The organism is Tissierella sp. (assembly GCF_031460495.1).
In the GTDB taxonomy this organism is placed as follows: Bacteria; Bacillota; Clostridia; order Tissierellales; family Tissierellaceae; genus JAVKTS01.
On the sequence record NZ_JAVKTS010000008.1, the window covers coordinates 57,672 to 115,342 of the forward strand.

Below are 57,671 nucleotides of genomic sequence, written 5' to 3' on the forward strand. Positions count from 1 at the left end.
TTCTTCAAAAGCACTATATTTACCACTTGCATCTAAATACATCTTAGTTCCCCCTACCCATAATAATTATGGCTATATTTTAATATTGTTCATCATAACTTGTAAACCATCACAAGTTCATCTCCATCATCCAACTCAGGTCTTCTAATAAATCCAAGATTTTTGTACATATTCTCTGCTGCAATATCTCCCTCAATAAAGCAAAGCTCAATAGAATCATATTTACCTTCTGATTTAATCATGGACAGCCATAATTGCATTGCTTTCTTACCAAAACCTTTCCCTTGGTAACGACCATCTATCATAAACTGATCTAATATACATATTAGTTTATTTTCATTTAACCAATTACGCTGCATAATTAATCCAATTGAAATATCACCAGCACATACAACATGAACTTTACTATTGTCTAGCCTGTAGGCAAAAGCTCTCGCAAGAATAGCAATATTTTCTGCTACATATTTCTGTTGTTCTGTTTTCACCTTTAAAGCATTTATTTCCCTCCAGTTATCTGGAGTGAGATCTTTTAATTTTAATTCCATTTATACTACCTCCAGTTATGTACTATACTTAAACATTCATTCTTAGTTGTTTGATGTACATTATATGAATGTTAGGCCTTAGCAAGACTAACCTTACCAAATTAATAAGTAAGCAATTATCAAAATACACCACAAAAAAATAACAACAAATACTGAATCTTTTTGTTCCACAACAATTCCCCCTAATTTAATGACTTATATTATACAATATATTTAACAAAGTAAGTCTACATAAAATCCTACAATCACACAAAAGAATAACCATATGAAATTAGCATACACATGCTTTTTACAACCGAAATATTATTACGATTTTTATGTATAAATGATGTAATCTCTTGTTGTCCATAAAAGAGTTTTTCCGCTTCTTCCTGCGTTAGCCCCTTACTAACAATGTTCTTTATAAAACTATCTTTCATGTCTTCAGTGAATAATTTCTCATATTGGCCTGTTGTAAATGCTTCATATTGCTCTATATAGTCACTGTCAATGGAGTCAAAGCATTGAACATAATCATTTAGCCGTATATCTACATTTTTAAGACCAATTTTTTTCATGTGTACTGGAAGTTTCAATCCTATTTCAAAGTCTTTATTCGTTTCTTCTAAAATGTTTCTTCGTAATTTCTGCTCTATTCCAAGTAAATTCAACTTACTGTAGTCAAAACCATCTATATACAGAGCTGAACTATTCATATCTCTACTTACATCCATTGCAATCACCAGTCCACCTTCTACAACAGAATCTTTCATTCTTTCTAGCACTGGAATGGGGTTTTCAATATGTTGAAAAACTGCTTGAGATATGGCAATGTCATATTTTTTCTCAGTTTCAAAATCACATACATCAGCATAGATGAAATGTGTTTCATATTTTTTATCTTCAAATATTCTTTTAGCTTCTTCTAATAATTTATCTCCAATATCTACACCTGTATAAGAACTTCCCTCAGGCAATAAGGGCAATAATATTTCACCTAAGAAACCTATTCCGCACCCAAAATCAATAACTGATACTGCTTCTGTAATTTTCCATACCTTCTCAATTAAAAATTCAAGATAATCCTCATTCCACCATGAATACCTTGATTTTTTCAAATATTCTAATGCTCCATTCCATAATTTACTTTTAGACTCATTTGGTTGCACATTAATTCCCCCTTGCAGTTGCTTTTTTATTACATTCCAGAAAAACTATTTGATAATATATATTGTATTCTTGTTGAAAATTCTGCTTAAAAATCCTAATTTAAAATAAAACTCCATATTTTCATAACTATCATAACGAGTCGAATTTAAGAATTCTTTTATCGTATAAGTTTCTTCATATCCATAAGGATTGGAAACAGTAATACTATCATTTGGAATATCTAAAGCAGTTACTAAAGCGAAATGAAGAGTCCAAACCTGTGTATCACTTTCTTGATAAATGGCTGCAAATTCAATTGGAACAGGCATCCCATTCTCAAGACTATCATAAATCTTACCTATTAATTCCGTATTAGTTAGGTTAATGTATCTTTCAGTTTCATATTCTGGAAACTGTTTATTCATTTCCTTAAAGAAACCATTTCCCATAGCTGTTGATATTTTCCCATTATTTTCTTCTAATAAAATTTGTTCTGTAATATCTTTACCTAACCAATTTGAAAGCATTTCAATACAAGCGTAACCACAACTGACTTCTTGTTTTATTGTTTCTATTCCATATACTGCAACAACTTTTTTATACTTTTCATTAGAGTAGATATTACTGAAATCATTATTAATTTTTTTATCCATTCTGCTTTGCTTAATCAGTAATCCAATAATACATAAAATCAATGTAGATATTACTATAATTATACATATCATAATTCGTTTCAAGATTTTTTTATTACTCATGTTAAGCTCCCCCTCTATTAATGTATCTGCTAAGGATTAGTATCTTCGATATTCTAGAACTGGATCTAGAAGAAATACCACTTTGTGAATCTTAACTTCCGGTGGGAGGGGGCTGTACGCTGACCTTTCCCTTTGCAGCTAAAACCTCAAATCTTTTCATTGTATTCCTCACTTTTTTATATACATGTAGCAACACAGTGTTGTGTGAAAATAATACTACAACTATCAGGTCACCTATTTTTTATTAATATAATTTAAAATAATATCTATATTATAATTTTTATCCAATGTACTATTAACTACTATAGTATCAGTATCTATTGGCTTTACTGATTTATCAAGTGAATTATTAAACCTATCTCTTGTTGTTTGGCTAATTTGAGTTGGTAAGTTTTTACGAGTACTAATCCTTCTTTCTATCTCGTCATAACTATCTACTTTACATTCGATATATTTATAAACTGAATTATACTCCTTGCATAATTCTAATCCTTTGTCAACAGTTTCCTGGTAATAACAAGGAGTATCAATAATTACACTAATTCCTTTACTTAAATAATATGCTGCAAGATCAAATGTTACTAAATATGAAGCATCAGCAAGTAATTGATCTTTAATGCCTGCATTTAACATAGGGCTCTTGATTACATCTCTATCAATTACTATAGAATTAGTATGCTTTGCTATCAGCTGTGCCATTGTTGATTTTCCACTACCAGGAAAACCTGCCATTTGCAATAAGAACATGATTCTTCCCTCCAATTGATGTGACTTTCAAATAACACTCAGTATTTGCGACATTTCTGAGCTTAGCCAGACTTGGCTAGCTCCCCAAGCATTTAGTAGTGTCCCGTAACAGGATTATTCTTTGCCTTATGCTTACGACTAGGTTCATACTCCTGCCAATATACTCTTTTTTCATTAAATCGTGTTCTCGCTTCTTTTTCTTCCGCCGGATACCCTACATATACAATACCAAGAGGAGTAACATGCTCAGGTATGTTGAGCATTTTTTTAACTGGTTTTACATTACTTTCAATAGGGTATACACCTATCCAAACTGAGCCAAGCCCTAAACTTGTTGCAGAAATTAAAATATTCTCTATTGCTGCACTGCAATCTTGGACCCACATTTCTTGTCCTGGACCTTTAAAAGCTAATTTCATATTCCCACACACAACAATAGCAACAGGAGCGTTGTATCTCGCAAAGATAAACTTATCTTTCAGTTCAGAAAGTTTTTCGGCTTCATCAATAACAATAAACTCCCACGGTTGACAATTTGCTGCCGTTGGTGCCGCTGTAGCAGCCTTCAACAAAGTTATAATAGTATCTCTTTCAACTTGCTTATCTAAAAAATTCCTTATACTTCTTCTTCTATATATCGTTTCGATTACATCCACTATAAAACACCTTTCTTGATTGAATTACTTTAATATTTTTCTTAATCTTAACAACTGCCTTTTTAGAGTTTCTTTATCTGATCTATTTTCAAAGATTTTACCTATACCACCGTACTCTAAAGTAACAGTTTTTACATTTGATTCCTTTAGTACATGTTCCAAAAGCGAGTAGCCTTCTTCAGCTATTTCATGGTGTTTGTCTCTTAACTCGTTTTCTACCATTATCGGACCTGTTACATGAACCTCTTCTACAAGATGTAATGGTAAGCTGTTTATATACTCTATTGGATGTATATTTAGATGCCAAGCTGCAATTTGAGCATGTGCTATATCCAACAAAAATTTCGAGTTGCTTCTCACAAGTGTTTCTTCTATAAAACTCGGTTGGCACACAAATGCTGCATTATTATCCTTTCCTTCGCATGGAAAGTAGAAATGAATATTTTCTAAATGTATGGGTAATCTTATTGCATCTCTTATATAAGATAAATCATTAATAAAATTTACTAAAAAACTATCTTTATCTATTTGTTGCCCATAATTTATAATGCATTGAAGATGAAATGAAATGTATTTTGTATCAGTTAAAGCAAGTGTATTTTGTAGAATTTCTAAATTGAAATTTTTGCCAAAGTTCAACTCACCAGGATTAATTGTTTGCACTAACCCATGTATAAATACAGGTTTGATTTTTCTTAACTCACTATAGTCATTTAGGTAATCTAAGCTACTAAATTCTGAAACTTTTACAGCATCCACTATATCTATGTCCTCTCTAATAAGTTCAAAAAGCTCTTTTGAATAATTGGCAGCCAAAGTATATTTTTTCACTATTTAATATCACCATCCTTACTTCTAAATGCACCATGATTAATTCCCCCTTACTATTTATTCTCTAATTCTTTTGCCTAAACTAAATATAAATATATCTCAGTTCACTAATTCCTTTTTCTGTTGATACTAACTTCTCTTCTCCACTAAACACAAATCCATGCTTTTCATAAAATCTGCGAGCTCTTGCATTTAAATTCATAACAATAAGAAATATTTGATTATCTTGATTGAGTTGTTGTATACCAAATTCAAGTAATCGTTGTGCATCTCCTTTCCCCCAGAACTCAGGAACAAAGTAAAGAGAGACTATTTCATTATTAGATATAGATATATTTAATATGCCAATAGGCAATTGATCCTTATAATAAATATAAATATCATTACCCTTATCCATATCTTGTAAAATAACTGTCCCTTGCCTTTGTGGTGTATGTAGAGCAAGAAAATCATCGGATACAATACCTCTATGAGAAGCTTGCCATGCTTTTGAATACACAAGACCAGCATCATTTATATCTATTGATGCAACTTTTTTTATCATATCAGTTCACTCCATATTTCGAAAATCATAATGCTATTATCATATTAATCTGGTAATCAAAAATTATATCTTCTCTTCTGTATCTTAACTGTAAATATATCTCTCTCACTATGGTTAATCCATAGCACTCCATCGTCTATTCCCCCTAAAGTATTTTCATTAAGTTATTCTGATTTTTGTAAAGATATCCATGTAAAGATTCTAAAAACAAAAAACAGAAAATATATTATGAAAATTAGTCCCCAAAAAAGCCCTTAGCAAAAATGTATAAATCTTTTTTAGATGACTTCCCCATTCTCATTAATTGCACTTAAATATACTATTCTACAAAAATTTCCAAATTCCTTCTTTTTGGGGATAATATATCTTACACTATCTCATATAATTGATTTTTTATCTTGATTTAACCTACAAAAAAGAAGCTAAAAAAATTAGCTCCTCCTCATCTTCTAAAACATTTTCTTTTGTTGATTGATTGAGAACTTAACTAACTCAAGTCTAAAGTTCTTAATATCAGCTTTCTATTACACTTAGTATATTTCATTAGCATCTTTAGGCAGCTTGCGAACATGTTCTAGAAAACTTCTGCTTGAGTCTGCTTCTTCTTGATTATAGCAATATCCCAACTTCTCAGCTACTTCCTTTGCCACTTCATCAAATAAATCACACATTATTAATGTTGCATCCCAAATATGATCTATACTTCCTTCTGGATAAGTTTTTAGGAAACGCTGCCACATTCCTTTTGAAAGAAAATGATTCATATATTTTCCGGATTTTCCTATGCTGCAGGAGTAGTTTGTTTCAATTCCTATCTTCCAAGAAAGCATATTCACTAAATGCGGTCTTATATGGTAGTTAATCATATCCATTACATATGGAATTTCATCTCTCCATAGACCTTTAGCTACATTATTGAGACACCACCAAAAATTATTACAATCGCATATGTAGTCATTTTCTAATGGTTTTTTTACATGGTAATCCTCATCTGTAGATTCTGGAATTGTAGGTAGAATCTTGTCTTTATCCAGTAAAATCATACATAGCTTATCTGATAAAACATTGCTCAATGCAAAAGGTATTGAAACTACATGCAAGTCAAGTCTGTTTCCATCTGCAAATTGAATCAGCCAACAGTATACATCATTAAAATTGCAATCTAGACCTCTTAAGGAATCCATTTTTTCTGGCATCTGCATATATAATCGCTCTCCAAAGCAATCAATCCATGATTCATCCTCATAAAAAGGTTTTGTTTCAGATACAACATATACAATATCATAATCCTGGAAAATATCTTTAGGAACATTAGAATTAGTTCTTGAACCATTCATGTAAACTGCTCTTATACGATCATCCTGTTTTGCAACATTTAGGATTAAATCGTACATTTCTTTTTCTTTTCTCATCTAAATCCTCCTTGTTAATTTATAATATCAATTACCTCACCTAGCCAACTATCTCCCACACTATCAATATAATAATTACTCTAGTCCCAAATTTTGCTTTCCTCTTTATAAACTACAATCTTTAGTTAATCCCTTGGTTATAAATTCCTTAACCTATAAAAGTCAATTCTATATATTCTTTTAATCCTTGGTCAATATAATTAAGTTCTTCAATATCGCCTCTTTTTCCATAATATACGATCCTTAAATATTCTCCAAATACTAAGGATTTGCTCCTTTCATGTTTCATCCAATCATGTCTATTAAATGTACTTCCATCATCAAAATATGTGTTATATGTATAGGAACTAATTTTTATAGCCTTAGGTAAGTATTTCTTTAGAGTCCTACACTGTCTTCCTGCAGCATAATTTTTAGAGATAAATATTAAACTATTTACTTTAGAGAAGTCATAGATTTCTTTGGCAAATAATATGTTTTCTCTGCTATTTTTTGATTTTTCTTCTAAAAACATTTTTTGCTCAGGTACTCCTAGGGAAGCTAGTTTCTCATAAATGACTCGTGCTTCTGCTTTGTCGCCATAGATCCAATCCTTATGTTTATCCTTTGATCCAGATGAACCACCAGAAATGATAATTTCCTTACCTAATCCCTTATTATATGCTTCAAATGCATTTTGATATGTTGGAGGATGTGTACTTCCAAAAACAAAGATTACATCACTACTATTCAAACCTTCTTCTTCACCAAATGTAATTTCCGTTATTTCTTCTATTTGATTATCTGTTAAGTCAGGCACTTCAGGATATTTTGGAATATACATAAATTCACTCCCTTTCAACACTATCCATCTCGTTCATATAAATCCTCATTAAATACTCTGGTTCATCCTCATCTGGTGCTTTTATGGTCTTAAAATATTTAAATCCATGGATGCCCATCTGGATACGCAATATTCATAGCATTAACAAACCAGTCATACCTTTCCTTTTCAAGCCTATTTATTACTACATCGAAGTCATGTTTATAGTCAGCACTATTATAATTTCTAGACTTATAAAGCAAGATAATTTCTGGAGCAAGAATACTAATATTACCTTTCTTTATAAAGGCCTGCTCTGTACTAATCATGATATTATGATTTTTTTGATAATAAAAAACTCCATTTTCTACTTTATTGAATAAAACTTCTATAAAATCTAATTCTTTTTGTTCCCTGTTAAGAAATTCCACATACTTAAATATACCATCACTTTTGTTAACTTTTATAAAGTCAGCACCTTGCTTGTAACACCACAGATTGTCAAAATATAAGTCTGGATGTTCTAATGCATACTCCACTGATACAAGTCTTTGATTACCAACTGGTGCATCTATTATCCAGCCTTTAGATTTCAGATACTGAATACATTCTCTCATATCATCAAAACTAACAGTTATATCTAAATCCTTATGTTTTCTTGTTATTTCTCCTAAGTAAGCATCTATAGCAAACCCACCACAAAGATGCCAATCTATTTCCATTTCTTGTAAATGACTACATAAATCATCTAATATCTTCATTTTGTCTCCTTTCTAGTTTCAGATGAAACAAGATAATCACAAATCATATCATAGATTATGATGTAAATTTTGTAAAACTTGTCCTTTAATTTTTTACTTCACTATTTCCAAATAATAATCCTTACTTTGAAATTGTTTTTCACCACTAAAGCTTGCATAATTACTATCTCCATAGAACTTAAATCCAAGCTTATTAATTACCATTTGAGAGCCAATGTTATCATTTGCATGTCTACAAAAAAACTTCTTTTGACCTAAAACATTTATACCAAAATCTAATATGGTCTTTGATGCTTCTGTAGTTAGTCCCATGCCCCAATATTTTTTCATAATATTATATCCAAGTTCATAGCAACTAAGATGTTCTTTATAATGTATGCCACCTGAACCAATTAATTCTCCTGTTTCCTTTAGCACAAATCCCCAATTAAAGTTATGTTCACTATTAATATTCTCTACTTCAAACCTTAACCACGCAATAGTATCATCAATGGATTTATGCACATCCCATAACATAAATCTTGCTACTTCTGGATCTGATGTCCAACTATTATAAATATTCTCCGCATCTTCTACAGAAAGTGGGCGAAGTATTATTCTTTTACTTTCTAATATAGGGGTTATCATTAATATCAACTCTCTTTCTACTATTGTGGTATTTACTTTCTTCTTCTCATTAACAATGGCACTCTATCCCTATCCCGTTACTTATGTACAAGAGATATCTTTTTTTGCTATTTGATTAATGTCATTTTTTTATTTTATACAAGACATGAGGTTTTAATGTACTATCATCTTCTACTCTGGGATGCATAAATTCTTCAACTTTTTTGAGGCCTATTTTCCTCATAACATTTTGAGATGGTTGATTTATTTCTGCTGTAAAAGAATATATAGTATTAAAATTCAGGTTGTTAAACCCATATTCTAAACATGACTTAGCACCTTCTGTTGCATAACCATTATTCCAATATTTATTATCTAATCTCCATCCAATCTCAATGCATGGTGTAAATTCAGCTTCAAAGGTTGCATTTAAAAAACCAATAAATCCTATAAATTCTTTAGTATCTTTTATTTCTACTGACCATAATCCATATCCATATTGCTTAAAATGCTCTTGTACCCTATGGATAAAATCGTCGGACTCCTTAGAGTCTAAAGTTTTTGGAAAGTATCTCATTACCTCCTTATTAGCGTTCATCTTAGCAAATAGCTCCCTATCAGATTCTTTCCACATCCTAAATCCTAATCTAGAAGATTCAAATATATATTCATTATTCTTATCTCTGAGATGATTATAAAATTTATCTTTATCTGTCCACTGAATTAAATCTATCTCAAACCCATCGGGATCTTTTATGTAAAATTGCCTTGAAAATGGCTTAACTATAATTTTCTCTTCCACTTCCATATATCCCTTTATTTTTAGTTTCTCAAGATGCTCGTCTATATTTTCAATGAAATAGCCAATATGTCTAAAATTTTGATCCGTATCTATTGTACAATTATCTTTCTCTGATATAAATAGCTCATGCCCATTACCCTTAAGAATTGCATAATTATTCTCATTTGCTTTTATCCCTCTATCTATTAGTTCATATTCTAGAACATCTCTATAAAAATCTATGAATTTATCTACATTTGATACATATCTATTTAAATGATCTATAGTCTTCATAAAATCCTCCGTTATTTATCTAATATATATCATTAATAGCCTTATCAATTATTATGATATCTCTATCCTTCCAAATAAAGATTTGTCTTTTCAATCATAGATTACTTTAACTTTGGGCCATTTATCACATATTCTTTTTTCCTTAAGTCTACTGATAAATATGTCTTGAGTTATTCGCTTGTGATTTCGTCTTAAAATCAAGTTAAATAAATCTTCTAGTCCATAAGGGGCAACTATAAGAAGTGAATCGTCTTTCAATAATCTAACCCCTATACATGTTGCTATCTCAGGCCAAGTGGATATCCCATCCTCACAAGAATTAAGTGGTGGTACTTTATATCCAAAATATTCTTCATACCATAGGTGAACTGCTGCTTGGTTTGTCACTTCCCAATTTTCTCTTGGTAAATGTTCTTTGAGTTTTTCTTGAAATTCTTTATCTCTTTCTGAACTTAGATTGTTTATATCATAAATAGCTACATCTATGTCCTTAAGTTCTGTAGGTTTATTGTAGCCATGTAGTTTGTCCCATACAATATTTCTTATAACTCCTCCTCCAACAAACCAATTAGGAGGATTACAATCTCTAACTATCCTTAATACTTCCATAAACCACTTGTTTGAAAATATAATTTCCATAAGTTCATGTTCATACCTAGTCTTATTCATATTCTCCCCCTATTAAAACATTATATTTTTGCTGAAATCTTTCATGCTATGCTTCTTTAATAATTTCTAATACTCTATCAATATTATCTTCTAACTCAAATTCCCCTTCTAACTTTAATATCTTACAAGGTAAATCATTCAACCATTTTTCGTGCAACTTTTTACTTCTCATATTTAGATCACCATCATCATATTGAGATGCCCATTCTATGAATTCTTTATATTGTTTATAAACATTACCCTTTAACTCTATTTTTTCTCCATGCCTACTTTTTTCTCTTTCTATTAACATAGTAATACGCAATTCCTTAGGTATCCAAAGAAATACTACTAAGTCAAAATAGGGTATGAAAATATCTCCCCATCCGCAGAGTGACCCTGATAGGATCCAGTTTTTGTGCTTTGTTAAATCCCTTCCTAATATTTCTTGTCTTTCTTCTAATATTCTTTTTTCTTGAAATGGAGGATTTGTAGGCTTCCAAAAATAATTATCTGTATCAAAATGCCAATAATTAAGTTTTTCAGATAGTGCTTTTCCTAAAGTGCTTGTACCTGACCCAGATGCTCCTAATATATGTATTCTATTGATCAATTTAACTTCCCCTTTATAAAAAATCAAAAATAAGTTGATAATGACTTCCTTGGTTGATTTTTTTGTTATCTTCTACACTTCTGCTTATTTACACAATTGTGTTTCAAGATGTTTTTCTTTCAGTTTAATAATCTCTATATGGTTATATTTATCTTTAATCTTTTTAGCAAGACTTTCAATCCCAAATGCTTCAGTAAATGTATGACTTCCAATTATTAAGTTAATTCTTGCAAACTGAGCATATTCTATTGTATATAGAGTTTTCTCACCTGTTATATATACATCACAATTTTTATCAACTGCCTCTTTTACATCAGTAGAGAAACCTCCACCCCCACATACTAGTCCTACTCTTTTTACTTTTCTATCATTAAACTTCCATGATTGCACTGGTTCTTCTAATATATCTTCTAATTTTTCAACCAATTGTTTAAATGTTGCTTCCTCTCTAAATTCTGCTATTCGTCCGCAAAAGAATCCATCTTCTTCATGACTATTTTCAATGATTTCTAATCCTAATTTCTCAATTAAAGAATTATTAGTCCCAAAATGACAGTCATCCAATGGAAGATGATTGAAATAATGAGAAATATTATATTCTAAAAGTTTTTCTTTACAGGCATCTTTTAATCCAAACATAAAATCCCAAGCATCATGATGAGTTATTATCAAATCAACATTACTTTTTCTTGCTTCTTCAATTGTATCAAGTGTTAAATTTGTACAATATCCAATCCTATTTATTTCTTCTGTACCTTTTACTGTAATTCCACTTTCCTCATGAAAATGACTATTATGTCTACTATTAAATAAACTTACTATAAATTCTTCTATTTCGATTAACCTCATATCATTCTCCCCCTATCAGTTCTAAGCTTTAGTTATGCAGTAATACCCTAGTCATAATTATCTTCAACTCCAATAAGTTGTAATATTCTATCTCCATTGATTATCCTTGTTTCACTTTTAGCTGATCAACATACCCAAATTATAACTATAAGAGGTTTAATTCCTGCAATATATTCTCTTCATTCAAAGTTATATTTTCTTTGAAAAGGATACTATCTTCATTATTACAGTACCATTTAAAAGCATTCTTCAAGCCTGTTTCGAAATTAGTTTCCTTATTATATATTTCATTTATTTTAGATACATCAAGTACATTATCATAATTAAAAAATGGGAAGAAGTCTCGTTCACTTCTATTATAATGAATATAATCATACTCAATAATTTTAGCTTGCTTGCCAACTGCCCTTGAGCAAGATTCAACCCATTCTCTTATTGTAATAGGCTGTTTATTGCCTACATTGAAAATATTAATAGTATCAAGACCAATACTAAGTAGCTTCAAGATTATATTTGCCAGATCAGTTGTATATATAAACTGCATATATGTACCTCCATCTTTTGGTATGATAATAGGCTTACCATTGCAAATATGGTGAAATATAAAACTTTCTCTTTGAGCATAATTATTTTCTCCATAAACATATGGTGGTCTTAGAATTATTAATTCTGATTGTGAATCTTGGAATTTTCCTCTCAAAAAATCTTCTGCCCTTATTTTGTTTATTCCATAGGATGTCCAATATTTATTCTCATTTAATCGTTCTTCCTCTCTATATGGAATGCTCAAATTTTCAATATCATATACTGCACTTGAACTGATAAACACAAATTTTCTTAGGTTTTCTTTATTTAAAGAATTATATAAGATTTCAGATTGTGCTTCGTTTAGTGCAGATACATCTATAACAATATCAAATGAATATTTACTTAAGACAGTCTTCATTTGCTCAGCATTATTTCTATCACATTTTAGGTTGAATACTCTTTCATCATTGTTTTCCCTTGTTCCTCTATTAAGAGTATAAACTATATAATTATTACTCAGCAGTACATCAACTATTTTCTTACCAATAAAATAACTCCCACCCATAACTAAAACCTTTTTCTGCATTCTTTTATCCTCCATATTCCTATTCAATTACTTCACTATACTGAATTTGATCTCTATTATCAAGAAATAATAATTCCTTATTAAACACTCCACCCTTCCCCTCAGCTACTTACATCAACTTTTTAGTCATATTTACCATTCCTGGAATATATCCAAGTTTTTGATTTAATGCCAACATCTTAGTATTAGTATAATGAACTGTTGTTTGTACAGCTTCAATTCCTTCAAGTCTACACCATTCCTCTAGTAACGTTTTTAGATTTGTGGCAACTCCATATTCCCTGTAATCTTCTGTGATATATAATGATAGAATCATGACAGTATCTTTAGGTTCCTCTTGTTTATATGCCCATATAAATCCTTGTAATTTTCCTTGTTCATCTTCTGCAACTGCAATAAATAAGTCTTCATTTTTTGTATTTAGAATTCTTAGTATTGTTTCTTCTATCTCTGCTTCTGATGCTTTATAGTCTGACATCCATAGCTTTGGTGTCAGATTATGCCATTTAGCAATTTGCATTAAGATTGCCTTTGATTTGTGATTAGTATCACCATCATCAAAATCAATTCTTTTATAGTTCATAATCAAGCCCCCAATAAATATTTTTCCATAACTTTAATCTTCCAATTCCTTTCAGGATGAATTGTACTAAACATCTCCTTTACAAGCTCAAACCCCATCCTTGTCCAAAAGTCAAACCCAGTCATATTCTGATCTAAAACACCTAACCTCACCCTGTTAAATCCTTGGCTCTTGATACCTAGTATAAATTCTTCTATTTACTCTTGATATTTTCCATAGTTATTACCTCACAAAATATTTTTTGTCTTGCATAGTCTTTCCTAAATATACTTTCTAGTAAAGAACAATTGTAAAACACTTGCTATTGGGCCTCCTCTATCCAATTTATTGCATCCTCTAAATCCTTTGCAATGTAATCAGGATAGACCTCTACCCATTTACCAAAAAACTCATTATTATTATATTTTACTAATTCTTTCTCACCTGCACCTGTTCTCACCAATATCTTTATAGCTCCTACTTCATTTGCAGCAATTAAATCAGTCCATCTATCTCCTATTACTACACATCTATGTAAGTCTAAATTATATTCAGAAGCTGCCTGTATCAACATTCCTGGCAAAGGCTTTCTACAACTACATCCCTCATTATGTTGATGAGGGCATAAATAAACCTTATCAAATCCAAGTGAAATTAATTCTTCCTCAAAGTCAGAAGCTCTTGCCTCTCCCCTTCAAATCCCAGGTTGATTTGTAAAAGAAATTATAAGTTTATTTTTTCCCTTTAATAAACTAATGGATTCTCTTACAAATGGAAAGGGCTCAAAGTTATCTGGATAAATCACTTCATCAGTACCTCCAATAGTTCCATCTCTGTCAATAAATATTGCTTGGATTTTATCTATATTCATTATTTGCTCCTTTCAATGAGTATTTTAGCTCCATTATCAATCCTCTTTCAAAATGCTTTTTTTCTTATTAAAGTACTCTTTTTCTAATATTGAATACACATATTCATCACACCATTCCTTGTGCCACAGCCTACCTTCCCTTAATAATCCATCTCTATTCATTCCAATTCGCTCCATTAGTTTTGCAGATTTTTCATTATTAGCATTACAAAAACCTACTATTTTATGGGCATTTAACTCTTCAAATGTATATTTAACAAGCATCATTACTGCCTCTGTAGCATATCCCTTTCCCCAGTAATCAGGGTGCACTTCATATCCAATCTCCCATTCTCTCATTTCCTCCCAATTAAGCTGTATAAATACTTGTCCTATTGGAGTATCTTCTTGATTAGCTTGAATAAGAAAAATTAAGTATTCTTCTGGATACTCTTCCATTCTAGACAGATTACTATTATGTTTTTTACATATCTTTTCCTTACTTGGTTCCTCATCAGCCTCATAATAGTAAACTAAAGGATTTTTTTTCATTTCATATATAAATTCTAAATCTTCACGCTTTAATTTTTTTAATACTAGCCTATCACCTTTTATTTCCAAAACACTCTCTCCAATTCAATAACTTATTTTACTCAAATTCATTTATATTACAATCATTTCAGTTGTTTCTACACCTGCTAAAAAGCCCATCTTGTGATAAAGACTTTCTGCATCATTACCTAATGTTACAAACAATCTAAGTACAGGATATTGTTCTTTTAATATAGTTAGCGCCTGCTTTATCATATTTTTAGCTAATCCTTTCTTTTGAAAAGATGGTTTTACTGCTATATCAAATACATTGGGCCATTCTTCCCAAATGGATATCAGACACGCTCCTATAAGTTGATTCGTTTTTGCTTCATAAATTAATGTCGATGCTCTGTTTACTAAGCTATCTTCTGGGTTTTTATCAAAATAGTATTGTAGTTGGTTTTTAATCTCTGAATCATTTCTGCTATCAATTCCAGTCTCAAAAGCTTCTACAATCAGTTCACATATTTCATCTTTATGTTCTTTTGTAGCTGATACTATTTTATATTCATCACTCCAAGTTATTTCAAACTCTTCAGTAGGTCTAATCATACATCTTCTGGATTCACCCATTCTAAATCCAGCTCTTTGGTAATATTTAATTTTATCTGACTTGACACCACCTACAATAATTTCCTCACTTTTATCTGACCAACATAACAGTATATTCTTTAATTTAGAGATTACAATATCAAATTCATTATTATATGGTGGCTCTAAAAATAAGCAATTCATATAATTAGGCTCCAACAAAACACCACCAATTCTATTTCCATCTTTTTTAATCCAATAACAAATATCACAATCTTCTATAACTGAGCAATAAACATTAAAACTTTGCCTAAACCAAATATTTGACTCAAATATTTCATATACAGCAAAATATACAGAGAATTCCTTTCCAGTTGCTTTTTCAATAGTATATCCGTCATGCAAATTATATCTTCTAATATCCTGTGACCATCTTTCATACATATTATTCATTCCCCTTTATCAAAACCTTCTTCTAATAACTTAGAGTTAAAATCCTTTTTCCTTGTTTATATAGATAATCCCATATCTATATCTTTCATAATACTACTTTTCAATTACTTCACTATATTGAATTTTATCTCTATAATTATCAAGAACTACTTTTCTAATATCAATCATTTCGTTTGGAAGGTCGTTTATTTTGAACCACCTTAATTCTGAACATTTATCTGGTTCCATTATTTTAGGTGTACCAGTATACTTGTTAACAACAAAATAAATATCATAATATGTTCTTCCCCCACTATTGCTAACACGATGAGACAAATGGACAAAATCTAAGTCTGTAATACTTACATCAATCCCTAACTCTTCTGCACATTCTCGCACAGCAGCCATTTTAGCTGTTTCACTTTCGTCAACATGTCCACTAGCTGCTATATCCCACTTTCCATCTTGATAGCCAGTGCTTATTCTGCGGTGCAATAAAACTTGAATATTTCCATCTCCATCTTCTTTCTGTAAAATAATCGGAAATATTGCTGATAATGACTTAAAATGTTCGCCCATTTTCCACCTCCGTGTATTTCTTGTCCTAATCTAAAATAAAGAATGTTCCAATTGATAATCACATGATTTTCGACTAATGTTTTTTATTTATTATTGGAATAATTCTAGCACCACAGGCTTTTTCATAGAATTCTATTGAGCTTCCATTTCCGATTATACATGTTTCATGTCCAAGTTCTTTCATATCTATTAAACATGCATTTAATAAAGCCTGTCCTATTTTTCTGTCCCTATAGGTTTTTAAAACCCCTAATGGTCCAAAATACCCTTTTCTCTGCTTTGAAATATTGTATCCTGCAAATCCAACTATATTATCATCTTTCATAGCAATATATATTGGAATATCCTCAAGGCCTAATCCATAATCTATTGTCTTTGCCCATCTCTCATAAAAGTTTTTTAAAACAAACTCACTTACGGCATCCTTATTATTTTTTGTAACTTTTCTTATGGATATATCTTCTGTACAATTAATAGTGAGTTCACCATTTAAGTTAACAACCATGTCCCTTGGAGATGCAATAATTGAAATTATTAAATCTTTATCTAAACCACTTAAGCATTGTTGAGTTATCTTGTCTTCAGAATTTAGTATTGCATTTAGAATCTGTCCATCGTTAACGAATATTTGACCATGCTCCTCAAAAAGTTCTGTTTTATTTTTTGCTTCAAAAAGATTATCTCTAGTTAGTAGTGATATATTTATATTTGAAGAACCCTCACAACTTATTTGCTCATATTCACTTGAACTCTTATCTACGATGGATGAATTTAAGACAGATTCTATAAATGCTTCATCAACTATAACCAATGTTCTTAACTCATCATTTACTTCACTATCAATCCTCAATGATCCTAAGAACAAGTGCACAGGATGAATAGCATTGAAATTATTTTTCCTTGCTATATCATTAGCATGTTTAATTAATTCAAGAGCTTTTGGTGTAAAATTAATATTCTCAATCATTACCTTGCCTCCTGTCCCTATAAATACCTTTCTAATGACTGCTCAATATTTCTTTTCATAAATTTAGCATCTACTATGAATACATCTACTAAAAGTTTACCATCCATCTGATATTCTTGTTTGACTACTTGTCCACCAAATTTTCTATAGAATTGATTAGATGTTGAATAGTGATGATTATAGATAACAATCTTTTCCATGCCTTTATCTAAGAAGAAATTCAATATATAACTAATCATCATTAGGGAAGCACCTTTGCTTCTATGGTCAGGATATACCCAAAGGCCATTTAATTCTATCCCTTTTTCAGGTATGTCGTAAGTATCGGCAAAGCTGGCAAATGCTACTCCAAGCATATTGTCATCTTCAAATGCTCCTATCAATAATCGAATATCATTATGTTCTTTGGCTGTGAGCATCCAATCTACCCAGAATTCCAATTCTTGTGAAAGAAAAAGAGTATTTTCAGCTCTCCCAGCTAATTCTTCAGTCCAACATAATATTTTCAATTCTATTGCTTCTTTCATATCATCTTGTGTTAGTTCCCTTACTTTAATCATAAACTTATCCTCCAATTATACAGGAAATCTTCTTATCAAATTTGCTGTATTCTATATAGATTTTTGTTTTCCAATTAGGATACTTGTAAAAAATGAAATAGTATTATATAAAGAATGAGCCAAAATACAAGTAAACAATGATCCTGTATTTATATACAACAATCCTAATACCAAACCACATATTATAGCTGACAGTGTTTGAACAAAATTGAAGTGGAGAACTGCAAATAAGAGGGTTGATGCCAAAAGAGCAAAAATAGCTCCATATCTATTTTGTAAAGAACTTAATATTATTCCCCTTATCAATATTTCTTCTACTACTGGAGCAAGCAAACATATGCGAATGAAATTTACCATAGGGGATCGGCTTAATTCTGATATTGTTCTCCTATACTCATCTGCGCTGGTCACAAATATGTTATCAAAAAAAGGATCTAGAAACTTATCAAGTAAAAGATAAAATAATATGGCACAGGCAAAAGCCAATAATACTCCTTTCATTGATATACTGCTAAGAACACTTACTTTCAATTGATACTTCTTTATAAGAGTAAGTAGAAATATAGTATTAACAGCAATCAAAGTTAAAAGATTAAGCCAAACAGAAGTTTTGTTTTCAAAGGTTCTCCAAATCAGCTTATCTAATGCAGCGGGAATTATCCCACAAATTATAAGATATGTAACTATCCAGTAAATAGTCGTTATAATGCTAATTGTATTTGAGCTCAAAATCTCACCCTCTCAAGAAAATCAATATGGTCTAAAAATATGTCCTAATTATTAACATCTAAAAAATAGTATGTATAATGATTCAGAGGGCAACAGGATGTTGCCCTCTGTCTACCTAATACAATAGTTACTTTTCAATATAGTGACAAATATCTAAAATAATATTGCCTTTCTCATCTGGGGTTGTAAATCTCGGACAAGCATATCTTTCAAAAAACCAATAAGCATTTTGCTCATCTGGGATAATTTTAAATCCCTCTTTTTCACAACTTTCGGCACATTTATGTTCTTGCGCATAAACCTCTTCTTCTTTACCATATATCCATGCAACGCCTAAGTCAGCTTCTTTGAAATCAATAAAGGAATATCCCTCAGGGACTTCTGTATTCTTGGGGCAGAATATGCCAATCCAATACACAAATGGCTCATTCTCTTTCCAATGCATAAGCCCAATATAAGCATCACCATCTTCATATGATGCTTTTGTATCACAGTTCTTTTCCAACACTTCAAACCAACCCTTAGAAAACCATTCCTCCCAATAACTTCCGAATCCACCATTGACTCTATCCTTGTCTTCATATCGTTTCCCAATGAAACGCATTGCTGGAACTGATTGCCTGTAAGTTTTAATAACCTCTCCCATTTTTTCCCCTCCCATTAAATAAAGTTCTAAACTGAATTATTTAAAACTACTATATTTGCAGACTTACAATGTTCCATATGTTCATCTGAGTTAAATGAGTCTACTATACTCATTCTCCATATGTTTCCAAATTCCTTTATTTTTCTTAAAACTTTGTACTATTTTTTATATAATATAAGGCATTCGGTCTATTAACTAAATGCCTTTTGCTGTAAGTTAATCATTGTGCTAATTTAAAGAACTTCAATATCTGTTTAACCTCCAATAACTAATGACATTAAGCAATTAATCACTACATCTGGTCTATCTACATGTATTAGATGATCACTGTCTAAAGCAATTATGAGTTCATTTTGACTAGATAATAATGCCAAATCTGCTTGTAATTGATCCCATTTCTCTTCATACTTAATTGCTTCTTCTTCAGGTATTCCATTTTCAACCCAGTTCTTAACAGAAAAAACTTTATCGCGAGCAATTACTCTTAGTGGAACATTAGGAAATACAGGAATACTCTTAATGTCCTCCCCATCTTGTATCCAATTTGCAAATTCATCTGATATCACCTTATAAAACTCTGAATTAGCTCCAAATTCCATAGCATTCTGAATTTCTTCATTTGTCAGATACTTCTCATACTTGGAAGTATCATTTGTATTTTCACTGGTAAGCTCTTCTCTTGATTTCTGCGAGAATTCATTAAGTAAATCCACCATCTTCTCAATTGAACAGTTAACATTTATAGTTGGTGTATCTAGATTCTCCAATTGCTCCAGATTATACGAAGTTGAATCTAATAAAACTACAGCTTCAATTTCATAAGGATACATTTTTGAATATTGCTGCACACATAAACCACCGAATGAATGACCCATCAGAATATACTTTTCTTTAATCCCGATTTTTTTAAGTAGTGCATTTAACTCAGAGGCTATATTTCTAGTTGTCCTAGCACTTTTGGGAAGATCACTCTTCCCATAACCTAGTCTATGATAGACAATTACAGTAAAATAATCCTTTATCTTATCAATAACTGGATAGAAATTATAAAATGAATTACCTATACCCGTCTCTATGACCAATGTGATATCTCCATTACCAATAATTTTATATTCAAAATTTATTTCATTCATTTGTATCTCTCCTAGAAAATTATGAACTAAAGGCTATCTTAGATTTTTTTGTTCTAAATCTTTAATAATTAAAGGACTGGATTCCTCTATATAAGCTCTAATAACATCATAGTCAAATAACAATAAATCCAAATCATCATATTTTGTATTAAAATCATACTCCAATGCATCTACAAGTCCTGATATTCTTTTAGAATCTATTTCTGATATTTCACTCTCTTCAAATACAACATTCATCTTTAAGTTAAATTTATCTTTTATTATTTGATTTAATCTACTATAGTCATGATAATAATTATTTTGTTGATTTACTCGCTTTTTTCTATTTTCATCACGCATATATTTGATATATACATTCTGTATCCATAATTCATCTGCAATCAAGTGACAATAATATCCCAGGTATAAGTCGTCATGTATCTTGTTTTTGTATTTCTGCAAAAACCCATCATAATCATAGTATTGATATCTAGGATCTTTTGAATCTTCGTAGGGTTCTCTTTTAATTCTAAAATGGGAAATAGCTTTTGCCTCTTTAGTCTTTTCATGTAAATCAGGTAATAGGTTGCCTAAATTAAATCGCATTAAATCTAAACTAAAATGTTCTGCTACTCTTTCTGATATTGCTAAATGTATTATTCTTGATGCCATTTATTCTTATCCCTCCTCTTCACTGTAATAAAGAATCATGATATACTATGCCTTGCCTTCTATATTTAAATATAATCTAGATATTCCATGATTCCTATTTTCAGGCAATACTGCTAAATGCACATTACTCCACTGAGTTCATTGGTATTATAACAAACTGTTCCTTTTTTTACAGATCTTCGCTCCAGTTGAAGTAGCATGTTACGGGACTTTATATTATCCCTTGAGTCTTAAGATAATCATATTTTAAAAGAAATTCTTCCACTATTTCTTTAATCGTAGAACTCAAATTTGATGGTATTTTATCTAATGAAAAGAAACGAACATCTCTTCCTTCACTTGGATCAATTACTATTTCCCCAGAATAGTCTTTACACAGGTATGTGGCAGTGACATTATACACTTCGTTTCCATCAGGGTATTTGTAATATAATCTCTCCCCTGAATAAACATTAAATAGTTTTAGGTTTCCACACACCAACCCTACTTCTTCAAATACTTCACGACTAGCTGTTTGCTCAAGACTTTCTCCAAGCTCCATTGCACCACCAGGCAAGCCCCACCAATCCCTATCAATACGATGATGCAATAGAATCTGATCCTTGTCATTTAACAAAATAACATTTGCTCCACACATAATTATTGGCCTTGTCCCTATTAATTTTCTTAGTTCTCCAATATAATCAGCCATACTCACACCCCCAACTATATAAATAATACTACCCCTTAAAAGCTATGGCATCCAGCTGGAATTGAAGACCATCGTCTCCGCCACGGTGAGCAAATTCAGTTTGTATTGATTTGCGAGCAGGATACTTGCCATTAAATCTTTCTTTTATTACCTTTTCCAAAATAGGTATATTCCAAATATCTCTAAACATACAATCAATCTTTACAACTGAATCTAAGGATAAACCAATTGATTTCAATCTCTCCTCTAAATGGTCAAATGCACCATTAATCTGATTCTCAATAGGTTGACCAATATTACCAACACAATAATTCATGAAAGCAAAATCCCCAGCCTCAACTATTCCTGCATGCACCCACTCCTCATTTACATCACTTCTTATAATTTCTCTCATTTAATTTTCCCCCCTTTACTTTCTCAAGCAATCACTAAGCTGAACTAACAAATGATGAATCATGGCTTGTACATTGCCATTCCTTATTCTATTGTCAGAAATCCTTACCCATCCTATTAAACGGAAAAATTTTAAATACTACCTTACCCTTTATCTCTTCCATAGATACACTTCCAAAACTTCTACTGTCATTACTTCCTCTAGGTAATCTATTATCCCCTATAACAAAAACTTCATCTTTTGGCACTATGTAATTTACTCCATATAAGAGTGATTCTGTGAATGATTTGCTTTCAACATAAGTTTCCTTAATATATTCATCATTTATGTACAGCTTTCCTTCTAGAATATTTATCTTATCTCCTGGAACTCCTATAACTCTTTTAACAAAAGCCCTACTATCGTCTTCTAATGGAGACCTAAACACCACTATATCCCCTCTGTTATATTCTTCAGTATTTAGTACAACTTTATATTTTCTTAACAATAATCTATCACCATCTTCAAGAGTTGGAGCCATAGACTCTCCACTTACAGCTGTAATACTAAAAATAAAAGTATTTATAAATATGCCTACAATTATTATAATTAACGATTCAATCCATTCCCGTTTATTAGCTTCTGCTATTTTATCTTTAACTTTAGAACTAAAATTCATATTATTTCCTCCATACCTTTTATTAATTCCTTTGTCTTGTTTTTTAGTCTTAACTCTGCTACAATCAAACTCCGATATAGGAAAATCCTTTTTTAACATTTTTTGCTTCTCCTCCTTACACATAATAATTATTCATGCAAATTTGGTAAAATATCACTCCATATTGCACGCAGAATATCTTTATGTTCGATTTCATTGTGAGAAGTAACAGTAATGACAGCGTTATAATCCATTAAAACTACACATAATTGCCCATACATTCCATCTGCTCGATAGGTGTTCGGAGGTGTGCATTTCCAAACCTGATAACCATAGCCTCCTCTAGTTTCAGCATCATCTTTAATTGATGTATCAATCCATTCAGAATGCATGCTCTTTACATAGGTAGCAGGCAATATTTGTTTATCCTTGTATACTCCATTTTGTAGTAACATTATTCCCATACGTGAAAATTCATCAGTTGTTAGATATAAACCTCCCGAACAGGATGTATGTCCATTCTGACAGGTATTCCATTGGGGATTTATAATTTCCAACACATCAAACAAGCGAGGTCTTAAGTAATCAAGCATTGTTTTGCCACTCACCTTTTCTACAATCCGGCCAAGCATGTAAGTACATAAATCCTCATAGAAAAAAATGGAACCTGCTTCATTTTCCATTTCAGTCATAAAGAAGAGTTCTGCTCTATCTTTAGAGTTATACTGATCGAAATCTTCGAATGTGTGTCCAGAGCTCATTTGCAACAAATGTTGAATAGTAATTTTTTCAGAACCTGAATAAGCGATTTTCTTATATTCCGGGAAAAAATCCAATGCATAATCCGACAGTTGGACACGACCTTCACTTTCTGCTATACCTATCCCTACTGATGCAAAAGTTTTCGACGCTGAATAAAGGTTTTCTCTATCATTGCTACGGAATCGGTGCTGTGCTAAAGTCTTTCCATTTTGATAAACATGAACACCGTATACACCAAGATTTTTTTCAATAACTGAAATACGGAAGTCCGTTAATAATCCCATTTTAACATCCCTTCTCTCTTATCAAATAAATTATTGGCAATAACTACACTAAAAAATGAATTTCTACTCATAAAAGATATGATATAAAAGAAATTTATCAGTATAGTAACATTAATTTTTACTTTTTTGAAATGGAGTATGAATACACAAATGTGACCTGTAATATAAATAATATATCACAAACATTAATTTTATAGTTTACTTTAACTAATAGCATGAAAATGGTAATAATTCTTGTATGTTAATTTTTTCTACTCCGTTTTCAGTTTCAATTAATACACCGATACTAGGTGCATACTTCATTAGTAATTGCCTACAATTGCCACATGGTGGAATCAATACGCTATTTTCCTCCTGCGACCTTACTGCAACTATAGTTTCAAATTCTCGCTCTCCTGCTGTGAGTGCTGCACCAATAGCTATATACTCAGCACATGAACCATGAATGGCATCTATGTTAACTCCAACATAGATATTTCCATTTTTACATCGTATCGCTGCACCTACAGTATGATTATAATTAACTTTATCAAAATTTTTATCTATAATACTCTTTGCAGACTCAATCAATTCCAAATCTTTATTACTAACCATAAAAGAACCCCCTCTATTAGTCTTATCTTTATTAAGTCGTAATTATTTACTTATATACATTATATAAATTGTGTGGATTATAGACCTATAGCTTTGCTACTAATATCTCTTTCTCTAATACATCAGCAAATCTCTGAATGTATTCTCCAAGTGTTTCTAACCATTTTAGGATTTCATCATCATCTTTATACTTATTAGGTTCTTCTCTAATACTTATGACCTTTTTCATAATATCAATATCTGGGACTAAATCGTTATCCAATGCCCACTTTCCAGCTTTAGTTTTAGCAATAACTCTACCTGTCCTAAGAGTATATATACATCTTGCTATATCTAAAAGCCAGCCTGCTGAATACAAACTTCTATCTGTTGTAACTGCATGTTTTCTTATTGCATCATAATGATTTATAATTGCTTTAATAATGTCCTCTTTTAATGGATATTTAAATTTATCCCTTACTTCATCACCATATAGTAAATATCCTTTTTCTATAAGTTCCATCATAGAAAAAGGGTCAAAATAATATTTATTGGTTATCCTTTGACCACTTGTGCCCCAATATACAACATTATTAGGAGTTTTGTTAATAAAATCATCAAGAGATAAGAAAGCACCTTCAAATGAGCGAAAATATGAATTACTACTATTCTCACCCAAAAGTATTTGTCTTAGGTTAAGAAGCTGATTTGCTTGTTCATCTGTAATTTCCGATTTAGTTAAGCATAGTATGTCTATATCACTCCAACCAAGTTTAAAGTCTTCAAGCACAACAGAACCATAAAGATAAATTGATGGTTTATTAGTTGCTAAAATATTTACTATCCTATTTTTCATGGTTTCAATCGAATGATTCATTTTATCTCTCCTTTAAAAGAAGTATAAATCCTTTTAATCTACTGTTAAGTCGCTAAAAACAAATAATAAGTCCTTATAAGGAACGACACTGGGGTCATTCCCTACAGTATACTATTCTACAAAATTTTCTAAATTCCTTCTTTTTCCATATATTATTTTATACACAAAAAAGAAGGTCGATAGCTTATTGATATGCTATCGACCTTGCTTTGTCTCTGTTTTATATGGGACAATACTCCTGTCCCTCTGTCCCTCCTAATTTAAAGTGCTTTTCCAAAATTTATAATGCATCTTCTATCGTTCGTTCTTCTGTTCTTACCATGGTGAAAAATCCACTATTCTCATATGCCTGATACTTTTCATAGCTGTTAATTCTTGCTAAGCAGTCCTTATAATTTTCCATTGCTCTTTCTCGATTATCTGCTTTGTTAATTTGTTTCGTAAGCGTACAATAATCTCATGGATTTAAAAGTGTCAAAAATCATGGGATAATATCTCTACAATACTTTTAATGTTTGCAACACACTTTGTCAACATTAGAACAGTAGGGAGATGATAATTTGATAACTATGAAAACATCGAAACACGAAATACATAAAGCCCAGTGGCAGGAGCTGATCAGGGAACAAAGTGAGAGTGATTTATCAAAGAAGTCCAGAGCCAGGCACCTAACTTATTAGCTTTATAATCCGAGTCTGGCACCTACTTCTGCATACTCTATATCTTTTCTTTCTGCATTCCAATTACCCCCTGTTTGTCCGTCCCATATCGCTCCTGTTTCAACGAAACCGACAGACGCAAACAACTTCCGGACGGCTTCGTTTACCATCCAATATGATGTAGCAACTGCATCGGCTTTTCCTTGTGGAAACGACTTTATGTAATCAATAACTTTCATCATTGCTTGTTTGCCAAATCCTTTGCCTTGATGCTTTTTATCAATCATAAAGCGATTAAGTCCATAAGTAGATTTATCTCCATATTTTTCACATAAAATTGAACTTTCCGCCAGTTCGTAAAATCCAATATCAACATATCCTATGACTTCATCATTGTTGCATATAGCGAAGATCATAGGAGGTTTTTCGTCGTTGAGTATCTTTACATAGGCTTTAGCCAAACAATATATGCTGGAATCCACATTTCCTTTCTGCTCGTCTGTTATGCTTAACTTCAACACTGCCTCAAAATTATCGTGGGTAATCTTTCTTAATTCAATCATTTTTCTTCCCTACTTTCGAAAATATAAATTTAAATCCATTAACGACACCAGTATAGCATAAAAAACCGGATGTTTCCACATAAAAAAATGGTCCAGTGCCAAGCGCCTAACTTATGTGGAAATGGTAATAAATACAAGAGATGTTGTGGGAAGTGCTAAATACCATAGACGTAAGCGCCCAATAATAGATGTATTGTATAATAATAGGGATTCAGACCATTGGCTTTTGCGGTTTCTACAAGTGAGTATACAGTTGCACTTGCATTGGCGCTTTCTGGGCTACCACAAAATGTCCAATTTTTTCTACCTACTGTAAATGGTCTTATACTGTTTTCAGCAATATTATTGGAAATTACACAGTTTCCATCTTGAAGATAGGTTTCTAATTTATCTTTATTATTTAAGGCATATTGAAGGGCCTTCCCAATTTTAGACTTAGGAAGTACTTTTTCATTAGTGCTTTCTACCCATGACCAAAAGGCCTCTAGGACTGGTTTTTCTTTCTCTAGACGCTTAATTTTTCTATCTTCTGGGGATAGGTGTTTAAATTTTCTTTCCCAGTCAAATAGCTGATTACAATATGCTATTCCTTTTGCTGGCAAGGTTGCTTCTGAGCTTTTCATGTCTTTAGGGAGGGCTTCCGTAAAATATCTTCTTACATGGGCCCAGCACATACAGTGATGAATATCCTCTAACTTATTATATCCTGAGAATCCATCTGTATGGAGATAGCCATTAAAGCCATTTAAGAATTCTTTAGCATTATCGCCTGACCTTCCAGGTGCATATCTAAATATTCTTATTCCCCTTTTAGCATTAGTTGAAGTAGAATATACCCACATATATGATTTTGTGGTATTTCCCTTACCCTCTTCATTTAATACTTGGACTGGAGTCTCATCTGCATGTAAGAATTTATCTTTTAATAGTTCTTCCCGTAGCTTTTCTACTACTGGATTTAACCATTCTTCTGATGTTTTTATAATCCAATTAGATAATGTTCCTCTACTTAAAGTAAAACCCATCTGTTTCCAATCTTTTTCTTGACGATATAGTGGTACTGATTGTACAAACTTTTAATACATTGTCCATGCTACACTTGAAGCTGTGGCGTAGGAATGTTGAAGTACAGGTTCCGGTGTATATGGGTTAAATATCCCTGGCCTGTTTTTTGCTTTGCATTTTCTGCATTCATATGTTTCTTGATATATGTTAACTACAGATATTTCTGCTGGTATGTATTTGATCTCTGATCTTATGAATTTCTTTCCAACTACAGAAAGTTTATTTCCATCCACTGGGCATACCTGTTGTGATTCTTCTAATTTAAATACCTGTTCTTGGCTGGGTAAATCTTTAAATAGATCCGTTCTCTTGTACCCTCTTCTAGTTCTTTTAACTGGTTCTTCAAAGGGCACTGGCTCAAGTATGGATAGATCCATCTCTTTTTCCGCTTCATTAAATAGACCTAATTCCATATCATTAATTACTTGTTGGCCATCTATGACTGAAGTCTTTTCTGTCTTTCTTCCATAGAGTTTTTTAATTAAGTAATCCATGTTTTCATTACTCTTTTTTAACTCTTCTCTAAGAGCTTCTATGGTTTTGTTTTGTGATTCAATTATATCTTGAAGTGTTCTTATTAAAGAGTCATTATTCATTGGAAGAAGTCCTTTCTTCAGTATATTTTTCTAATTTTATTATACCATTTTCAGACGACAAAAACAAGTTAAAAGATGCCTGAAACCACTAAATTTCAATAGTTTCAAGCATCTATACTATCCTCTTATTATCTATCTTTTTATGACCTTTTTCTGATCGACTGATAATCCTTCTATTAGCCATCTGAATTGTTGTGGTGTAATTTCTCTAACCTCTTCTGTAGTTCTTGGCCACTGAAATACTCCACTTTCTAACCTTTTGTAGAGAAGAAGAAATCCATCACCTTCCCATAAGAGAGCCTTCATCCTATCTCTTTTTCCTCCACAGAAAAGGAATAATGCGTTTTCAAAGGGATTTAGATTAAAATTCTGAGATACTATGGCAGAAAGACCATCTATGGATTTTCTCATATCTGTCTTACCGCAGGAAATGTATATCTGTAAATCTTCTGGAAATTTAATTTTCATAGTTTACCAATCAAGTTAAGAACAAAGCCTAATGTATTTGGATCAGCTCCATTTAGAATTTCAATTTCATTACCATTTGATCTAAGGATAGCACAAGTACCTTGCTTATTAATCTTTAGCTCAGCATGACTTGCTTTTACTTCAACAAATTGAGTTTGTCCTGTAACTGCTAAAGTTCCAGCTTTAATTAGCGATTCTTCTCTAATGACTCTTTGCCAGTAGTAGAATTTACCATGTGAAATATTTGTGCCTTCTACACCACTCTCTAATTGATAAATCACTCTCACTTTGTTCCCTGATCAGCTCCTGCCACTGGGCTTTATGTATTTCTTGTTTCGATGTTTTCATAGTTGTCAAATTATCATCTCCCTACTGTTCTAATGTTGACAAAGTGTGTTGCAAACATTAAAAGTATTGTAGAGATATTATCCATGATTTTTGACACTTTTAAATCCATGAGATTATTGTACGCTTAATTTGTTTCAATATAAATTGTTTTTCTTGATCTTGACGTTCGAAAAACCTATCTACTGACATGCTTTGCGGGCATAACATAACAGCTACATGATGATAATCTGAGATTTCCTTTAATACTTCAACTGAAATGTTAGTATCAACAAATACCTTCTTACCCTGTTCTGCTAACTGAATAAGTCTAACAATTTCTAAATCTGTAGCCTCTTCACCACAACCAATTATCCAATTATCGTATTCCTCAGGTGTCCGCCCTATAAACTCCTGCCAATCTTTCATAGTTTCAAAATATGACAAGTTAGGCTGATCAACCTTGTTAATTGCATTCATTAAATTAAAATGATAATTCACTCCACACATAATACCATCATACTTCTCAGATAAAAGTTTTACCATTGTAGACTTTCCTGCATATGCTGTTCCATTGATGAAGTACACATTTCTAAAAATATATTTTAATATATTACTCTTTATATTAATGCTCATTTAAAAACCTCCTACATATTTAAGCTTGCAGTTATATCAGATTAAGCAAACAATCTATTTGACTGCAAATAATACTCTGATATCATACTGCTCTTTAAGTTAAGTATCGAGACTTAGCGACTTCGAACTTTCTCTATAATATTTCTTTCCGATGTGGATAAGCTTCTGTTATAAGAAGTGGCGTCATCTTTTCGCTATGACACATCGCATAATATGAATAATGTGTCTAATTCTAATACTTTACCCCCTAAATTATCTCCTAAAATCATTTCATGGCTTAGAATTCTATACTTTCCAAAATGTTTTTTATTCTTTTTTCATTAGTATTGTAAAATTTTTTTTCTGCTTGTATAAGAACATATCGATATGAGTAGTCTTCACCATCATCTTTTCTATCAAAGGTTATAACCTTATAAATTGTATCTCTTTCCTCTTGAGAGTATATTTTACCTCTTGTAGTTCCGTCTACTATAAAATCATCTTCTTCATATGTTTTCTCCCAATACATATTAGGAGAAATTCCTTCGAAAATGTATATAATATTATCAATCTCACTATCCATATAAATAGTTATACCAAAGTCTGGTGTGCCATCTGGTAATCCATTGCCTTTAGAAGCCTTGTCTTCTTCTATTTCCCAATTTTGTGGGTATTCAAAACTAAAATATTGTTCCCCTGTAACATATTCATAGTGAAATGTATGTTTAGAATACTCTTCATTTTTGCAGCTTATGGTAATTAACATGAGTAATAACAACAATAAAATTAACATGCTTTTTCTTCTCATTCTATCCCCCCTCGTAATGAAGATAAATATCCTTTTGCATTCCTTTTTTTCAGTTCTGCATTAGAAAGATATTCTTCATACTGATCAAATCCTGTCTATAATTCCACAAAAATAAACGGATAATCAGCAACCTTTTCAAATTGACATGACAATGCAGTATTAGCGGAAGCTATATTGTTTTTCCAACATTCCCAGTATACAGTCAAGCCATTTTGAGCTGCTTTATTTAGAAATAGCTTTGTCATAGCTTTCGCATATCCTTGCTTTTGATATTCTTCTGACACTTCGATGCCTATTGCTATTGCATCTTTACTTGGATACTCACTGGTGCAAAAACCTGATACTTTATTGTTAATAACAAGAGTGTAGCCAATGCCTCGGTTAAAGAAATCTTCCATATCGTTATATGTTCCTGTCCCAATTATTTCATCGGTTATCATATCAAGGTTATTTGTAGTAGAAGTTATAAGTTCAGGTGTTATTTCTTCAATATTATCATAACTTGATTGCCTGTCTATATGAGTAGGCTTGATACTGTACAGGCTTCTTTCATATTGATAACATCTATTAGGAAATAATCCCATTATAGAATTCATCCAATCTTCATTTGGATAAAGCATAAAAAATATACTTTTTCTGTCTCGTATATCATCTGTTAATATTTTATTGGACAAGAAGTCTAAACATTCCTTTGTTAGATTCCCTCCAAAAAACAACAGATGCTTTAATGATATTATGCAAGTATTTGGATTAATATCATCGTCAACAAAAATCCTTCCAAGTCTAGGATTCTCTAAAAGAGTATCAATCATATATTGGAGATCTGTATAATTAAAGAATTTCCTTGTTTCTAAATTAAGTCTTGTTATTTGTTTCATTTAACTACTCCTTTTTTAAAAATTATGCAAAAATACACCAACTAACGCCGAATTTATCAATAAAGCTAACCATACAAGAACTATAAAAACATGGTCCCAAAGGAACCAAAATGTAAGCAGAATTGCATAGTATTACCAGTTATACTTTTTTCTTCTCCCAATTCTGACAGTGCTAATATTTGTCCAAACACATCTAATTCAGCATGCATATAACTTCCATCATCATTTGTATATTCCCTTATCACTTTAGCATCAGAAGCTTTTTGATACAGTTTAACTGCATCATCGACCTTAACATATCTAATCCCTCCAAAAAAATTCAAACTTTTTTGCAAAATAATATAATACTGATACTACTAATTTATAAAAATCAATATCACTCTTTACTTAAGGGCTCCTATATAAACAATGGTGAAAATCTATTTGTCTCTATGTATTTCATAAGTTGTTTATTTATATAGGGAATATAATTTATCTTTTCTAAATCTAGAATAGAACCCATTTTGCTTCACTTGATATATTTAGATTATCAGCTTCCAATTACATAAGGTCTTCTATCTATTATATAATTAATATGTCCTACATTTTTCTTGAATCCTACAGATTCAAAAAACTCCTTTTCAACTTCTTCAAAAACTATTGCTGATACAAAAAATGCACCCATCCTATTTAACTCCGTTATGATTGCTTCTCCAAGTTGTTTCCCTACTGTAAATTCATCTTTCTCAATAATTGACCCATTATCATATTCTAAACCTTTTCCTTGCAGTTCTAAGGACAGACAGAATTCAACTATTTCAGCAACTAAACCGTCAAACATTGCCCGTGCTATTCCTACTAGCTTACCCTCTAGATAAGCTCCTACTATTAAACTACTATGTTGCAATACTCTTGAAGCAATCTCTTTTCCATAACCCTTCTCACATATATCATTATTTTCGTAAAATTCATAGAGCTCTTTAGGTGTAACATTAGGGTTTATCTTAATTTCTATTTTCTTAATCTTATTGCTTAAATCTCCAATATGATCAGCCATAATCGCACTTCCAACTATGTAAATTATCTGAAATCCTTACCAATCTTATTAAAAGGAAAAATTCTACTTACTTCCTCGATACTACTATAGCTCTAAACAAATTGTCATGGATAAATCAACTAGATTAATCCTAAGATCTTCTAAGCTATTCCATTTTCTAGAATCCCATTCAATACCACTTAAATCATCGCCACCATAAAGCAATTGTCCTAGGATCACATTTCTAAATTTAGCTACTGCAAAGAAAGCTGCAGCTTCCATTTCAACTGTCACGCACCCCTCAGAAACACGCAAAGCAATTTTCTCTTCTGTTTCACGATAAAATGCATCAGTAGTCCATGTTTTAGCTTTAATAAATGGTATTTGATTGATTTCCAAATAATCTGTGATACATTTTAGAGCCTGTTTATTACATTCAACTTCTCTAGAAGGCTCTAAATAATGATATGATAGACCTTCATCCCTAATTGCTGAATCTGGAACAATCAAATGCCCTACTTGAATATCTTTCTTTAATACACCTGCACCACCACATACGATGAATTTCTTAAATCCCATAGCAATTAATTCTTCAAGTTGTCCACCAGAACCAGCTGCCCCCAAATAACCTTGCACAATCCCAATGGCTTTTCCATTAAATTCTGTCTCATATATAGGCAATACAACTGTAGCTGTAAAGAACTCAGCAACCTTTTTCAATCTTCCTTCATCTAACATTCTCTTAATTACATCACCAAAGAATGTAATTACACAATACTCTGGAACATCTCTTTTTTTTATGACATTAGAAGGCTCAATTTTAGCTCTTAAGCTAGAATCAAACTCCAATATAGGATAATCCTTTTTTAACATTTTTGCTCTCCCCCTTTTCTTCAATCTGCATATACTTAAAATTATTTATAGAGATTTATATGTTTTTCTTTACAATTGGATTACCATTACTTCCTCATCCCACATTATTTCACCTGTTTTATTAAATCCTAGACCTTCATATAACTTTTGTGCAACTATGTTTTCAGGTTCAATGCTTGTATAAAATTGAATTTTCTCATATTCTTTTCTTATTAAATCTAATAGCTTTATTATGGAACATTTACCATAGCCTTTACCTTGAAATTTTTGATCGATCATCAATCTGCACATTTCCATCCTTTTTGTATCTGGATCCAACCCATACATTAAAAAGCCAACCATTATTTCTCCATCATAAACACATAATGGATAAAGTTTGTCTTCAAATTCGGCCTGTAATATGGAGTACCAATTTGAAGCAACATAATCTTCTTGTTCCTCTGATACAGTTAACTCAACGCATTCTTCCCAATTTTCTTTATCTACTTCCTTAAAAATTATTTCCATTTATATCTCCTCAAATTTATTTTAGATTTCATTTATTACTATTTATAAACTAATCAGACTTGAATAATATTTATTTTATAGGCTTTCCAATCTCTTTATCTAATCTCCATTGTGGAGCAACTCCATCATCTCCCCAATATTCGTTAAGAGATATGATTTTATCGTTTTCAAATTCAAAAAATGAAGTTGCATGGAAGGAAGCACTATTATCTGACAACCAAACCCTTGTAACTGTAATCCCTAAATTCCCTACTAATTCTATTCTTTCAACCTCACCACACCAATCTCCTGGATACTCGCAATTTGCTCTAATATATTCTTCAGTCAAAAATTGTTCATTTGCATTATGCCAGTAAATAGTAGCATTAGGTAAAAAATAATTCTTTAATTTGCTTGCATTTTGATTGGCAACATCTTGCCAGAAATCCAAAATTATTTGCTTTCTATTCAAGTTAAGCACCACCTATTCTATAAATTTTAATTACTTCATACTTACTATGGTTCAACTTCCATAATTCCAAACTTTTTACTGATTAAATCTATAATAATTACATGATTATCGTAAAAAATAGCATTTCCCAGCAAGCCATCAGCTTGAATTGATTTGAAATTAAAATTCTCCAATCCAGATGGCTCATAAAAAATCAATGGTTTTTCTATAGTTACATCTCCAATTTCCCAATCACTCTCTGATCTAGCTCCTTTAAGTTGTACTATATCTCCCCATGCGGGAATCTCCAGTAATTTCATATCTTTAGCACTTTTTATTTTAGTTAGGCTAGTCCAAATCTCTTTAGTTGCAATAATGTCAAAGATACTGGAACCAGTATCATAAATTAAGGATAAATCTTTACCACCAATTTTAGAAGTTAAATATATTTTTTCATTTTTATATTTCATATCTAAAAAGCCACTATTTTTTTTAATATCCCTTGGAATATCATTTTGATCATTAAGTATAGCAAACTTTTCTTCCGAAAAATCTATAATAAGTATCCTGTTTTTAAAAAAATCAATACCCAGGCTTCCAATCAATTTATATTCAGCCACCTTTAATTCCTCTAAGGTAGGACCATAATCTTGTAATAACCCAAAATCCTCATTTGTAAATTCATAGTTTGACAATATTCCATCTATAGATATTATAGATGGTCTTTTATCTTTCTCTTTTTTTACTCTATGACTCGGCTCTATATCATGAAACGAATTCCCATATAAAACTGACAAAGCTCCCGTGTCCAATTGCAAGTAATAATCTTCCTCTATACCATTAAATTTAAAAGGAACCAATATTGCAGCTTTATTATAATATTCCTCTCCAATTGTACTTCCCGCCCATACAAACTCATTCCATTCTATTTTTTGGGTGGGTCCACTAGCTTGTAACAAAAATAAAATAAGGATAAATATCACTATAAATAAAATATACTTTTTCATTATCATACATCCCCCTATTCCCCCGAATCTCTCCTTATCGAATAATCCAAAACAGATGCCTAATCTGCTACAACAAAGACTTGATTTATAAGAAGTGCATCGTAAGTAATTAGTAAAGATTTGAGATATCATCCCTACAAAAGAAAATTACGAATTTTATAATAAATTTAGTTTCACATAGATATACTGCTACGACTCATTTGATAAATTATACGCAATAGTTACACTACAAATTGGAATTTGTCAACATTATCTTTTTACTTCAACAATCTCAATAAACAAACCAATTATAGCTAAAATGATGAATATTGCGGCAAAAAAATAATCAGTTCCACGCATACAACCAATAACCGTACTTATTGAACCAGGCTGAACTTTGTTCACGCTAGCAATCATCAACCCTACAAATCCAATCACACCACTTAAAAGCATAGATGCTCCTAAAATCATCTTTTTCATACTATCCATCTCCCTATTACAAATTTTATCCATAATTTTTCATTATAACTTCATTCTTTCAAACTCCCATTTATTGGTATGATAATCAATTGTTATTCCGCAATTTTAATGTTGAACATAAATCTACTTATACGACATATGCCTAATCTTCATCTTTAATGTCAAAGATTATAGCCTTATAATTATACCTTTATAAAAGTGCTACCCATAACTCAATCATTCCATCATACAGGCCATGAGCAATCACCAATGACAGTAGTGTACAATTTCTAATTTTTTCACGAAAAATGCAAAACAGGAAGCCAATAAATGAAGTCCCAATAACTTGCATCAGATTACCATTGAAGATATGAAATAGTCCAAACAGTATTGAGGATACAATAATAGCAAACCAACGAGAATCCTTAACTTCAAGCAACTTATGAAAAATATAGCCTCTAAATACAAATTCCTCTGCTAGTGCCACACCAATTATCGAATATACAAAATCATAAGCAAACTGCCATGGTTTAGAATATGAAGTGCTTCCCACCATTTCTTTGAACCCTAAGAGAATAGGAACTATAGTCAAAATTAGTGACATCAAAAGTGCGAAAATGACGCCTATCAGAATCTGATGTGAAATATTCTCTGTTTTCATCCCAAAGTCACTAAGTTTATCTTTATTTACCATTATCAAAGTGGCTGGTACCAACATAATGATCCATTGACTAAGAATCATCAATATCATTCGCACTCCAATTGGAAATTGCATCAGCAGATACCTATTGAACATAATTACTCCAAATATAGTAATAAAAACACCTATAATTGCAACTATGAGTTGAACAATGCTATTGGATGACTTTGATACAAGTTCTAAATCCTCAATATCTCTTTTATCCATAATGATTACCTCCATAAATTTTTGACTTATTTTATTATTAATAAATACTTTTTATATTCTCTCTCAACCTTAAATATAGGTAATAAGTCCTTATAAGGAACGACACAGGGCTCATTCCCTACAGTATACTATTCTACAAAACTTTCTAAATTCCTTCTTTTTCCATATATTATTTTAAGTATAAAAAATAAGGTAGATAGCTTATTGATGATATGCTATCTACCTTATTTATTCTCTATTTTATATGGGACAAGACTCCTGTCCCTCAGTTAGTTCTAAATCTTTGGATTGATCCCTTCCAATTTTCTTTATGAATTTCCTCAAAATCTCCTTGAGTAAAATCTTGTATAACTTTCCGCCAGAAAACTTGAGCAGGTTTGTTTTCTTTTAACTGAGCAACTTCCCATAATCCCGGAAATAAATTAAACATATGAAAAGCCACTTTCTTTCCTACACCTTGCCCGCGATATTTCTTCATTACGAAAAATTCTGCAATTGAATAGGAGTAATCATTTAAATCATCTACATAATAACGCCGTATTAGTACAAATCCTACAATTTTCCCCTCAATATAAAACATGAAAGGATGTCTTCCTTCTTCAGTCCAATAATAATCCAAATATTTATAACCATATAATCCATGTGAGTCAATATCGAATGGACCAAATTCTGTAAAATCATATATATAAAGCTCTAAAAGATTTCTTAAAACTGACTTTTGATCTATAGAAACTTCTTGTATCACGATATCCATTTTTATCCTCTCCAATCAATTATTACATATTATAAACTTATGACATATTGACAAGTTTTTTTTTGCCCTGTTTTAAACATCTCATGCCATGATGGAACATCAATAATTCCTAATAATTTAGCACCGCTATATTCACAGGTCTTTCTTGATGCAATATTTTCTGGAGAGCATGTTATAATAACATCTTCCATCCTATGCTTCTTTGCTAATATAAATAATAGCTTGCAAGCCTTTGAGGCATAATTATTTCCCCTGAAATGTTCATAAATTTCATATCCAATATTCCCACCAATTTTTATGTTATCATTATGACCAACTCGTAAATCACATTCACCAACTATGGTATCATCAAAGCGTCTTATAATTTTAAAATAATAAGCAGGTACATATCCCTTCTCCTTATTTTCATCGGCAGTTTTATATAGACTTAAGTAAATTTCTTGATTTTTTAAATCAGTTGTATCAAAAAACAAGTTTACACCCCCAAAATATTGCTAATCACTAAGACACATAATTTAACCTATTATTCATTCCATGTTGTTTTCGCTGTCCCTTTGTAACCTTTTCCACTTTAGCCACCTTAAATCTAATACAGTTGCTTTTTCCCTTGTCATTATTTGATCACAAGGAAAATTCTTGCACAAACCACAATAGTCAATTTTTTGGTTATCCACACAATCAAATGTATAGCAATCCCCTTTTGCATGTGATTTCCTACATCCTGTACAATTACCTTTTGAGTAAGTAGGACAACTTCCACAATAAAAGCCACATTTTCCAATCAAATTATTTACTTTTTCATTCATGAATTATCTCCACCTTATAAAAATATATTTGACACATTATCTAACAAACATGAAATTTAGAATCATTATTAAACACAACCCGAATAAATACTCTGTTATCACCATGTCACATAATGTTTAGCACTCAAGAGGTTCCTGAACCAGCCCCCAAAGGAATACCCCTTAGCAGCGCTTGCGCCAGTGAAGGAATGTGCTTTGATTCTCCGAAGACCTGACCCCTATTTGCCAAAGTGAACTTGAGTACTTTGTTATATGCAGCTTGAGCGGCTGTAGTTTGTACTCAGTCTAATAAAGGTAACTTCGAATTTCTTCACATTATAGGAAAAGTTTAATAAATATTGTACTAACATCCTAAAGTTTTAATATTTGTTCAATAATTTGATTTGCAATATTATCAACATTAAGTTCGCCATCAACAATAAAATCCGAATTGGGTTTTATCGTTTTTATTGATTCTAAATAAGCAATTCTACCATGGGAGAGATAGTAATTTAGCTCATTTTTTAATGCCTCTAATGGTTGGCTTATATTGTCCCTTAAAATGCGTCTTGCCATGGCAATGTCCAATGGTGTATCTATGTAAATTGCATAGTCAATATATGATGTAATCTTATCATTTTTGTATGCAAATGGATAATCAAGCAGTATGTAATCATAATTGTTTTGAGTTATCAACGACTCTATATCTAAAGCTAACTTTTCTAAACTCCACGCATTATAATCCGCACCATTTTGAACCCATTCAAAAAAGTCATTAGGACATTCCTCAAAATCATAATCATCAAAATAAATAGCCTTTGATAAAGATAATCTTCTCTTTAACTCATTTATCACTGTTGTTTTCCCACCACCTGAAACAGCAGCAATTGAAATAACTTTAGCTTTGTTCAAAAGAACACCCCCTCAAATTCAAAATTGTAAATTTCTCTTTTATGCACCTCTAAATCAACAAACTTTCTACTATAACTCTTTATCAATAAAGTTTCGTATAAAGTCTCTATGTTCACGATGTTGCTGAGCTGGACCCTAATGCTAGACCGTCTTGGCGGTGGTCACACTCCGTGAAGTGATGTAGTCTGACTTGCCTAAGACCCTTGCATGAATATGTTGTTATCTGTAGGAGTAATATAACGCTCCATGGCTTTCTAAAACACTTATTTTTATCAATCTTCCCTTAATTTGCTGGAACTTATTGCTGGTTACTTATAATTTAAAGTGATTTTCCAAAATTGTTAATGCATCTTCTATCGTTCGTTCTTTTGTTCTTACCATGGTAAAAAATCCACTATTCTCATATGCCTGATACTTTTCATAACTGTTAATTCTTTCTAAGCAGGCCTTATAATTTTCCATTGCTCTTTCTGGATTATCTGCCTTGTTAATCTGTTTCAATATGAATTGTTTCTCTTCATCTTGACGTTCAAAGAACCTATCTACTGACATGCTTTGCGGGCATAACATAACAGCTACATGATGATAATCTGAGATTTCCTTTAATACTTCAACTGAAATGTTAGTATCAACAAATACCTTCTTACCCTGTTCTGCTAACTGAATAAGTCTAACAATTTCTAAATCTGTAGCCTCTTCACCACAACCAATTATCCAATTATCGTATTCCTCAGGTGTCCGCCCTATAAACTCCTGCCAATCTTTCATAGTTTCAAAATATGACAAATTAGGCTGATCAACTTTGTTAATTGTATTCATTAAATTAAAATGATAATTCTCCCCACACATAACACCATCATACTTCTCAGATAAAAGTTTTACCATTGTAGACTTTCCTGCATATGCTGTTCCGTTGATGAAGTACACATTTCTAAAAATATATTTTAATATATTACTCTTTATACTAATGCTCATTTAAAAACCTCCTACATATTTAAGCCTGCAGTTATGTCAAGTTAAATAAATAATCTATTTCACCGCAAATAATACTCTGAAATTATATTGCTCTTTAAGATAATGTATCGAGGCTTAGCCACATCGCACTTTCTCTATACTATTTCTTTCCGATGTGGATAAGATTCTGTTATAAGAAGTGGTGGCATCTTTTCGCTATAATACTTCACATGATATAAATGATATGAATTATTGTGTAATAGTACTATTCTTATTTCTAAGATTATTTTTCCGCATCATAAATAAAGCAACCAACACCAGTGCTATTGCTGTTATAGCACCTGTCTCTCCTACAAAGTAAGTACTCTTCTCTCCAATAGTTAATGGGGAGAAAATAACTTGATCAAAATAATTATGACTTGCGTGAAGAATAATAGCCGGCCATACACTTTTAGAGTTTAAACGAATAATCGCCATAATTGCAGTAATAGCAATAACCTCAATAGTAAATATTGACAACTGATACCACAATGGTGTTCCAGGATTGTATAAGCCTGCAATCATTAGAGGGAAATGCCATACCGCCCATATTAAGCCACTGATTATAACTGCAGTTTTTACATTCCATATTTCAGACATTTTAGGAAGTAAAAAACCTCGCCATCCAATTTCTTCTCCTGTCGCTGTGACAATTGATGAAATAAACAGCACAAGCAACATTCCAGCTGAGTTTGTCTGTATTTGACCAGTCATTACATCCCGATTTACAATCCAATATAATCCATAGGATAATCCTATATATATAACAGGAACAAATAATCCAATTAATAGGTAAGTAATTTTACATGGATTCCACCCAAGAAGTTTTTCTTTACGATAATATATTCTCTGTATGATGAATGCTGATATAGCAGGGCACCACATCAATATTGCTGTCATACCAGCTGCATCATCTCCTCCTATTATCCTAATGTAGTAACAAATTCCACTTAACACAAATGTAATAATTAAAAATAATCTAATCGCCTTTTTATCTTTCATTTTTCCCGTCCCCCTAACTTATTATATTAGTATTATCTGTCATAAAAACACTATTTTACTTCGCGCTTTTCTACAATTGTGCAAGATCTCAGCTTTATTCAAAACAAACCTCTATGAGCAACCCCGATATCGCCATTTCTTCTAACGTTTTGCATACAAGAAGACATTGAGGGGTTACATAGCTCCTATGTCCCCGAAAAGGTTAGCTGAACAACCCATGATTCATTACTACCCTTGTATGCGTGTTATGTAAAGTCGCGGGCACTGCTGCTCAGAAGCCTCCACGGATGACGGCTCCTCATAAATTTCATATTTTATAAAGATTGTGCATTAACTAATAATTGTATAAACACTCTTCCAATCTCTTTTAACCAATTCTATATGCTTCGTGTTTATTTATATCAAGATATTCTCTCCCTCCGTTGTTCCATAACTTCACATTACAAACTTCAACCTCAATCAAAACAGTGTTCTTATACTTGAAATACTTTTCAAATTCTTCTTTATTTTTATTTAAGCATATAGTTTTTTCATTTATATTCTCTGTAAGATTAGGATGTCCCTTAATTATTGCAGTGCCTTCCATTTGAATGTTTCCAAGGCACAATGCAACATTGTTGTTCTTTTTAATTTGTTTACACTTGTCAAATGCTTTTGATGTAACAAAAAAAATTCGGAAATCATTTGACGCAAAATAAACTTCTCTGGCTGTAACTCTGTTATTACTACATGTTGCCAGCACAATAGACTTTCTGTTTTCTAACGCATTAATAACATCTTGCTTTAAAACTTCATAATCAAGACTCTTCATAGCAACCCTCCTATACTTGTGTTAAAATAATTTATGCTTCATACAATCAAAAAAATATGTACTATTCCTCACAAAACCTTTCCCTGACAAACTTGCCACAGGATGTGGCAGGTTCTACGCGCGATTTTCCAAACTCTAGCTCGGTTAGCTGAGGCATGTGCTTAGGCTTCTTATTTTTCTAATACTATCTTTTGATACATGAGTATATATTTCAGTGGTTTTTAAACTGCTATGTCCTAGTAACTCTTGATATATATAATATTAATTACAGATTCTAGTAAATATGTAGCAAAAGGATGCTTTTGTATATTGACGAATCCTTCAATATACTATTCTACAAAATTTCCTAAATTCCTTCTTTTTCCATATATTATTTTTATATGTAAAAAACAAGGTAGACAGCTCTTGCTATCTACCTTGTTTCATCTGGGACAAGACTCCTGTCCCTATATTCTCTCTAGTCTTATTCCTGTCATTTGTCCATTTAGATCTTGCTTCTCTAAATCTTCTTCAGTTACTCTTTCTACGGATTTAGCTAAAGTTTCGGCTTTGATAAACTCTTCATATTCATCTAAAGCTGCCTTTATTTCATCACTACCATCATAAAATATATTGATATTGTCTAGGACTTCGTATCCATTACTCTTTCTCATTTGCTGTATCTTAGAAACAAATTCCCTTGCATATCCTTCGTTGATAAGCTCTGGAGTTAAAGTTGTATCTAGGATTACGAATAGATTGTTTTCCATTGATACATCAAAGCCTTCTTTAGATGATATAGTGACTAGTACATAGTCTTTTTCTATCGCTATATCTTCTCCGTCCAAGTTCAGCACTAGTTTCTCACCTGAATCTAGTTTCTCAACTGTATCATGAGGATTTAACTCACTTAATGCTTTACCAAATGATTTAATCTTGCCACCAAGGATTGAGCCTGCTACCTTGAAGTTTGGTTTTAAGGAGTAGTTCATAAATTGGGATAAATCCTTTTCAAACACTACTTCTTTCACATTCAGCTCTTCCATGATTAATGGTACTAGATCCTTTATTTGATCTTCGTATTTCCCATCTATTACTACTTCTTTAAGTGGTTGACGAACCTTTATCCTCACTGATTCACGAGATGCACGGCCAAGTCCTACCAAATTCCTTACTAAATCCATCTTTTCTTCTAATTCTACTGATATTAAGTCAAGATTAGCTTCAGGATAATATTCCAAATGTACTGATTCAGATTCTGTCAGATTCTGATATATTTCCTCGGAAATAAATGGCACAAAAGGTGCTATCATTTTACATATTCCCACAAGTATTTCATAAGTTGTGTTATATACTGCTTTTTTATCATTATCCAATTCTGTTGACCAGAATCTTCTTCTATTTCTTCTTATATACCAGTTAGATAGATCTTCTATTACAAACTCTTGGATAGCTCTAACTACCCTTGTAAGTTCAAATATATCCATATCTTCTTTTACTTCTTTGAGCAAGCTATTATATTTTGAAAGTATCCATCTGTCTATTTCTGGTCTATCCTTGTATTCAATGAAGAAATCTCTTGGATTTATCTCATCTGTATTAGCATATAGAGAGAAGAAATTATATACATTTCTGATGGATCTAAAGAATTTGCTATCTACTTCTCTAAGTCCATCTTCATCAAATTTAGTTGGTGTCCATGGTGGTGAGACATAGATTATATACCATCTAAGGACATCTGCACCATATTTATCAAACAACTCAAATGGATCTACTGTATTTCCTCTTGATTTAGACATCTTTTTACCTTCTTTGTCTAATACCAAGTCATTTACTAATACATTTTTATATGGTGCTTTACCAGTTACAAATGTTGAAATAGCCAGTAATGAATAGAACCATCCTCTAGTTTGGTCTATTCCTTCGCATATAAAGTCTGCTGGGAATAATGAATCAAAGTTTTCCTTATTTTCAAATGGATAATGATGTTGTGCAAATGGCATAGCACCACTATCAAACCAAACATCTACTACATCTTTTTCTCTGGTCATTGTGCCGCCACATTTATCACATTTTAGATGAACATCATCTACATATGGTCTGTGAAGTTCTATAGTCATATCTATATCTTCTATTGCTCTATCTATTAGTTCTTGTCTTGAACCAACACTATCAGTATGGTTACAATCATTACATCTCCAAACTGGGAATGGAGTACCCCAATATCTTGTTCTTGAAATGGCCCAGTCATTTAAGTTTTCTAACCAATTTCCAAATCTCTTTTCACCTACAAAGTCTGGATACCAGTTTACACCATTATTATTTTCTATTAGTTTATCCTTTAACTTAGTTATCTCGATATACCATGAAGGCTTTGCATAATACAATAGTGGTGTTCTGCATCTCCAACAATGTGGATAGTTGTGAGCTACTTTTTCTTTTTTATATAATTTTCCTTCTTCTTTTAGCCATTTGATAATATCTAGGTCAGCATCCATTACAAATTTGCCTTCCCATGGTGTTGCAGTAAATTTACCATCTTCTGATACTGGTTGAATAACTGGTAATTTGTATCTCATTCCTGTATTATAGTCATCTTCACCAAAGGCTGGTGCAGTGTGAACTATTCCTGTACCATCTTCTGTAGTTACATAATCTGCTACGGTTACAATGAACGCCTTATCTTCTACATTTATGAATGGGATTAACTGCTCATATTCTACAAATTCTAAGTCTTTACCCTTCATTTCTTCAAGTACTTCATAGTCTTCACCTAGTACTTTGTTTGCTAATACCTTACCTACATAGTATATTTCGTCATTTTGCTTAACCTTTACATATGTTTCATTTGCATTTACTGTTAAAGAAACATTAGATGGTAAAGTCCAAGGAGTTGTTGTCCAAGCTAAGAAATATTCATCTTTGTCTTTTAATTTGAATTTTGCTATTACTGTATCTGTTTTTATTTCTTCATATCCTTGTGCAACTTCATGAGAAGCTAGACCTGTACCGCATCTTGAACAATATGGGAGTATTTTGTGTCCTTCATATACTAGACCTTCTTTATAAAATTTATCTAGTATCCACCATACTGATTCAATATAGTCATTATCCAAAGTAACATATGGATTATCTAAATCTATTTCATATGCCATTCTTTCAGTCATATCTCTCCATTGTTTTTCATATTGGAAAACTGATTCTCTACATTGCTTGTTAAAGGCTTCTAGTCCATATACTTCGATATCATGTTTGTTTTTTAGATTAAGTTTTTTCTCTACTTCAATCTCTACTGGAAGACCATGTGTATCCCAGCCTGCTTTTCTCTTTACTTGATATCCCTGCATGGTTTTATATCTACATTGTAAATCCTTAAGTGTCCTAGCCATTACATGATGAATACCTGGCTTACCATTTGCTGTTGGTGGCCCTTCAAAGAATACATATGGTTTTTTTTCATCTCTTGTGTCTACAGATTTGTGTAGTAAATCTATTTCTTGCCAGTATTTGCTAATATTCTGTTCTCGAGCCTTTACAGGTTCGTTTGATAATTCATTAAACTTTTTCACTGATTTCATCTCCTTTATAATCGCCTCAGTCTCACTGCTCAAATTCATTTGCTCCTTATCAGTCGCATGAATTTGGCGTTCGTTGCGTTTGACCTACCAACGATTTGCAGAAGCAGCAAATCGGGTTAGGTCATAAATACAACTAATCCCTAAGTCAAAAGACTTAGGGACGAAAGTTTCGCGGTACCACCCAAATTACAAGAAAGATGAATCTTTCTTGTCACTCACTAAGTATAACGTCTTCACGTAATACCTTACTATCTTCGGGTATTATGCTCCAAGGTGATCTTCACAAAGTTTTTTATGATAATCTCACACCATATGATTATCTCTCTGTAATAAAATAAGCTTTGCTACTGTCCTTATCAATGCATATATTTTCACTTATATTACAATATACTTTATTTGCAATTACTTGTCAAGGAGATTAATTTTCTTCCTGTTCCTGTCTTAGCTTATATATTGCAGTATTTGTGTCTAAATCTACCATATCATAGGTAATATATTGCCCCTTCTTAATATCTTTCTTAACTACTCCATTATTAATAAGCCCTATTGGCACCAAATTTTCTCTTTTTGCTACTTCATAGGTCTCTATACTTCCAAGAACTGTATATTCACCTATGCCATCTAGCCTTTCTCCAATCTTTAAATCTTTCTTAGCCATTGTAATTACTTCTGCCATAGGCTTAGAAGAAATCGGTGCAATGGAAGCTTCTTTATAGAAATAAGCTTTAGCTATTGAAATTGGTGTCTCTAAACTAGTTAAATGATATGGTCTATAAAGTACATAGTTTGGGCCAGGTCCCATCTTTAAAAATTGCATTTCGTGATGTACCTGTGGGAGGGATGTAGTTACAACAACAAACACTCCCGGTGCTATACCATGAGCATAGTCCACTATCTTGTATTTATTTAAAATACCACCATTTTCTTTAAGACTATATTGTTTTGGCAAATCATCTACAATTGTAGTTGGTCCATGACCACCTCTAATATCTGGAATAAATCCTGTAGCATTGGCCATAGCTGCCATCTCTACCATAGTATTAGTACCATCTATAAAAGATGCTAGTTTAATCGGATTAAGCTTTGATTCTAATGTCTTATGCCTTACACTATCTGGAGTTGCTTCATAATCTATAGGGTTGTTTTTTCCTTTTCCTATTGCTAATATTTCAAATCCTGTTGCCTCAGCAAAATCAAAAATCTCTTTAACCGAACCAGGCTCATCTCCTGCTGTTCCTGTATATACCAAGCCTGCCTTTTTTGCCATTTTATTAAGTATAGGTCCTACTACTACATCTGCTTCTACATTTAGCATTACTATGTGTTTTCTATTATTTATTGAATCCATTGCAATTCTAGCACCTGTATCTGGAACTCCTGTGGCATCTACCACTACATCTATTAGATTTGGTTTAGTTCCATAATCTGTAATATTTGTTGCTACATATTTTCCTCTCTCCATTGCTACATTAATCTCATTAAGAGTTTTAGCTATGACTATATCATCTTCAGATATACCAGCCAAAGTATAGGCTTCTACTGCATCAGATATCTTGTTGCTGACAACTAGAGAAGGTTTCATTCCCTTTACGAGCATCATTTGGCTGACTAACCCTTTGCCCATTAATCCTGCTCCAATTATTGAAACTTTTATATTCTTTTTATTTTCTTCTAGTTGTCGTAATTTAATATTTATTCCTGTCATTATATTTCCCCCATTTTGCTTTAGTTTACTGCATTAGTCCCTGCCACATAACCAGATGACCATGCCCATTGAAGATTAAATCCACCACAATCTCCATCTATATCAAGTAACTCTCCTACTATATAAAGTCCACTGACTAATTTTGACTCCATAGTCTGACTATTTATTTCGTTAGTATTTACACCACCTGCTGTTACTTGAGCATTACCCCAAGATTGGGAGCCTATGACATTAAAACTCCATGAAGTAAGGATTTCGGCTAAGCCTTTTATTTCTTCAGCTGATAGAGATAATACCTTTTTATTCTTATCTATATTTAACTCCTTTAGAATTGGAATAATAAGTTTCTTGTTGATCAACCCTATTAATCCAGAATCTAAAGTCTTATTTGGCATATTTTTAAATCTATTTACAAGATACTCAGTTAGTTCTTCTTTTGCCTTAGTATGAATTATAGATACTCTTAGTTCTACATTCTTTCCATTATTCATATATTCTAAAGCTGTTCTGCTAATTTGAAGGATTGGTGGACCAGATATTCCATAGGAAGTAAATAAAATATCTCCATTATCCTCTAATACCAGCCTATTATCTATATAAATCCCTGCTCTTCCAAGGAATTTTACTCCATCTAATGATTTAAGAAAATTACTCTCAAGTTTTAATTGTACTAGACCTGGGAAGACTTCAGTAATTGTATGGCCTAACTTCTTACATAATGAATATCCGTTTCCATCAGAACCACTACTAGGTAATGCCATGCCCCCTGCTGCTATAATCACCTTATCTCCTTCAAATCTTCGCTTATCCTTAAGTATTACAGTAAAATTCTTCTGTTTCTTTATTTCTGCCACTTGGGCTTCTGTTATTAATTCAATTCCCTCTGCTTCAATCTCATATCTTAGTACATCTAACATACTAGATGCCTGGAAGGATAGAGGAAATACCTTGCCATTATCCTCTATAGCTGGAGTTATCCCCAGTCTTTCAAAAAAAGCTATAGTCTTTTCCACATTTAATTCAGATAATGAACTATGTGCAAAGCTTGAATTTGTTCCATGGTAATTATTTATACTTAAATTTATATTGGTATAATTACATCTTCCATTTCCAGTAGCTAAAAGTTTCTTACCTACTCTGTCATTTCTCTCTAATATTACAACATCTCCACCCTTTTTCTTTGCCGACAAAGCTGCCATCATTCCTGCAGCTCCTCCACCGATAATTATTATTCTCTTATCCATAGAAATGCTCCTTTTACAAATTTATATACTATCCTATTTTATACCTTATTGCCAAATTTGTCTATTTCATTTATAAAGGTGACAGAGAATCACCTGTCACCCCATAAATTATAATCCTAATTCCCCTAATTCATCTTGAATAATCTTTCTTAAACTATCCTTTTCTTCTTCTGAAATGAAGGCCGCTTCAACTCCATTATCTATTATCATCAATATTTCTTCTATGGTAAAATTCATCTCTATCATTAAAAGATTATATTCTTTTTCTAAGGAGGTATCTGATACAGTAGTATTATCTGTATTTATAGTTACTCCTATACCTTCTTCCATATATGTCCTAATTGGATAATCTGATATAGAATCTACTGATTTTGTCTGTAGATTGCTAATAGGGCACATTTCTAAAAATATGTTCTTTTCCTTTAATAGTTCTATGACTTTAGGGTCCTTTATTGCAGCAATCCCATGGCCTATCCTTTTTGCATGTAATAGTTCTACTGATTTAGAAATATTTTCTACAATTCCTGTTTCACCACCATGAATTGTAATACCATATCCTTTTTCATATGCTAACTGAAAAGCTTTTTCATGTATTTCAGGTGGAAAATCATGTTCATTTCCTGCTAAATCTACAGCGACTACACCTTTGCCTAGGTATTTTTCACCTAGGTCTATGACCTCCATACTCTTCTCTACAGGCTCATGCCTCATAGATATGAGGATTGCATTGGATAATATATTAAAGTCATCCTTCGCTCTACTCATACCCGTTAAAACACTTTCTACAACTTCATCAAAGCTTAAACCTTTATCCATATGAAGAAACGGTGCAAACCTTATTTCTACATATTTTACATTTTCTTTGCTTAAGTCCTCTAAGAGCTCGTAGGTAATTCTTTCTATATTTTCTTTACTTTGCATAACCTTCAATGGATAACTGAATTTCTCTAAGTATTCCTTTAAAGACTCGCATTCTTCTTTGACACTTACTAGTTTTTCAAATTCTTCTATATCTGATACTTCTATGATTTCTCCTTCTTTTAATAGAAGTTCATACATGGTTTCTGGCCTTACACTGCCATCTAGATGGCAGTGCAATTCTATCTTAGGTAATTTACTTAACATTTCTTTCATCTCTATACTCCTCTCATCTAATAACTCTGTATCTTTAGCTATGTCTACTTCTATATACTCTAAATATTGTCTTATACCCCAATCTTCTAGTGTATTTTCTGTTCCAACCCATACATTTGTCTTTATTGGTATATATTCAAAAATTTCTTCTACATCTTCATTTATCATTCTAATGCAACCAGCTGAAATATACTGACCTATTGAAAAAGGGGTAGAGTTCCCGTGTATTCCATATCCTGTATATTTATCTCTTGAAAGTCCTAACCATCTTTTTCCCAAGGGATTATTAGGGGCTCCCCCTTTAACAGGCTTATACCTTCCTCCCATTCCTCCCCATGCAGGATCTTTCAATTTACTTATTATGGTAAATTTATAATCTGGTGTGGGGCTAGAGACTTTTCCCACGGCTACAGGATATTTTTTATATACTATTCCATTCTTGTATACGGTTAGTATCCTCTTAGTTTTGTTAATTACTATAAACCATTCTTCATCCATTATCTCTGTGGGTACAATATCTACTATCCTTTTATTTCCATTATATAATGCATCATTAGTATTTCCTCCCCAGATTCCATCTACAGTCAAGTTATTCTCTGCTTGAAATCGTAGTAGAGTATTCCTTTGGTCTAATTGTTTCCCATCATACCCATTGCTTATATACCCTAACAAGGTTTCCTTATACAATGTTTCTCCATAGGATCCCTTAATAAATATAGTTAAAAATACTATTAATAAGAAAAAAAATCGTCTGAATTTTATGCTTGAATTCATAACTCAGCACCTCCCATCTATATACTATTCATATATGGATTAGGAGATTAATCTTTTTTAAAATATATTTTTCTATTTCATAATTATTTGATTATTATAGTTTATTCTATTTGATTATATAACTCATACAAAAAGAAGACTCTATTAAAGTCTTCTATATAAATCTTTTTCCTCTAATCCAGACATATTAAGTCCTTCTTCAATTTGAGATAGGATTAAGTTCTTATCTTGGCTTAAAGTACCCTTTAAGGAAACATAATTTGAAGCATGATTGGCTCTAAAAATACAGTTATCTACATTAAGGTTTTCAACCATGATTTTTGTCTCAATCAATACTTCCTCTGGAGTCAGAAGCTTAAATCTTCCAGTCTGTACATCATCATATAGAGGGGTTCCTTCTTCAACTAATAGAGTTAGAAGCCCTACATAATGTGGATTAATTTCATTGATGATTTTTGCAGATTCTAATGAATGTTCCATAGAATATTCTCTACTGCCTATACCTGAAATAAGAGTCATAGAAAGTTCAATTCCTGACTCCACTATTTTTCTCCCAGCTAGAACCATTTCTTCTCTAGTTACACCTTTGTTAATAGCTTTTAATATCTTCTCAGACCCAGATTCTACTCCAAGATATACAATTCCTAGACCTAAGGACTTTAACTCTTTTAATTCCTCTTGAGTCTTGGATAGTATTGCTTTTGGTGAACCATATACTCCTACCCTTTCACATTCTGGAAAGTTTTCATTTATAAAAGAAAGAATCTTTACTAATTCATGATTTTTTAATACTAAGGCATCTCCATCTGCAATGAATATCCTCTTTACTACCTTATATCTTTCTCTTCCAATCCTAAAATCCTCTATTATCTCTTCTGTACTTCTAACTCTAAATTTTTTGTCTTTGTACATGGAACAAAATGTGCATTTATTGTGAGTACATCCGATTGTAGCTTGAACAATCAAACTATAGGCTTCACTTGGTGGTCTATATAAGGATCCTTCATATCTCATTTATCTTTCATACCCTTCTTCTGTATATTTATTACCTGCATTCCAAAATATCCATTGAGTTAAATCAGCATCATAAGTAGCCTTTTTTTGTGCTCTTAATTGCTCTGCACCATAAGGAGTATAGTTTGCACCATATTCTCTCTTTAACCATGGAGCAGAAAAGTCCTGTAGCCAAGGTCGAAGAATTGCTTTCTTTTCAGTGGTTTCAATTTTATCTATTCTCTCTTTTGCTATTTTCATACTAGTATTAACTATTGTATATGGATCAGCATCTGGATATTTTACACCATATGTACCTAAAGCATAGTGAGATGGATATACCATAGGACATAAAATATCTACAGCAGTAGCCAAAGTCTCCAGATGTTGTCCTAACCTCATATCATCTTCTACAGTTGTAACCAATCCAAATATATCGGCTGATACATACACACCATGTGGAGCCAATCTTTCCCTTGCATAGCTCAAAAATCCGGCTATGGCATCTCTCATAGGTTCTTCCCCAGCAGCTCCATAATCTATTAAATCCCTTTTTCCATCTGTTGGAAATCTTACATAGTCAAATTGAATCTCTTTAAATCCTTTTAAGGCTGCTTCTTCTGCTATTTCAACTAAATACTCCCAAGCATCTCTATTATAAGGATTTAGCCATGCATCCCCCTTGTTGTCTCTCCATACAGAGCCATCTTTAGTTTTTACAGCTAGATCTGGCCTTTTGCTTGCTGCCGTTTTGTCCTTAAAGGATACAATTCTAGCTATGGGATATATATCTTTTTCTGCCAATAGTTTCATAGATCCAACGAAATCTTTATCTCTAATTACTTTATCTGCTTCAACCTCTTGTACCATTGGAACTGAAGATTTATAGGTCATTTCACCAAAATCATCCTTCACATCTATTACAACAGCATTTATTTCAGTTTCATCTATAAATTGTACTAATTTATGAAATCTAGTCTTCCAGCCTAATGTATGTCCTGTCATATATATTGATTTTACATCTATCATTTCTTTATATGAAGCCCAATTCGTAGACGGTTGCTTTAGGTAGTCAACCTCTGTAATTATATTTGGTGCATCTTCTTTCACAACATCTACACCTGATATTGCTGTTTCAATTTTTGCACATCCTGATAATATTAAGGTAGATATCAGTAATGCCCCCAGCTTAATTCTTCTATTATGCATAATAATCCTCCTATGCCAAACATGATGTCATATATTTAATATCATTTTGGTCTATATTTAATGTATTGTAATTTATCTTGATCAATTTTCATTCTACTCAATTATATAATATGTAAACCATGAATACAACCACTATGTGCGACCCAGGAAATAATTGTGAGTGCAGCCCCAACATTAATATCCATAGTCGAGAAAGGGATATACCATATTTTAGTTATTACAATTTAAAAAACATTTTAAAAATATTTTAAAAAAGTGTTGACATCGTTAGATGATTGTATATAATGTAATTAGACACATATCTAAATTCATATTTTTTTAATTAGACATTAGATGTTCTTCTTAATACATGTTAGATAAATATAAGGAGGAATAGAAATGAATTTTAAATTAATTAATAAGTTAATGAAATTGCACGAATTATACTCTATTTTATTTTCAAGTTTTGTTGTAAAATATGAGTATAATGAACTTGATAAGTTTATTGCTCTTAATCATTCAACTAGAAAAGTTGATAATTTTTTATACAGAGTTTAGAAACTTATCAAATATCAAATTAGATAAACTTAAGGAGGATGTAAAATGAATGCTTATGTGAATAAAGAAGCTGGAAAATTGTATGATTTATTTTCATCAATATTTATAGCTTGTAACTCAGAATACTATTATGAGGAAATTGAAAAAGTAGATATAACTATAGAACGAGAATTCAAGGAATTAATAAACCATATCATAGATTTACTTGGTGATGATATTCAAAAATATAAAATGTATTTTACTGTCTCAAATATAGCCTACTCTTTAATTAACTTTGAAAAGATTTGGGACTTAAAAGACTTAGATAAATATCTAGAATATATCAATTCTATAAATAATTATGATATACAAAAATCTATACTTTCATTTATTGATGCTTATAAAGAGGATTGGATTTTCACTATGGATGATAATAAATTTAAAGATATAATAAACGATAATAATGTATTGTTTAAATTTTTAAACGACAAGGATATCTCTTATGAGGAGAAATGGAATATAGTTACAATTATTAATGATATAGATGGTTTTAAAAGAAACTTCATATCTTTAATTCAAGAATATGAATTAAAGTACAAAGTTTTTATTAAAAAATATGAAGATGATATTAATAAATATGCCGACTTTTTAATTAACGAAGTAAAAGAAAAAGGAATTAATTTAGATATTCCAATACAACAAATGGTAGATTTAAAGGACATAGATACTCTATTCATAATACCCTCATATTTTCATGCTTATACACTATCTCAAACAGTTGTAAGATCCAAGCATGTATCATATATGATTATAGGTAAATATGTAGATAAATTATTTCAAGCAACCAATAGAGAGTCTTCAGTTGATAAATATGTAGCTATATTTAAAAACCTAAGTGATCTTAATAGATATAGATTCATTAAGATTTTATCTAAGGGTGAAAAATATGGCCAAGAAATAGCAGATGATTTGAATATTACTTCAGCTACAGTATCGTATCACGCAAATAACTTGCTTATAACAAATCTGCTCAAAATGGAGAGAAATGAAAACAAAACTTATTACTCGCTTAATAAGGAAACATTAAGAGAAATGATAGAATTTATACAAAACGATTTAGAATTATAGGGGGGATACTCAATGAAAAGATATTTTTTTAAGTCAAAATCTTTATTATTATTCAATATTCTAGCTATTGTATTATCATCTATTGTAAGTATTTATATGGCTTTCATTCTCAGAAGTATTACAGATATTAGCTATAGTGGAGAATTTGTAAAATTAAAAGAAATTATATTTATAATGTTAGGATATAGTCTTTTAGTTTTTATAACTGGCTTTTCAAAAAGAACTTTAAGAAGAAAATTATTGAAAAATATTATGTATAATGTAAAAAAGGATATGTTTAATAGTATTATATCCAAAAATATTTCTTCTTTTACTTCTTCTAACACTGCAAATTATATATCAGCCATAAGCAATGATGCTACACTAATAGAACAAGATTATTTTTCTAGTCTCATAGATAATTTTAGTGATATAGTTACTTTTATGTTTGGCACATATGCAATATTTAAACTAAATGTTTATGTTGCTATAGCTATTCTTGCTACAGGGTTTATTCCAATATTTATACCTATTCTATTTCAGAAGGAATTGGGTAGACGCAAGAAATCTTATTCTGATGGGTTAGGGAGCTTCACTACAAAAATCAAAGATATGTTCACTGGATTCGAAGTAATCAAATCTTTTAATATTGAAGATAAAATTAAAAATGATTTTGATTCATCAAATGATAGCCTTGAGATTAAAAAATATAAATCAGGATTATTCGAGTCTTTAGTAAATAGTATATCTGAGTTTTTCGGTTTTATTATGTTTTTCGTACCTTTAGGTCTAGGAACTTATCTTGCTCTACAAGGAAAGTTTACTGCTGGAGGTATGATAGCATCAGTGCAACTTACAAATCATGTAGTTAATCCTTTAGTAAATTTATCTAATATTATAGGAAGAATAAAAGCTATAAAACCTATCAATGATAAAATTGAAGCATTGATAAATGAAAATGATGGCTCAGATATGGGAACTATTAAAGATAAGTTTAAAAATAGTATTGAATTTAAAAATATATCTTTCGCTTATAATGAAGATAGACAAATTCTTGATAACGTAAGTTTTAGTATTAATAAAGGGGAAAAGGTTGCTATTGTTGGTAAGTCTGGATCTGGTAAATCAACACTTTTAAGACTTCTTCTAAGGTACTATAATAATTATGATGGAAATATTTTACTAGATAACATGAATACAAAGGATATTAAATTATCTTCTCTGTATGAGTTAATATCTATAATTCAACAAAATGTATTTATGTTTGATGACAGTATAGAGTCTAATATTGCTCTTTATGGTAGCTATAAAGAAGAAGAGATAAATAAGGCTATTAAGCTTTCCGGATTGCAAGGATTGATAGGCAATTTGCCCCAAGGTAAAAATTCTCCTGTAGGAGAAAATGGAAATAATCTATCAGGAGGGGAAAAGCAAAGAATATCAATCGCTAGGGCACTGATTAAGAATACCCCTATAATCCTACTTGATGAAGCAACTGCCAGCCTAGATGCTAAAACAGCCTATGATATTGAAGATTCACTATTAAATATTGATGATTTAACTAGTATAGTTATTACCCATAAGTTAAATGAGGAATTGTTGGCTAGATATGATAAGATTATAGTAATGGATAGGGGTAGTATTATTGAAATAGGTAGCTTCAATGAATTGATAGAAAATAGAATGTATTTCTACAGTCTATTTAATGTTGAAAAAGCAGCATAAATACAAATGTTATAGAGACATTAAAATAGAGCCTATTGGCTCTATTTTAATATGTTTCTTTAAATACCTCAAAATGAGCTATTGGATGATCACATGCAGGGCATTTATTTGGTGCAGATTTTCCCGTATGTACATACCCACAGTTATTGCATTTCCACTCCACTACTTCATCTTTTTTAAATACTTGATCTTTTTCAATGTTTTCTAGTAATTTTAAAAATCTTCTTTCATGGCGTTCTTCTACTTCTGCGATCTCTCTAAATACAAAGGCTATGTTTTTAAATCCTTCTTCTTCGGCTATATCTGCAAACTCAGGATAAAGCTTAGTATGCTCTTCATTTTCACCTTCTGCAGCAGCTTTTAAATTAGTCTTTGTATCTCCTAAAGCAACTGGAAAATCAGCTGTTATTTCTATGGTTTCACCACAAAACTCTTCATTTAAAAATTTAAAAAATCTTTTTGCGTGTTCTTTTTCATTTTCAGCAGTTTCCATGAAAATATTAGAAATTTGAACAAATCCTTCTTTTTTTGCTTGAGAAGAATAATATGCATATCTTGTTCTAGCTTGTGTCTCGCCAGCAAATGATTGCATTAAGTTTACTGCAGTTCTAGTTCCTTTTAGACTTGACATAATATAGCCCCCTTTATTATTATACATGCTTATTATATCATAAAATGATAATTAATGGCTCAAAATAGTGAACTAATACAGTGTATAAACCATAGAATCACCTGCTATTACCATAATGCTTTAGGTACACAAACTTTTATCTTTAATATATTTAATTATTTCTAGCAATATTGTCAAGTAACTCTTTTTCAATAAATATAAAATTCCCATCGCCTAAAACAATACCTAATCCAGCTTCAAAACTTAACAATTCTTCTCTTTCAAGTTTTAAAATAATTGTTCTATCCCCTTCTTTTAAACTGTTCTCACGAATTTTAAATCCTGGTACATCTCCTTGTAGGAAAATAGATAAAGTACCATCTTTAGGAAGAATTGCTTTAATTTTAATGTTTATATAATTATCCTCATAAGCTACACCAACACTCTGTATTTCAACTCCTTGATCCGTTAAAGAAGAACTATATACTATATCAGTATAAGTATTTCCATCATCAATATAATTAATTATATCTTTATTATTCGATTCTACTACAGGTATATTTAATAAGAAATTTTCTTTTGACTGCTTTTCCTCTTCAATAAGTTTTTTCAGGTTATTTATTGATTCTGCATTTTTAGTATACTTTGAAATATCTTCTAAGGATGTGAATTTATCTTGCCTAGAAGCTACAAGGTCAATAAATCCTTCTGGATTAATTATTTTAAGTCCATTATGTTCATAGGCTGAATCAGATATATAATCTAGGATTTCTTCCTTAGTGAGGGTTGGATCCACTTGCAGTCCCAATGCAGACAATCCAACTACATAGGGTACTGTCCAGCTCAGTCCTCCTTCATAGTCATAGCCATAACTTTTGTTATTACTGTATCCTGCAAGAGTAAAAGTTGAAGGTACGAGAATATACTTACCTGCAGAAGAATTATATTTCATCCAATTTTTATCTATCCAGTCAGCAAGCTCATAATTCCTATAATCATCTCTATCCTTATATGGTTCAATCTTTGCTGACATAAATCCATCACTTACTGTAAATATCATAATTCCTTCATCTACTGCATAATCATAGGCTTTCTGAAATGCCTCAAGATTCTTCTCGCTACTGTCTAAAGCATCAGAAAATCCTATAA

At 31.5% G+C, this 57,671-nt stretch carries 70 protein-coding genes, 1 pseudogene and 1 other annotated feature (2 of these 72 cut by a window edge); of the genes and pseudogenes, 3 read left to right on the forward strand and 68 right to left on the reverse strand.

Annotated elements, in window-relative coordinates:
• The 66 genes and pseudogenes from RIN63_RS14820 to RIN63_RS15135 form a co-directional block, all read right to left on the reverse strand.
• Window positions 1-42: the 5' portion of a hypothetical protein gene (locus RIN63_RS14820; protein ID WP_310445529.1), read on the reverse strand. 330 nt of this gene lie to the left of the window's left edge; 42 of the gene's 372 nt are visible here — the first part of the coding sequence; the start codon lies at window positions 40-42; the stop codon falls past the left edge of the window.
• Between the two features lie 50 nt (window positions 43-92).
• The gene (locus tag RIN63_RS14825; protein ID WP_310445530.1) at window positions 93-545 is read right to left on the reverse strand and encodes a GNAT family N-acetyltransferase; all 453 of its coding nucleotides are present in this window, start codon (window positions 543-545) and stop codon (window positions 93-95) included.
• A 245-nt stretch (window positions 546-790) separates the two neighbouring features.
• Entirely contained in the window at window positions 791-1,693 is a 903-nt protein-coding gene (locus RIN63_RS14830) for a methyltransferase domain-containing protein (RefSeq protein ID WP_310445531.1), read from the reverse strand.
• Window positions 1,694-1,738: 45 nt separating this feature from the next.
• Complete coding sequence (locus RIN63_RS14835) at window positions 1,739-2,428, reverse strand: hypothetical protein (RefSeq protein ID WP_310445532.1); 690 nt, start codon at window positions 2,426-2,428, stop codon at window positions 1,739-1,741.
• A 234-nt stretch (window positions 2,429-2,662) separates the two neighbouring features.
• A complete protein-coding gene (locus tag RIN63_RS14840) occupies window positions 2,663-3,175 on the reverse strand; it encodes an AAA family ATPase (RefSeq protein WP_310445533.1) in 513 nt (170 codons plus the stop codon).
• Between the two features lie 92 nt (window positions 3,176-3,267).
• Window positions 3,268-3,831 (reverse strand): nitroreductase family protein, encoded by a 564-nt coding sequence (locus RIN63_RS14845; RefSeq protein WP_310445534.1) that lies wholly within the window; start codon window positions 3,829-3,831, stop codon window positions 3,268-3,270.
• Window positions 3,832-3,855: 24 nt separating this feature from the next.
• Window positions 3,856-4,662 carry a DUF692 family multinuclear iron-containing protein gene (locus RIN63_RS14850; protein WP_310445535.1) on the reverse strand — a complete coding sequence of 269 codons (807 nt, stop codon included), beginning with the start codon at window positions 4,660-4,662 and terminating at the stop codon, window positions 3,856-3,858.
• Between the two features lie 82 nt (window positions 4,663-4,744).
• Window positions 4,745-5,206, reverse strand: a complete 462-nt coding sequence (locus tag RIN63_RS14855) for a GNAT family N-acetyltransferase (RefSeq protein ID WP_310445536.1) — start codon at window positions 5,204-5,206, stop codon at window positions 4,745-4,747.
• 530 nt (window positions 5,207-5,736) lie between these two features.
• Window positions 5,737-6,618, reverse strand: a complete 882-nt coding sequence (locus RIN63_RS14860; RefSeq protein ID WP_310445537.1) for an aminoglycoside 6-adenylyltransferase — start codon at window positions 6,616-6,618, stop codon at window positions 5,737-5,739.
• A gap of 148 nt (window positions 6,619-6,766) precedes the next feature.
• The gene (locus tag RIN63_RS14865) at window positions 6,767-7,441 is read right to left on the reverse strand and encodes a YdcF family protein (protein ID WP_310445538.1); all 675 of its coding nucleotides are present in this window, start codon (window positions 7,439-7,441) and stop codon (window positions 6,767-6,769) included.
• 98 nt (window positions 7,442-7,539) lie between these two features.
• Window positions 7,540-8,181, reverse strand: coding sequence for a nucleotidyltransferase domain-containing protein (locus tag RIN63_RS14870; RefSeq protein ID WP_310445539.1), 642 nt, complete (start codon window positions 8,179-8,181; stop codon window positions 7,540-7,542).
• A 93-nt stretch (window positions 8,182-8,274) separates the two neighbouring features.
• The gene (locus tag RIN63_RS14875) at window positions 8,275-8,808 is read right to left on the reverse strand and encodes a GNAT family N-acetyltransferase (RefSeq protein ID WP_310445540.1); all 534 of its coding nucleotides are present in this window, start codon (window positions 8,806-8,808) and stop codon (window positions 8,275-8,277) included.
• A 121-nt stretch (window positions 8,809-8,929) separates the two neighbouring features.
• Window positions 8,930-9,862 (reverse strand): GNAT family N-acetyltransferase, encoded by a 933-nt coding sequence (locus tag RIN63_RS14880; RefSeq protein WP_310445541.1) that lies wholly within the window; start codon window positions 9,860-9,862, stop codon window positions 8,930-8,932.
• Between the two features lie 90 nt (window positions 9,863-9,952).
• Window positions 9,953-10,531: a nucleotidyltransferase family protein gene (locus tag RIN63_RS14885; RefSeq protein WP_310445542.1), complete on the reverse strand. Its 579-nt coding sequence runs from the start codon at window positions 10,529-10,531 to the stop codon at window positions 9,953-9,955.
• A gap of 46 nt (window positions 10,532-10,577) precedes the next feature.
• A complete protein-coding gene (locus RIN63_RS14890; protein WP_310445543.1) occupies window positions 10,578-11,123 on the reverse strand; it encodes an AAA family ATPase in 546 nt (181 codons plus the stop codon).
• Window positions 11,124-11,207: 84 nt separating this feature from the next.
• Complete coding sequence (locus RIN63_RS14895; protein WP_310445544.1) at window positions 11,208-11,972, reverse strand: Nif3-like dinuclear metal center hexameric protein; 765 nt, start codon at window positions 11,970-11,972, stop codon at window positions 11,208-11,210.
• A gap of 145 nt (window positions 11,973-12,117) precedes the next feature.
• The gene (locus RIN63_RS14900; RefSeq protein WP_310445545.1) at window positions 12,118-13,086 is read right to left on the reverse strand and encodes an NAD-dependent epimerase/dehydratase family protein; all 969 of its coding nucleotides are present in this window, start codon (window positions 13,084-13,086) and stop codon (window positions 12,118-12,120) included.
• A 109-nt stretch (window positions 13,087-13,195) separates the two neighbouring features.
• Window positions 13,196-13,669 carry a GNAT family N-acetyltransferase gene (locus RIN63_RS14905; RefSeq protein ID WP_310445546.1) on the reverse strand — a complete coding sequence of 158 codons (474 nt, stop codon included), beginning with the start codon at window positions 13,667-13,669 and terminating at the stop codon, window positions 13,196-13,198.
• Window positions 13,670-13,970: 301 nt separating this feature from the next.
• A complete protein-coding gene (locus RIN63_RS14910; RefSeq protein WP_310445597.1) occupies window positions 13,971-14,303 on the reverse strand; it encodes an HAD-IIIA family hydrolase in 333 nt (110 codons plus the stop codon).
• 39 nt (window positions 14,304-14,342) lie between these two features.
• Window positions 14,343-14,519 carry a hypothetical protein gene (locus tag RIN63_RS14915; RefSeq protein ID WP_310445547.1) on the reverse strand — a complete coding sequence of 59 codons (177 nt, stop codon included), beginning with the start codon at window positions 14,517-14,519 and terminating at the stop codon, window positions 14,343-14,345.
• Window positions 14,520-14,555: 36 nt separating this feature from the next.
• Complete coding sequence (locus RIN63_RS14920) at window positions 14,556-15,119, reverse strand: GNAT family protein (RefSeq protein WP_310445548.1); 564 nt, start codon at window positions 15,117-15,119, stop codon at window positions 14,556-14,558.
• A gap of 42 nt (window positions 15,120-15,161) precedes the next feature.
• Window positions 15,162-16,067 (reverse strand): GNAT family N-acetyltransferase, encoded by a 906-nt coding sequence (locus RIN63_RS14925; RefSeq protein WP_310445549.1) that lies wholly within the window; start codon window positions 16,065-16,067, stop codon window positions 15,162-15,164.
• 102 nt (window positions 16,068-16,169) lie between these two features.
• On the reverse strand, window positions 16,170-16,634 hold the full coding sequence (locus RIN63_RS14930) for an NUDIX domain-containing protein (RefSeq protein WP_310445550.1): 465 nt from the start codon (window positions 16,632-16,634) through the stop codon (window positions 16,170-16,172).
• A gap of 73 nt (window positions 16,635-16,707) precedes the next feature.
• Complete coding sequence (locus RIN63_RS14935; protein WP_310445551.1) at window positions 16,708-17,601, reverse strand: GNAT family N-acetyltransferase; 894 nt, start codon at window positions 17,599-17,601, stop codon at window positions 16,708-16,710.
• A 17-nt stretch (window positions 17,602-17,618) separates the two neighbouring features.
• Window positions 17,619-18,161 (reverse strand): GNAT family N-acetyltransferase, encoded by a 543-nt coding sequence (locus RIN63_RS14940; RefSeq protein ID WP_310445552.1) that lies wholly within the window; start codon window positions 18,159-18,161, stop codon window positions 17,619-17,621.
• Between the two features lie 51 nt (window positions 18,162-18,212).
• Window positions 18,213-18,890, reverse strand: coding sequence for a type II CAAX endopeptidase family protein (locus tag RIN63_RS14945; RefSeq protein WP_310445553.1), 678 nt, complete (start codon window positions 18,888-18,890; stop codon window positions 18,213-18,215).
• Window positions 18,891-19,017: 127 nt separating this feature from the next.
• Entirely contained in the window at window positions 19,018-19,536 is a 519-nt protein-coding gene (locus RIN63_RS14950) for a hypothetical protein (RefSeq protein ID WP_310445554.1), read from the reverse strand.
• A 254-nt stretch (window positions 19,537-19,790) separates the two neighbouring features.
• Window positions 19,791-20,669, reverse strand: a complete 879-nt coding sequence (locus RIN63_RS14955) for an alpha/beta hydrolase (RefSeq protein ID WP_310445555.1) — start codon at window positions 20,667-20,669, stop codon at window positions 19,791-19,793.
• A gap of 33 nt (window positions 20,670-20,702) precedes the next feature.
• On the reverse strand, window positions 20,703-21,320 hold the full coding sequence (locus RIN63_RS14960; RefSeq protein WP_310445556.1) for a hypothetical protein: 618 nt from the start codon (window positions 21,318-21,320) through the stop codon (window positions 20,703-20,705).
• 211 nt (window positions 21,321-21,531) lie between these two features.
• The gene (locus RIN63_RS14965) at window positions 21,532-22,011 is read right to left on the reverse strand and encodes an NUDIX hydrolase (RefSeq protein ID WP_310445557.1); all 480 of its coding nucleotides are present in this window, start codon (window positions 22,009-22,011) and stop codon (window positions 21,532-21,534) included.
• 28 nt (window positions 22,012-22,039) lie between these two features.
• Window positions 22,040-22,405 carry a Rid family hydrolase gene (locus RIN63_RS14970; protein WP_310445558.1) on the reverse strand — a complete coding sequence of 122 codons (366 nt, stop codon included), beginning with the start codon at window positions 22,403-22,405 and terminating at the stop codon, window positions 22,040-22,042.
• Window positions 22,406-22,499: 94 nt separating this feature from the next.
• Complete coding sequence (lepB, locus tag RIN63_RS14975; protein ID WP_310445559.1) at window positions 22,500-23,162, reverse strand: signal peptidase I; 663 nt, start codon at window positions 23,160-23,162, stop codon at window positions 22,500-22,502.
• A 29-nt stretch (window positions 23,163-23,191) separates the two neighbouring features.
• Complete coding sequence (locus RIN63_RS14980) at window positions 23,192-24,088, reverse strand: serine hydrolase (protein WP_310445560.1); 897 nt, start codon at window positions 24,086-24,088, stop codon at window positions 23,192-23,194.
• A 207-nt stretch (window positions 24,089-24,295) separates the two neighbouring features.
• Entirely contained in the window at window positions 24,296-24,682 is a 387-nt protein-coding gene (locus tag RIN63_RS14985) for a hypothetical protein (RefSeq protein ID WP_310445561.1), read from the reverse strand.
• Between the two features lie 85 nt (window positions 24,683-24,767).
• Window positions 24,768-25,538: an aminoglycoside adenylyltransferase domain-containing protein gene (locus RIN63_RS14990; RefSeq protein ID WP_310445562.1), complete on the reverse strand. Its 771-nt coding sequence runs from the start codon at window positions 25,536-25,538 to the stop codon at window positions 24,768-24,770.
• 280 nt (window positions 25,539-25,818) lie between these two features.
• Window positions 25,819-25,941: a hypothetical protein gene (locus RIN63_RS14995; RefSeq protein WP_310445563.1), complete on the reverse strand. Its 123-nt coding sequence runs from the start codon at window positions 25,939-25,941 to the stop codon at window positions 25,819-25,821.
• Between the two features lie 279 nt (window positions 25,942-26,220).
• Complete coding sequence (locus tag RIN63_RS15000) at window positions 26,221-26,760, reverse strand: GNAT family N-acetyltransferase (protein ID WP_399325038.1); 540 nt, start codon at window positions 26,758-26,760, stop codon at window positions 26,221-26,223.
• A 155-nt stretch (window positions 26,761-26,915) separates the two neighbouring features.
• A pseudogene (gene tnpC, locus RIN63_RS15395) lies at window positions 26,916-27,824 on the reverse strand (IS66 family transposase); the annotation flags it as partial.
• A 12-nt stretch (window positions 27,825-27,836) separates the two neighbouring features.
• A complete protein-coding gene (locus RIN63_RS15400) occupies window positions 27,837-28,421 on the reverse strand; it encodes an IS66 family transposase zinc-finger binding domain-containing protein (RefSeq protein ID WP_399325040.1) in 585 nt (194 codons plus the stop codon).
• 132 nt (window positions 28,422-28,553) lie between these two features.
• Window positions 28,554-28,889, reverse strand: coding sequence for an IS66 family insertion sequence element accessory protein TnpB (gene tnpB, locus RIN63_RS15010; RefSeq protein ID WP_310445565.1), 336 nt, complete (start codon window positions 28,887-28,889; stop codon window positions 28,554-28,556).
• Complete coding sequence (locus RIN63_RS15015) at window positions 28,886-29,170, reverse strand: hypothetical protein (RefSeq protein ID WP_310445566.1); 285 nt, start codon at window positions 29,168-29,170, stop codon at window positions 28,886-28,888. The genes tnpB and RIN63_RS15015 overlap by 4 nt, the downstream gene beginning before the upstream one ends.
• On the reverse strand, window positions 29,118-29,237 hold the full coding sequence (gene tnpA, locus RIN63_RS15405; RefSeq protein ID WP_399325052.1) for an IS66 family insertion sequence element accessory protein TnpA: 120 nt from the start codon (window positions 29,235-29,237) through the stop codon (window positions 29,118-29,120). Before tnpA ends, RIN63_RS15015 begins: the two co-directional genes overlap by 53 nt.
• A gap of 99 nt (window positions 29,238-29,336) precedes the next feature.
• Window positions 29,337-29,849 (reverse strand): AAA family ATPase, encoded by a 513-nt coding sequence (locus tag RIN63_RS15020; protein ID WP_310445567.1) that lies wholly within the window; start codon window positions 29,847-29,849, stop codon window positions 29,337-29,339.
• Between the two features lie 277 nt (window positions 29,850-30,126).
• Complete coding sequence (locus RIN63_RS15025) at window positions 30,127-30,636, reverse strand: hypothetical protein (RefSeq protein WP_310445568.1); 510 nt, start codon at window positions 30,634-30,636, stop codon at window positions 30,127-30,129.
• Between the two features lie 95 nt (window positions 30,637-30,731).
• The gene (locus RIN63_RS15030; protein ID WP_310445569.1) at window positions 30,732-31,514 is read right to left on the reverse strand and encodes a GNAT family N-acetyltransferase; all 783 of its coding nucleotides are present in this window, start codon (window positions 31,512-31,514) and stop codon (window positions 30,732-30,734) included.
• Between the two features lie 80 nt (window positions 31,515-31,594).
• Window positions 31,595-31,837: a hypothetical protein gene (locus RIN63_RS15035; RefSeq protein ID WP_310445570.1), complete on the reverse strand. Its 243-nt coding sequence runs from the start codon at window positions 31,835-31,837 to the stop codon at window positions 31,595-31,597.
• Window positions 31,838-32,043: 206 nt separating this feature from the next.
• Window positions 32,044-32,550 carry a hypothetical protein gene (locus RIN63_RS15040; protein WP_310445571.1) on the reverse strand — a complete coding sequence of 169 codons (507 nt, stop codon included), beginning with the start codon at window positions 32,548-32,550 and terminating at the stop codon, window positions 32,044-32,046.
• Between the two features lie 84 nt (window positions 32,551-32,634).
• Window positions 32,635-33,402 carry a nucleoside phosphorylase gene (locus RIN63_RS15045; RefSeq protein ID WP_310445572.1) on the reverse strand — a complete coding sequence of 256 codons (768 nt, stop codon included), beginning with the start codon at window positions 33,400-33,402 and terminating at the stop codon, window positions 32,635-32,637.
• A gap of 69 nt (window positions 33,403-33,471) precedes the next feature.
• Complete coding sequence (locus RIN63_RS15050; protein ID WP_310445573.1) at window positions 33,472-33,909, reverse strand: GNAT family N-acetyltransferase; 438 nt, start codon at window positions 33,907-33,909, stop codon at window positions 33,472-33,474.
• A 70-nt stretch (window positions 33,910-33,979) separates the two neighbouring features.
• Complete coding sequence (locus RIN63_RS15055) at window positions 33,980-34,339, reverse strand: nuclear transport factor 2 family protein (RefSeq protein WP_310445574.1); 360 nt, start codon at window positions 34,337-34,339, stop codon at window positions 33,980-33,982.
• Window positions 34,340-34,404: 65 nt separating this feature from the next.
• Window positions 34,405-35,346 carry a hypothetical protein gene (locus RIN63_RS15060; protein ID WP_310445575.1) on the reverse strand — a complete coding sequence of 314 codons (942 nt, stop codon included), beginning with the start codon at window positions 35,344-35,346 and terminating at the stop codon, window positions 34,405-34,407.
• Between the two features lie 249 nt (window positions 35,347-35,595).
• Complete coding sequence (locus tag RIN63_RS15065; protein WP_310445576.1) at window positions 35,596-35,805, reverse strand: hypothetical protein; 210 nt, start codon at window positions 35,803-35,805, stop codon at window positions 35,596-35,598.
• A 190-nt stretch (window positions 35,806-35,995) separates the two neighbouring features.
• Window positions 35,996-36,691 (reverse strand): type II CAAX endopeptidase family protein, encoded by a 696-nt coding sequence (locus tag RIN63_RS15070; protein WP_310445577.1) that lies wholly within the window; start codon window positions 36,689-36,691, stop codon window positions 35,996-35,998.
• A gap of 265 nt (window positions 36,692-36,956) precedes the next feature.
• Window positions 36,957-37,445 (reverse strand): GNAT family N-acetyltransferase, encoded by a 489-nt coding sequence (locus tag RIN63_RS15075; RefSeq protein ID WP_310445578.1) that lies wholly within the window; start codon window positions 37,443-37,445, stop codon window positions 36,957-36,959.
• Window positions 37,446-37,474: 29 nt separating this feature from the next.
• Window positions 37,475-37,918 carry a GNAT family N-acetyltransferase gene (locus tag RIN63_RS15080; RefSeq protein ID WP_310445579.1) on the reverse strand — a complete coding sequence of 148 codons (444 nt, stop codon included), beginning with the start codon at window positions 37,916-37,918 and terminating at the stop codon, window positions 37,475-37,477.
• Between the two features lie 54 nt (window positions 37,919-37,972).
• On the reverse strand, window positions 37,973-38,251 hold the full coding sequence (locus RIN63_RS15085) for a DUF3795 domain-containing protein (RefSeq protein WP_310445580.1): 279 nt from the start codon (window positions 38,249-38,251) through the stop codon (window positions 37,973-37,975).
• A 351-nt stretch (window positions 38,252-38,602) separates the two neighbouring features.
• Window positions 38,603-39,142 carry a hypothetical protein gene (locus tag RIN63_RS15090; RefSeq protein ID WP_310445581.1) on the reverse strand — a complete coding sequence of 180 codons (540 nt, stop codon included), beginning with the start codon at window positions 39,140-39,142 and terminating at the stop codon, window positions 38,603-38,605.
• Window positions 39,143-39,454: 312 nt separating this feature from the next.
• Window positions 39,455-40,117 carry an AAA family ATPase gene (locus RIN63_RS15095; RefSeq protein ID WP_310445582.1) on the reverse strand — a complete coding sequence of 221 codons (663 nt, stop codon included), beginning with the start codon at window positions 40,115-40,117 and terminating at the stop codon, window positions 39,455-39,457.
• Between the two features lie 228 nt (window positions 40,118-40,345).
• Window positions 40,346-41,137: a type II CAAX endopeptidase family protein gene (locus tag RIN63_RS15100; RefSeq protein ID WP_310445583.1), complete on the reverse strand. Its 792-nt coding sequence runs from the start codon at window positions 41,135-41,137 to the stop codon at window positions 40,346-40,348.
• A 367-nt stretch (window positions 41,138-41,504) separates the two neighbouring features.
• Entirely contained in the window at window positions 41,505-41,948 is a 444-nt protein-coding gene (locus RIN63_RS15105) for a pyridoxamine 5'-phosphate oxidase family protein (RefSeq protein ID WP_310445584.1), read from the reverse strand.
• 446 nt (window positions 41,949-42,394) lie between these two features.
• Entirely contained in the window at window positions 42,395-45,496 is a 3,102-nt protein-coding gene (gene ileS / locus RIN63_RS15110) for an isoleucine--tRNA ligase (protein WP_310445585.1), read from the reverse strand.
• 162 nt (window positions 45,497-45,658) lie between these two features.
• Window positions 45,659-45,874: a binding site (T-box leader), on the reverse strand.
• Between the two features lie 49 nt (window positions 45,875-45,923).
• Window positions 45,924-47,210, reverse strand: a complete 1,287-nt coding sequence (locus RIN63_RS15115) for an NAD(P)-dependent oxidoreductase (RefSeq protein ID WP_310445586.1) — start codon at window positions 47,208-47,210, stop codon at window positions 45,924-45,926.
• 20 nt (window positions 47,211-47,230) lie between these two features.
• Window positions 47,231-48,454, reverse strand: a complete 1,224-nt coding sequence (locus tag RIN63_RS15120) for an NAD(P)/FAD-dependent oxidoreductase (RefSeq protein WP_310445587.1) — start codon at window positions 48,452-48,454, stop codon at window positions 47,231-47,233.
• A gap of 108 nt (window positions 48,455-48,562) precedes the next feature.
• The gene (gene add / locus RIN63_RS15125; protein WP_310445588.1) at window positions 48,563-50,362 is read right to left on the reverse strand and encodes an adenosine deaminase; all 1,800 of its coding nucleotides are present in this window, start codon (window positions 50,360-50,362) and stop codon (window positions 48,563-48,565) included.
• A gap of 144 nt (window positions 50,363-50,506) precedes the next feature.
• Window positions 50,507-51,376: a radical SAM protein gene (locus RIN63_RS15130; protein ID WP_310445589.1), complete on the reverse strand. Its 870-nt coding sequence runs from the start codon at window positions 51,374-51,376 to the stop codon at window positions 50,507-50,509.
• Complete coding sequence (locus RIN63_RS15135) at window positions 51,377-52,564, reverse strand: putative glycoside hydrolase (protein ID WP_310445590.1); 1,188 nt, start codon at window positions 52,562-52,564, stop codon at window positions 51,377-51,379.
• A gap of 378 nt (window positions 52,565-52,942) precedes the next feature.
• Here RIN63_RS15135 and RIN63_RS15140 point away from each other — a divergent pair, with 378 nt between their 5' ends.
• Genes RIN63_RS15140 through RIN63_RS15150 form a run of 3 tightly spaced genes read left to right on the forward strand, consistent with a single transcriptional unit; the run spans window position 52,943 to window position 55,912 of the window.
• The gene (locus tag RIN63_RS15140; protein ID WP_310445591.1) at window positions 52,943-53,101 is read left to right on the forward strand and encodes a hypothetical protein; all 159 of its coding nucleotides are present in this window, start codon (window positions 52,943-52,945) and stop codon (window positions 53,099-53,101) included.
• A 45-nt stretch (window positions 53,102-53,146) separates the two neighbouring features.
• A complete protein-coding gene (locus RIN63_RS15145; protein ID WP_310445592.1) occupies window positions 53,147-54,208 on the forward strand; it encodes a winged helix-turn-helix domain-containing protein in 1,062 nt (353 codons plus the stop codon).
• A 12-nt stretch (window positions 54,209-54,220) separates the two neighbouring features.
• Entirely contained in the window at window positions 54,221-55,912 is a 1,692-nt protein-coding gene (locus RIN63_RS15150; protein WP_310445593.1) for an ABC transporter ATP-binding protein, read from the forward strand.
• 46 nt (window positions 55,913-55,958) lie between these two features.
• On the opposite strand, the gene rbr is transcribed toward RIN63_RS15150, so the two are convergent.
• Window positions 55,959-56,543, reverse strand: coding sequence for a rubrerythrin (gene rbr, locus RIN63_RS15155; RefSeq protein ID WP_310445594.1), 585 nt, complete (start codon window positions 56,541-56,543; stop codon window positions 55,959-55,961).
• Window positions 56,544-56,694: 151 nt separating this feature from the next.
• Window positions 56,695-57,671: the 3' portion of a hypothetical protein gene (locus RIN63_RS15160; RefSeq protein WP_310445595.1), read on the reverse strand. 652 nt of this gene lie beyond the right edge of the window; the window shows 977 of its 1,629 coding nt (coding positions 653-1,629); its start codon lies beyond the right edge, outside the window; the stop codon is at window positions 56,695-56,697.

Bases quoted from the DNA above. Each gene is read 5' to 3' on its own strand.
- RIN63_RS14825 (WP_310445530.1), bottom strand. From the start codon at position 545: ATGGAATTAAAATTAAAAGATCTCACTCCAGATAACTGGAGGGAAATA.
- RIN63_RS14835 (WP_310445532.1), bottom strand. From the start codon at position 2,428: ATGAGTAATAAAAAAATCTTGAAACGAATTATGATATGTATAATTATA.
- RIN63_RS14840 (WP_310445533.1), bottom strand. From the start codon at position 3,175: ATGTTCTTATTGCAAATGGCAGGTTTTCCTGGTAGTGGAAAATCAACA.
- RIN63_RS14855 (WP_310445536.1), bottom strand. From the start codon at position 5,206: ATGATAAAAAAAGTTGCATCAATAGATATAAATGATGCTGGTCTTGTG.
- RIN63_RS14860 (WP_310445537.1), bottom strand. From the start codon at position 6,618: ATGAGAAAAGAAAAAGAAATGTACGATTTAATCCTAAATGTTGCAAAA.
- RIN63_RS14865 (WP_310445538.1), bottom strand. From the start codon at position 7,441: ATGTATATTCCAAAATATCCTGAAGTGCCTGACTTAACAGATAATCAA.
- RIN63_RS14870 (WP_310445539.1), bottom strand. From the start codon at position 8,181: ATGAAGATATTAGATGATTTATGTAGTCATTTACAAGAAATGGAAATA.
- RIN63_RS14875 (WP_310445540.1), bottom strand. From the start codon at position 8,808: ATGATAACCCCTATATTAGAAAGTAAAAGAATAATACTTCGCCCACTT.
- RIN63_RS14880 (WP_310445541.1), bottom strand. From the start codon at position 9,862: ATGAAGACTATAGATCATTTAAATAGATATGTATCAAATGTAGATAAA.
- RIN63_RS14885 (WP_310445542.1), bottom strand. From the start codon at position 10,531: ATGAATAAGACTAGGTATGAACATGAACTTATGGAAATTATATTTTCA.
- RIN63_RS14895 (WP_310445544.1), bottom strand. From the start codon at position 11,972: ATGAGGTTAATCGAAATAGAAGAATTTATAGTAAGTTTATTTAATAGT.
- RIN63_RS14900 (WP_310445545.1), bottom strand. From the start codon at position 13,086: ATGCAGAAAAAGGTTTTAGTTATGGGTGGGAGTTATTTTATTGGTAAG.
- RIN63_RS14905 (WP_310445546.1), bottom strand. From the start codon at position 13,669: ATGAACTATAAAAGAATTGATTTTGATGATGGTGATACTAATCACAAA.
- RIN63_RS14915 (WP_310445547.1), bottom strand. From the start codon at position 14,519: ATGAATATAGATAAAATCCAAGCAATATTTATTGACAGAGATGGAACT.
- RIN63_RS14925 (WP_310445549.1), bottom strand. From the start codon at position 16,067: ATGTATGAAAGATGGTCACAGGATATTAGAAGATATAATTTGCATGAC.
- RIN63_RS14930 (WP_310445550.1), bottom strand. From the start codon at position 16,634: ATGGGCGAACATTTTAAGTCATTATCAGCAATATTTCCGATTATTTTA.
- RIN63_RS14935 (WP_310445551.1), bottom strand. From the start codon at position 17,601: ATGATTGAGAATATTAATTTTACACCAAAAGCTCTTGAATTAATTAAA.
- RIN63_RS14940 (WP_310445552.1), bottom strand. From the start codon at position 18,161: ATGATTAAAGTAAGGGAACTAACACAAGATGATATGAAAGAAGCAATA.
- RIN63_RS14950 (WP_310445554.1), bottom strand. From the start codon at position 19,536: ATGGGAGAGGTTATTAAAACTTACAGGCAATCAGTTCCAGCAATGCGT.
- RIN63_RS14955 (WP_310445555.1), bottom strand. From the start codon at position 20,669: ATGAATGAAATAAATTTTGAATATAAAATTATTGGTAATGGAGATATC.
- RIN63_RS14960 (WP_310445556.1), bottom strand. From the start codon at position 21,320: ATGGCATCAAGAATAATACATTTAGCAATATCAGAAAGAGTAGCAGAA.
- RIN63_RS14965 (WP_310445557.1), bottom strand. From the start codon at position 22,011: ATGGCTGATTATATTGGAGAACTAAGAAAATTAATAGGGACAAGGCCA.
- RIN63_RS14970 (WP_310445558.1), bottom strand. From the start codon at position 22,405: ATGAGAGAAATTATAAGAAGTGATGTAAATGAGGAGTGGGTGCATGCA.
- lepB (WP_310445559.1), bottom strand. From the start codon at position 23,162: ATGTTAAAAAAGGATTTTCCTATATCGGAGTTTGATTGTAGCAGAGTT.
- RIN63_RS14980 (WP_310445560.1), bottom strand. From the start codon at position 24,088: ATGGGATTATTAACGGACTTCCGTATTTCAGTTATTGAAAAAAATCTT.
- RIN63_RS14985 (WP_310445561.1), bottom strand. From the start codon at position 24,682: ATGGTTAGTAATAAAGATTTGGAATTGATTGAGTCTGCAAAGAGTATT.
- RIN63_RS14990 (WP_310445562.1), bottom strand. From the start codon at position 25,538: ATGAATCATTCGATTGAAACCATGAAAAATAGGATAGTAAATATTTTA.
- RIN63_RS14995 (WP_310445563.1), bottom strand. From the start codon at position 25,941: ATGGAAAATTATAAGGACTGCTTAGCAAGAATTAACAGCTATGAAAAG.
- RIN63_RS15000 (WP_399325038.1), bottom strand. From the start codon at position 26,760: ATGATTGAATTAAGAAAGATTACCCACGATAATTTTGAGGCAGTGTTG.
- RIN63_RS15400 (WP_399325040.1), bottom strand. From the start codon at position 28,421: ATGAATAATGACTCTTTAATAAGAACACTTCAAGATATAATTGAATCA.
- tnpB (WP_310445565.1), bottom strand. From the start codon at position 28,889: ATGAAAATTAAATTTCCAGAAGATTTACAGATATACATTTCCTGCGGT.
- tnpA (WP_399325052.1), bottom strand. From the start codon at position 29,237: ATGAAAACATCGAAACAAGAAATACATAAAGCCCAGTGGCAGGAGCTG.
- RIN63_RS15020 (WP_310445567.1), bottom strand. From the start codon at position 29,849: ATGAGCATTAATATAAAGAGTAATATATTAAAATATATTTTTAGAAAT.
- RIN63_RS15025 (WP_310445568.1), bottom strand. From the start codon at position 30,636: ATGAGAAGAAAAAGCATGTTAATTTTATTGTTGTTATTACTCATGTTA.
- RIN63_RS15030 (WP_310445569.1), bottom strand. From the start codon at position 31,514: ATGAAACAAATAACAAGACTTAATTTAGAAACAAGGAAATTCTTTAAT.
- RIN63_RS15040 (WP_310445571.1), bottom strand. From the start codon at position 32,550: ATGGCTGATCATATTGGAGATTTAAGCAATAAGATTAAGAAAATAGAA.
- RIN63_RS15045 (WP_310445572.1), bottom strand. From the start codon at position 33,402: ATGTTAAAAAAGGATTATCCTATATTGGAGTTTGATTCTAGCTTAAGA.
- RIN63_RS15050 (WP_310445573.1), bottom strand. From the start codon at position 33,909: ATGGAAATAATTTTTAAGGAAGTAGATAAAGAAAATTGGGAAGAATGC.
- RIN63_RS15060 (WP_310445575.1), bottom strand. From the start codon at position 35,346: ATGAAAAAGTATATTTTATTTATAGTGATATTTATCCTTATTTTATTT.
- RIN63_RS15065 (WP_310445576.1), bottom strand. From the start codon at position 35,805: ATGAAAAAGATGATTTTAGGAGCATCTATGCTTTTAAGTGGTGTGATT.
- RIN63_RS15070 (WP_310445577.1), bottom strand. From the start codon at position 36,691: ATGGATAAAAGAGATATTGAGGATTTAGAACTTGTATCAAAGTCATCC.
- RIN63_RS15075 (WP_310445578.1), bottom strand. From the start codon at position 37,445: ATGGATATCGTGATACAAGAAGTTTCTATAGATCAAAAGTCAGTTTTA.
- RIN63_RS15085 (WP_310445580.1), bottom strand. From the start codon at position 38,251: ATGAATGAAAAAGTAAATAATTTGATTGGAAAATGTGGCTTTTATTGT.
- RIN63_RS15095 (WP_310445582.1), bottom strand. From the start codon at position 40,117: ATGAGCATTAGTATAAAGAGTAATATATTAAAATATATTTTTAGAAAT.
- RIN63_RS15100 (WP_310445583.1), bottom strand. From the start codon at position 41,137: ATGAAAGATAAAAAGGCGATTAGATTATTTTTAATTATTACATTTGTG.
- RIN63_RS15105 (WP_310445584.1), bottom strand. From the start codon at position 41,948: ATGAAGAGTCTTGATTATGAAGTTTTAAAGCAAGATGTTATTAATGCG.
- RIN63_RS15115 (WP_310445586.1), bottom strand. From the start codon at position 47,210: ATGACAGGAATAAATATTAAATTACGACAACTAGAAGAAAATAAAAAG.
- RIN63_RS15120 (WP_310445587.1), bottom strand. From the start codon at position 48,454: ATGGATAAGAGAATAATAATTATCGGTGGAGGAGCTGCAGGAATGATG.
- add (WP_310445588.1), bottom strand. From the start codon at position 50,362: ATGAATTCAAGCATAAAATTCAGACGATTTTTTTTCTTATTAATAGTA.
- RIN63_RS15130 (WP_310445589.1), bottom strand. From the start codon at position 51,376: ATGAGATATGAAGGATCCTTATATAGACCACCAAGTGAAGCCTATAGT.
- RIN63_RS15135 (WP_310445590.1), bottom strand. From the start codon at position 52,564: ATGCATAATAGAAGAATTAAGCTGGGGGCATTACTGATATCTACCTTA.
- RIN63_RS15140 (WP_310445591.1), top strand. From the start codon at position 52,943: ATGAATTTTAAATTAATTAATAAGTTAATGAAATTGCACGAATTATAC.
- RIN63_RS15145 (WP_310445592.1), top strand. From the start codon at position 53,147: ATGAATGCTTATGTGAATAAAGAAGCTGGAAAATTGTATGATTTATTT.
- RIN63_RS15150 (WP_310445593.1), top strand. From the start codon at position 54,221: ATGAAAAGATATTTTTTTAAGTCAAAATCTTTATTATTATTCAATATT.
- rbr (WP_310445594.1), bottom strand. From the start codon at position 56,543: ATGTCAAGTCTAAAAGGAACTAGAACTGCAGTAAACTTAATGCAATCA.